Genomic DNA, 53,210 nt, shown 5'->3' on the forward strand with positions numbered 1-53,210 from the left:
GCCTTTCCGACCATGTCCTTGAAGTCGAGCGGCGAGGTAGGAGATGTCAGGGGCGCCTGATGGTGATCCTGAAGTGCCGGCTGGGCTGCCAGGGGGATCCGCAGGTCCGCTTCCACAGCGTCGAGGCGCGCCAGTGCGGCGCTGTAGGCATCCTGCGCCGATCGTGTGTCCGGCCACACCGGCGACGCCAGAAGGATTTCGTGGGCGACATTGTCGAACACGCAAACCACAGACGGCCGTACCAGGCAGGCGTCGGGCAGGGCGAGCGGGTCCGGATTGGCTTCGCCAAGCGGCTCCATAAGCCGGATCATGTCATAGCCAAACACACCGAACAGGCCTGATACCATGGGAGGCAGGCCTTCGGGAATGTCCATGCGGTTCGCCGCGACAAGTGCGCGCAGGCTATCCAGCGTGGAAAGGCTTTCCGGCGTATAGACACCGGCAGGTATATCTGAGCCTTTTGATATCTCGGCGGCATTGCCGAAACAGCGCCAGACCAGATCGGGCGACAGGGTCAGAATCGAGTAACGGCCAGACAAGGCACCGCCTTCGACCGATTCAAAAAGAAACGAGTAGGGGCGGTTACGTGACAGCTTCAGATAGGCAGAAACCGGCGTTTCCAGATCATCGATCAGCTTGCGGCAGACGATGTAGGGCTTGCCGGCGTCATAGGCCTTGGTAAATGCGCCTTCGTTGGCGGCAAGCGTAACGGGTTCGGCGATCACGGCGTCTTCTTTCCGTCGGTCTTGTCAGCCTTGCCGGCCTTGTCGTCGGTAGGGGTTACGCCCAGAGCGATCTCGGCCGTGCGCGGATAGACCTTGGCCTTGACGAGGGCGCGGGCGCCGGTCTGGGCCGTTGTCGCCAAATCACGGGCCAACATTTGCGACATCTGGGTGCGGGCGACCGTGGTCATCGTGTTGGCGGATGCGGTGTCCGCCTGATGGACGGCGTCGACGCGACCAATGGCGAAGGCGACCGGGCTAATCTGGGCGTTGAAGCTTTCACCCGGTTGCGACAGGAAGATGCGACCGGCCAGGGCTTGCGGCAGGTTGGCACGCTGTATCGTGGCGCGGTTCAGGCCGTTCAGATGTTCAACGGGGGTGTTGAAGCTGGCGGCGACAGCGGCGAAGCTTTCGCCCTTCTTGATCCGCGCCATGGCTTTGTCGGCCGCGTCCTGTACCGCCGATGTCACCTTGTCGGTCATCCAGTACTGGGTGAGCTCATTTTTGATTTCGGCAAAGGGTGGCGCGCCAGCCGGCTTGATGGTGTCGAGACGCACGGCGAAATACTGGCCTTCGCCGAGTTGATCGACATCGGAAGTGGCGCCGACTTGGGGCAGGTCGTAGATGTCCTTCACCAGCACGGTATATTGAGAATAATCGGCTTGCGGGTTGCCCGTCTTGCCTTCCGATGTCATCGGCGGCAATTGGGTCACCTTGAGGCCCAGTTTCGCGGCCGTAGCGTGGAAGTCGTTGCCGGCGCGCATGGCGTCCGAGAAGGCATTGCTGTCCTTGTTGACGCGGTCGGCGGCCTGATCCTTTATGTAGTCCGCGGCCAGTTTTTCGCGAACGCTTTCATAGGACGGCGTCGAGCCGATCTTGACTTCGCCCATCTTGATAACGGCGTAGCCGAGTTCGCCCTGAACAGCGCCGGACACATCGCCCGTCTTCATGCCGAAGGCGGCAGCGGCAATCTTGGGATCGGGGACCGCGCTCTTGGGCTTCAAGGTGTAATTGATGACCTGACCCTTGTGCGCCTTGGCGGCCTCTTCCGGCGTCTGACCGGACTTGAGGGCAGAGGAAATGGCATTGGCGTCGCCCGCCGACTGGGCCGTCACGGTAACGAAACTACGAGTTTCCGGCGAGACGAGGGTAGCCAAGCTGTCCTTGTACTTTTTCTGCAAGGCGGCTTCGTCGACCTTGATGTCCTTGGCGTAATTGGCGGGCACAAATTGCACGATCGAAGCCGTCCGCGTTTCCGGCAGTTGCAACTGAGACAGGCGCGAACTGTAGAAGGCCTGCAATTCAGCGTCGGTCGGGGCGGCCGGTGTCGGAACATTCTTGCTAGAAATGACGAACAGGCTGGTGTCGCGGTTTTGCAGCGTCGTGGCGGCTTCGGTAGCGGCATAGATGCGTGGCGCGCGGACCCCCGCGACGGCCGCCGTCAGGTACTGCTGGCTGGCCAGTTCGTCCGAAACGCTGGACTCGAACATCTTTTCGTTCATCTGGTTCTGCGCCAGCAACTGACGATAGGTATCCTTGTCGAAACGGCCTGTGACGCTGTTGAAGAAGGCCGGGATCTTGGCAATTTCAGCAACGATCATCTTGGCGGATGGCTTTACGCCTAGCGAATCGAGCCAGGCAGCGAAAGACAGTTGATCCGCCAGTTCGTTCAGCATGCGCACATGCTGGCCGGCTTCGACGAATTCCTCATTCGTAAAGGTACGTCCCTGATTTTCCTTGGGATAGTTGGCCTTGTAGCTTTCGAAGCGGCTCTTGAATTCCTGAGCGCTAAGCTGACGCTTGCCGGCGGTGATGACATTGTCGCCGCCCGTCTTGCTGAAGACGTCGCGAAGGCCGAAAATGGCGAAAGAGGCGACGAGCAGCACCATCAAGCCTTTGAATATCCATGACTTGGTGAATTCCCGGAAGAGGCTGATCATCGCAATATAACCCTGTAGACGCGCGCAGGCACGCAGATATGGCCGTGTCTTACGGCACGAATAAGGCTGTTACAAAGGGATTTTATCAGTTTCAAGATTTTTCTTGGTTGAAAAGTCTTGGCTTGTCCGCTGCCATCGGTCTATGGTTTGCATACCGCGACAGGACCTTACCCGCACAGGGCCTCATTAGAAGGCTTGCAAGGTTTTCGGCGGTTTTATGCCACAACAAACAAGACAAATAATGCCACACCGACATCTTATCGCCGGCAACTGGAAAATGAACGGGCTGAAAAGCGCGCTTCCGGTTGCTCAGGCCATTGCCGCGCAAAGCGCCGCACACAAGGCGCGCGTCGCCTTATTCCCCCCCGCGACCCTCCTGCCACTTATGGCCGAAGCCCTGCAGGGCACAAAGCTGTTGCTGGGCGGCCAGGATTGCAGCCATGCTGATGGAGGCGCCTATACCGGCGATGTGTCCGCAGCTATGCTGAAAGACGCCGGCGCCACCATGGTTATTCTGGGTCATTCGGAACGTCGCCACGGCCACCTAGAGCCCTGCTCGCTTGTTGCCCGCAAGGTGCAGGCGGCGTTGCGCGCCGGATTGGAGCCCATTATCTGTATCGGAGAAACCCTTGACCAGCGTCAGGGAGGGCTCACCGTGCCCGTTCTGTCGCGGCAATTGACCGACAGCCTGCCGAGGGCGTTGGAAGGCCATAAGTTCCATGTGTCTTATGAGCCTGTCTGGGCCATCGGCACAGGCCTTACGGCATCCGACGCACAGATACTCGAAGCGTTCGCGCTGATCCGCAAACATATCGATACCTATTTTGGCGATGCCGATCCGTGCCTGCTGTACGGGGGATCGGTCAAGCCGTCCAATGCCGCCCAATTACTTGCCTTGAAAGGGGTTGGCGGGGCGCTGGTTGGTGGGGCGTCACTGACTGTGGAGGAATTCCTGCCCATCGTTGCGGCAGCGGATTATGCCCCGGTTTGATCCGGGGCTTGTAATCCTCCGCCAGCGTCATATTTCTGTATGGCAAACCGTGCGTCCCCTCTGGCCATTCGTGGCGGAGGATGCTAAGGGCGTGCGACTTTCATCCATTCCGGCGCCGGTGTTCGGCGCCTTTCCGCGTTAGAAGAATAAAGACCTGACCTGATGAACACCTTATTCGGTATCCTCCTGACCGTGCAGATCCTCGTTTCGGTCACCATGGCCGGCCTGATTCTCATCCAGCGTTCCGAAGGCGGCGCGCTCGGCATGGGCGGTGGTCCGTCGGGCTTCATGTCGGCGCGCGGCGCGGGCAATCTGCTGACCAAGCTGACGGCGATTTTCGCTTTTATTTTCTTCGTTAACTCGATCGGCCTGACCATTGCGGGCAATTATTCGCAACGCACGACCTCGGCCGTCGATCAGGTTGATACGTCCGGCCTGACGATCGACAAGTCCAAGCTGCCGGCAGCCCCGGCCGCCAGCCAGACCGCCAGTTCGGCCGGTCCGTCGCTGAGCGACCTGCCGTTGGCCAATTCCCAGCCCGCCGCGCCTCAAGCTCAGGTTCCGGCTCAGGCCCCGGCCACCAAGCCGGCCACGTCTTCTGCGCCGGTGCGCCTGCCTGCCAATTCCGCGGCATCGTCATCGGTGTCGCAAAAGCAGGTGGAAGCCGCAAAGGCAGGTATCTGGCAAGGCGGTTCTTCGGCCGCGCCGGCCTCTTCGGCGACGACATCTTCCGCTTCGCGTTAAGCGAAGCTCGATTTCAAACTGATTTTTTGGCCCGCGGAGGGTAACTTCCGCGGGCTCTCTCTGATTATGGTACTGATCTGATATGGCCCGTTTCGTTTTCATCACTGGCGGGGTTGTCTCCTCGCTTGGCAAGGGGTTGGCATCCGCGGCACTTGGGGCCCTGCTTCAGGCGCGCGGCTTCAAGGTCCGTCTGCGCAAGCTGGACCCCTACCTGAATGTCGATCCGGGAACGATGAGCCCGTATCAGCACGGCGAAGTCTTCGTTACCGACGACGGCGCTGAAACCGACCTTGACCTTGGCCACTATGAGCGTTTTACCGGCGTCAATGCCCGTAAGACGGACAATATCACCACCGGCCGCATCTATTCCAACATCATCGAAAAGGAACGCCGCGGCGATTATCTCGGCGCAACCGTCCAGGTCGTCCCGCACGTTACCGACCAGATCAAGCAGTTCGTCGTGTCCGATCAGGGAGATGCCGATTTTATCCTCGTGGAAATCGGCGGAACGGTCGGCGATATCGAAGGCCTGCCGTTTTTTGAAGCCATTCGCCAGCTTGGCCAGGAATTGCCGCGCCGCCAGTGCTGCTTCATCCACCTGACGCTGCTCCCCTTCGTCAAGACGGCAGGGGAAATGAAAACCAAGCCGACCCAGCATTCGGTGAAGGAATTGCGCTCCATCGGCATCCAGCCCGATATTCTGCTGTGCCGCTGCGAGCAGGAAATTCCGACGGAAGAACGCCGCAAGATCGGCTTGTTCTGTAATGTCCGCGAAAGCGCCGTCATCCAAGCGATGGATTCCGAAAACATCTATGCCGTGCCAATCGATTACCACCGCCAGGGGCTGGATGTCGAAGTGCTGAACGTCTTCGGCATCGAAGATGCCGCCGCGCCGGACCTCTCGCTTTGGAAAGATATCACCCAGCGCTACCAGTATCCTGACGGCGAAGTGTCCATCGCTGTTGTCGGCAAGTACACGGTGCTGAAAGACGCCTATAAATCGCTGATCGAGGCGCTGTATCACGGCGGCATGGCCAATAATGTCCGCGTCCGCATCGACTGGGTGGAATCGGAAACCTTTGAAGGTGCGCCCGACGCCGTGATTGAGCGGCTGGAGAATGTTCACGCCATTCTGGTTCCCGGCGGCTTCGGAGAGCGCGGTGCGCTGGGCAAGATCGAAGCGGCCCGTTTTGCGCGCGAAAACAGCGTCCCTTATTTCGGTATCTGCTTCGGTATGCAGATGGCTGTGCTGGAAACGGCCCGCAATCTGGCCGGCGTCAAGACGGCGTCCTCAACCGAGTTCGGGCATACCGACGAGCCGGTTGTTGGCCTTATGACCGAATGGCTGAACGGCAACGAGCTGACGCAACGGGCGGCGGGCGGCAATCTGGGTGGGACCATGCGCCTGGGGGCCTACGACGCGGCACTGAAGCCGGGTTCTCTGGTTTCCGATATCTACGGCGATACGGCGATTTCCGAGCGTCACCGCCATCGCTACGAAGTCAACCGCGACTATATTCCGCGTCTGGAAGCGTGTGGCCTGCATTTTTCGGGTATGTCGCCCGACGGCCTGCTGCCGGAAATCGTCGAACGTACGGATCACCCGTGGTTCATTGGCGTGCAATACCATCCGGAACTCAAGTCGCGTCCGTTCGCGCCGCATCCGCTGTTCTCGAGCTTCATCGCCGCTGCCAAGGTGCGCAGCCGTCTCGTCTAAACCGTTCTGCCTGACGCGCGTCGGGCAGGGCGCCGCCAAAGGAATATTCCATGACACGCCAACTGATTTCCTCCGGTTCGCCTTTTGAAGGCGAAATCGGTTTTTCCCGCGCCGTTCGTTCGGGCAATCGCATCGAAGTATCGGGTACGGCCCCGATCCGTGACGGCAAGGTCGCCGGAACCGATGCCTACGAGCAGACCAAGGCCGCCCTGGAAATCATCGTGAAGGCGGTTCAAGACGCCGGTGGCCAGGCATCGGACATTATCCGTACCCGCATCTTCCTGACCGACATGTCGTTGTGGAAGGACGCCGCGCGCGCCCATGGTGAAATCTTCGGCGACATTCGCCCTGCATCGAGCTTTATCGGCACCAGCGCCCTGATTAATCCCGAATGGCTGGTTGAGATCGAGGCTTCGGCCCAGATCGAGGCCTGAGCAGTATCGAAGCCTGACAATCCATCCATTTGACGCTATAGTGGCGCAAAACGGGTGGGTGTCATGAGGTTGAAAGACGAATTGGGGATGCTGCCGCGCGGACTATATGTCGTGGTGGGGCTGACCCTGGCTGCGGCGGCGATTGCCAGTGACTACGGCAATTGGACGCTGATACAATCGGGCAAGGTGCCGGCGGCCGGTATCATCCTGATGAATCTGATTGCCCTGCCTTTGGCCCTGGCCATTATCGTGTGGGCCTGCATTGGCCGTCATCGCGAGTGGCATATTGCCGATGGTCAGATTCGCGTGCGCCTCTTAAGTCTGACCTCATGGCAGAAAACGCATCATATCCTGGCAGAGGATATCAGTGTCGTGACGCAGGAAAGTTATGATTACGAACGCAAAGGCAGCCGCGTCGCACATGGCTGGATCGTGACCTTGAAGGACGGCCGACGTCTGGTGTCGCCTAAATCCTTTGATGCAGAGGCCTTGAATGAGGCTAGGTTGCATATGGAAAGTTATATGCGCAAGCCCTTGCCGCAGACCGACCCGCTGGCGGAATCCAGCCGCGCCAACGGACTTTCATAGCTAAAATCGCTGGTTCGCCGCCGATTGCCCCTTGATAGTCAGCCAGACTTGATGCATAAGGCCCGCCTTCTGAGTCACCAACAGGGACTCATCATTTAATTTATGTGCCTGAATACCTCGTGTGTTCGGCCTTTGACCAGGAAAAGAGACGGACATGGCCGTACCCAAGCGGAAAACCTCGCCCTCGCGTCGCAACATGCGTCGTTCGCACGACGCGCTGGGCGCTAACCCTTACACCGAAGACAAGGACACCGGCGAGCTTCGCCGTCCTCACCATGTCGATCTGAAGACCGGCATGTACAAGGGCCGTCAGGTCATCACACCGAAGAAAGACTAATCAGTCTTCGCCAGTGAAGTTCGCCTGCGAATTTGAAACGTGGACCGGTGACGGTCCACGTTTTTTTATGTCCGGATGATCGGACCGTAACGACGGTTTTACACCGTTACGTCCACCTACAAGGCTTTCGAAGCCTGATTTATAAGCCCGTTGAAATGGCTGCCGCAGCGTCTGGCACCTTCTCCAGTTCGGCGCGCGGCACATTGCCGACGGGAAACCGGGCATCGTCCCACACGATGTAAACGGTGTCTGGTGTCTTGGCAGGTGCGTTCTCGGACACCACAACGTCGCTGGCTGCCGGACTGGCGTGAACCGTGCCCAGGCCTTTCTTTTCGTGGCTTATGCGGTCGCCGTCTTTAAGTACGTCGCTCATCTGCAAATCTCCTCTATTTCAGTGTGGATTTTGCAAAAAAGGAAATAAGCACTCAATACGGAGACGGGTTGACGCCTTGTCGTGTTCATGCGACATTTGTCGCACGAAGGCGACGGAGTTTTTCATGCATAAGCCGAGCGATTACGAACTCAAACTCCTGCGCTACCTGTGGCGCCATTGTCGCCTGAGCGCGCGTGAAATTCATGATGCCAGCCAGACCGAAACGCTGTGGTCGTATTCAGCGACACGCAAGACCTTAGATCGCATGGTCGAAAAGGACTTGATCCGCGTCGAAATGGTTCACGGCATGAAGACCTATGTGGCCACGCACTCAAAGCTGGAAACCCTGGCTGGGCTGGTGACGGCATTCGCCCGCGACGTTCTTGAAAGCGATGCGCCCATGCCAGCGGCCACCTTCGCCAACAGCCGGCTTATCTCCGCTGATGAAATTGGCGAATTGGAAGCCCTGCTCGAAAAATTGGCCACTGAGGAGGCATCCAAGTGATCGGGAGCGTGTTGATGGTATTGGGGCTTATGCCTCTATTGGCCAGCGCTCTGATTCTGGCCATTCATCGCCTATTCCGCGAACGCGACGATGCGCCAGTCGATGGCGTGGAAAAACGGATGCTGGCGGTCATGATAGTGCCGGTCGCGATGGGAGCCGTTCTGCTTCTGCTGGCGCGGCTGGCACCGGCCCTGATGACCGCGCCCATACCAGAATATTCGGCCGGCAACGACGCGGTGGCCATGACGGGCGAGGCAGTAACTAGCGTTTCGCAAGCGAGGTTCAGTTGGGTGACGTGGGCGCTTGCCGGAATACCTTTGCTGCCTGTCGTCTATGCAGTTGTTGCCGCGGTGGCCGCGATCCGTCTGTTGAGGGCGCAATCGGTCCTGCGAACCATCGCCCGAATGGCGCTACCTCTGCCTGCCGACACCGGCATTCGTATCGCCTCAGGCGCGGTCCCGGCCTTCGCCTGGGGGCGCCATATTATCGTGCCTCAACGCTTGTTGACCGGCTTGGGCGCCGATCAGCTTGAATTGGTTATTGCCCACGAGCGCGCGCACCTGAGACGAGGCGATACCGGCTTTTACACACTGCTCAGTTGGATCGAGGTTATCTTCTGGTTCAATCCGTTCATTCGCCATCAAACGGCGCGTTGCCGGCTGGCGGCCGAACTGGCTTGCGACGCCCTGGTTACGCGGGCGAATCCCGAAATGCGCCAGGCATACGCAGCATCGCTGCTGACGGCCCTGAAGCATACCGCCGGAGCCACATTGCCCATTTCCACACAGACATGCGCTCCGACGGTCTTCTCACCCTCAAACTCTGGAGAATTTAGAATGAGAATTACCGAAATTATGCGCGCTTCGTCGATGGGACGCAAGCGGCCGCGATGGATTGCTCAGGCCATGGCTGTTGCCCTGATCCTGCCTTTGGCTGGCGCGCAATTCGTCTTGTCGCAAAATCCCGCCCGCGCGGCGTCGGACGCCGCTTTCTTTTCGGTGCTGCCGGTAACCGGAACCATCAGCAGTCCATTCGGTAAAAGGACCGATCCGTTGACCGGCGCGCCCGCCTTCCATGAAGGCATTGATGTCCGCGGGAAGATCGGGACGCCAATCTATGCGCCGGCGGCCGGTCGTGTCGTTACCGTGAAGACCGACAGTCGGAACGGCCTGATGCTGGAAATCAATCACGGCGACGGATATGTCACCCGGTATACGCATCTTAATAAAATTACGGTCGATGATACGGCTAGTGTCACCGCGGGCCAGCAGATCGCAGAACTTGGCAATTCCGGCCAGAACACGGGGCCACACCTGCATTTCATGGTTTTCAAAAATGGCGCACCGATCGATCCGGCGACAGTCTTGCCGCAAATGCAAGCAACGCCATCGTCAAAGGCTATGTAGCTGGGGAATGAGCGCGGGCCGGTGACGGTTCGCGCTCAATTCGGCGGATTATATTGTGTCAGGAAATCGACCAGTCCTTGTGCCGTTGCCAGGCGGCAGCTTTCTTTCGTCAGGTCATGATCGCAATCCGGCAGGTCAATAGCTGTAACCGCCTTGCCAGCGGCCCGCAGGGCATCGCGCAACGCGTGACTCTGGCTTGGCGAGACATCGGCGTCACGCCCCCCATGAATAAGAAGCACCGGTATGTGCGCTTGCTTCACCTGTTGCAGCGGCGATATGGCGGCCAGGTCGGCAGCGCCGAGATAGGTGCGCAGTCGGGAAGGGGAGGCCGGATCGGCGCGAAATGACCGCGACTGCTTTGGATCGGCCTTCAGCGGCGCGATTTCGTCAGCCAATGCCCGGCTTTTGATGGCGCTGCTATAGGCTGACAGGTCGGATATCCCTCCGATCGAGGCCGCGCACCGGTAGGGACCATCATGGCTTTCGGCACCCATTAGCGCCGCATAGCCGCCATAGCCGCGGCCGGCAATGCAGACGCGGCCAGGATCGATCAGGCCCTGCGCACTGAGAGCGCGCACGCCGTCGGCCAGATCGCCGAGCATCCGGCCAGCCCATTCCCCCGTACCGGCATCTGTATAGGCGGTGCCGTAGCCATCCGAGCCGCGATAATTGGGTTGAAGCACGACGTAGCCCCGCGATGCCAGAAGTTGCGCCAGCCAGTCGAACCCGCGCGCGTCATGAGCCAGCGGTCCGTCGTGAGGCAGGACCACCAGTGCGCGGTTTTTTGCGTCGCCCTTGGGCGGCAGGGTCAGCAGCGCATGGATATCCATCCCGTCCCTGGCCTTGTACTGAATGGACCGCTGAGAAGCCACCCATTCCATAGGTACGGCGGGGTAATGGCTGCCTATATCGACACGCTTGCCGGCCGCAAAGTCGTAATAGTGCCAGGAGCCAGGATCATCGCCGCCCTGATCGAACAGGATCATCTGGCGCGGATCGCGGGCCATGGCGGCGACGCGCACCGCCTGGCCTGGAGCCGTATCGACGGCCAGTTTGTAATATTCGGCCAAGTCGGGATCGAAGAAGATGTAGGTGGGTGTTTCACCATCGCGTTCAAAACCGGCAAGCGCACCGGTTTCGGGGTGAAAAATCGGTCGGTCGCGCGTGGCGTCGTCAGGATCGAGGGCCTCGGACCTTTTGCCATCGGCGGACAGTTCGTAATAGTGAAAGCGGCGCGCGCTGCCTTCGGTTCCAGGCTCAATATCGAGCAGCAGCAGCGACGCGCCGTCACGCCCCAGGCCGGCGAGAAACGGTGCAAATGTGCGGTCCTTACCGACGATCTTGCGGGTCAGGACCGGCGTCCAGCCTTTGTCCTTGCGTATCTCAATGCTGAACGTTTCGTTGCGGAAGCTGTAGAGGGACCGCGCCAGGATCTGGCCCGAGGCGTCGAACAGCCAATCATCAACATAGCGGTTTTCGCGATCCAGGTCACCGCCGCCATCGTTGACGAGCCGCCCTATGCCGGTATCCGGATCGGTGCGCCAGAGGTAGACGCGTCGCGTTGGCTGCCCGGCAATGGATTTGGCGCGCATCTCAAGGAATGCGCCCATGACTTGCATCTTGCCATCAACAATAATCGGGCGCGGCAGGCCCAAGGCCAGGTTGTCGAACTCGCTCAACTTGTTGCCGAGCGTGGTGCCTTTGGCGGTGCGCAAGTCAACGACCGTTACGGCATCTTGCGCCCGGACGCCGAACTGGACGCACCCCGGCGTCCGCAAAGCGCTCAGTGCGCGAGCCTGAGCATCGGCATTGGCAACGGAATCGGCCTTGGCGGGGTCTATTACGGCGCGCAGGTTCATCTGCGCGGCCCCATCAGCCAGACGCTGATCCGTTCCAGACGGGCAGGTGCCGCGCAGACCGGTAAGCGTACTGGACAGCAGGATGTGATCCTTGTCGAGCCATGAAATGGCGGACAGAGGCGCATCGGCCAGCCGCACAACCGTCCGGCTGTTGTCGGCGACATTATAGATGGCCAGTATGTGCAGGCCGTCGGTCCAGGTAACGAAGGCGATCCGCCCACCATCAGCCGACAGGGCGATCTGTTCTATGCGGGGCGGCTTTACGAACACGTCCAGCGGTGGCGGGGTTGCTGTGTCTGCCAGTTTAGGCCGGGCGGCGCCCTTGACGATAACCTCGGTGGAATCGGCAGGGATGGACTGGGCGGCCACGGGTGGCGCGACGAGCGACAGAACAAACGCCAATGCTGTCAGACCTCTGGTCATCCGTCCCTCCGCTTTTGTAATTATATCGTGAGTATCATCATAGTTGCGCGTTCGTGACAACCGCGAACCGGTATGCACCTTGCCACCCCTCCCGGTCCTTGCTAATGCAGCGCAGTCTTTTCGAACGTCTCACATAGCAGGACTCCTCATGCCCGAAATTATCGACATCGTCGCCCGCGAAATCCTCGACTCCCGTGGCAATCCCACGGTCGAAGTCGACGTCACCCTTGATGACGGTGCCTTCGGCCGTGCGGCCGTGCCGTCGGGCGCGTCTACCGGTGCTCACGAAGCGGTTGAAATGCGTGACGGCGATCCCAAGCGTTACGGCGGTAAGGGCGTTCGCAAGGCCGTCGATGCGGTGAACGGCGAAATCTTCGAAGCCATCGCCGGCTTCGAAGCCCTGGATCAGCGCCGCCTCGATCAGACCCTGATCAATCTGGACGGCACGCCGAACAAGTCGCGTCTCGGCGCCAATGCCATCCTCGGTGTTTCGCTGGCCACGGCACGCGCCGCCGCCCAGGCATCGAATCTGTCGCTGTACAAGTATGTCGGCGGCCTCGGCGCGCGCGTTCTGCCTGTGCCGCTGATGAATATCATCAATGGCGGCGCCCACGCCGACAACCCCATCGATATTCAGGAATTCATGATCGTTCCGGCCGGCGCCGAGAACTTCTCCGAAGCCCTGCGCATGGGCGCCGAAATCTTCCACTCGTTGAAGAAGGGCCTGAAGGCCGCCGGTCATAACACCAATGTTGGTGATGAAGGCGGCTTCGCGCCGAACCTGGCGTCTGCCGAAGAAGCCTTGGCCTTCATCATGAAGGCCGGCGAAAGCGCGGGCTACAAGGCCGGTTCGGACTTCTGGCTGGCCATGGACGTCGCCTCGACCGAGTTCTTCAAGGACGGCAAGTATAACATGACCGGCGAGAAGAAGATTCTCGATGGCGGTCAGATGGTCGACTATCTCGAAAACCTGGCCAACAAGTTCCCGATCTGCTCGATCGAAGACGGCATGGCCGAGGACGACTACGAAGGTTGGAAGGAACTGACCGAGCGCCTCGGCGATCGCATTCAGTTGGTCGGCGATGATCTCTTCGTAACCAATCCGGATCGTTTGGAAACGGGTATTGTCGAAGGCATGGCCAACTCCATCCTGGTCAAGGTCAACCAGATCGGCACCCTGTCCGAAACCATGGATGCCGTCGATATGGCGCACCGTGCCGGCTATACCTCGGTCATGTCGCACCGTTCGGGCGAAACCGAAGACTCGACCATCGCCGACTTGGCCGTCGCGATGAACTGCGGTCAGATCAAGACGGGGTCGCTGGCCCGTTCGGACCGGACCGCAAAGTACAACCAACTTCTGCGCATTGAATCGCAGCTCGATGACGAAGCTGTCTATGCCGGCGTCTCGGTCATCCGCTGCTAAGAGCAATCTGCGAAAGGCGCCTTGGCACATCGTGCCTGTTGAAATCCCCCTCCTTCGGGAGGGGGATTTTTTGTTGTCGTAATTGAATGTAAATCGCCGACGATAAGCTTCCGCTAACCATTAAATCTTACAGTTGGTTAGCCATGCGGTTTCCGGCGGAACCGGCATAGGCGACTCGCCGCAGCGCATGGCGCTGCTCACATTTTGACAACAATGATAAAAACGCCGTGATGCCCAAACCTTTGCAGCCGCCTGTGGCGATAAATTCTTCTGTGCGCTCAGACATGTTTAGTAACACTATGTTAACCGCGCCGGCTCAAAAATGGTCTCCAAGTGTTACCGCAGTCCAGAAGGGGCTCAAATAGTGTTCTTCAGATTGAGGCCGTATTTGCCGACCGCTATTATCACGCTTGTTCTGACCTATGTATGCGTTCAGTATCTGACTGGCGATAAGGGATTCTTTTCTCAAGAATCGCGTAATCGGGAACTGGTTGTAAAGGAACGTCAGCTCGTACAACTCAAAACGGAGCGTGCGGATTTGGAAGCGCGCGCCAAATACTTGCGTACGGACAATTTGTCGAAAGATTTGCTTGAAGAGCGTGCCCGCGTCCTGCTTGGCTTGTCCGAGCCCAAGGCGTACGTTATTCGCGGACCAATCGTCCAGAACGCTAACTCCTGACTATTCTTTAGCTCTTTACGCGAAGGCAGGCTTCTCATAAAGGAAGTGTGCCTTTGATTTGGCCTGTGCGTTGGTTCGCATACCGTCCGGCCTTCAGAGCGCCACCATTTTTTAAAAGGCCGCGCGTAACAGCGGCCGTCGTTTTGTAATGGGAGATGTCCATGGCGCGTGCCGCCCAGAAAGACACCAAGACCGACAGTGGCAACAAGCTGAGCAATGTCTCCAAGGCAGATTTGCTTAAATATTATCGTGAGATGGTACTGATCCGCCGCTTCGAGGAGCGCGCCGGGCAACTGTACGGCATGGGCCTGATCGGCGGCTTCTGCCACCTCTATATCGGGCAGGAAGCTGTTGCCGTCGGCATGGAAGCCGCCAGCAAGGAAGGCGATCAGGTCATTACCGGATATCGCGACCACGGCCACATGCTGGCTGCCGGCATGGACCCGAAGGCGGTCATGGCGGAACTGACCGGTCGTTCCGGTGGTTCGTCCAAGGGCAAGGGCGGGTCGATGCACATGTTCGACATCGCCACCGGCTTCTTCGGCGGTCACGGTATCGTCGGTGCGCAAGTATCGCTGGGTACGGGACTGGCCTTTGCCGACTTCTATAAGAAGAACGGCAATGTCTCCTTCACCTATTTCGGCGACGGCGCGGCCAACCAGGGCCAGGTCTACGAAAGCTTCAACATGGCGCAGCTGTGGAAGCTGCCGGTCGTGTACGTGATCGAAAACAACGAATACGCCATGGGCACGTCGCTCGCGCGCGCTTCGGCAACGGTAAACCTGTCGCAGCGCGGCGCCTCGTTCGGCATTCCGGGCGAAACCGTTGACGGCATGGATGTCTTCGCCGTGAAGGAAGCCGCCGAACGCGCGGCCGAACATGCACGGTCCGGCAAGGGGCCCTATATCCTGGAAATGAAGACCTACCGCTATCGCGGTCACTCCATGTCCGATCCGGCCAAGTACCGCAGCAAGGAAGAGGTTGACGAGGTCAAGACGACCCGTGACCCGATCGACCACATCAAGACGATGCTGCAACAGGCCGGCGTCGCCGAGGACGAGATCAAGACGATCGACAATGAGGTGAAGGCCATTGTTCTGGAAGCGGTTGACTTCGCCCAGACCTCGCCCGAGCCGGATCCGTCCGAACTGTACACCGACGTTTATACCGAGGCTTAAATCAAAATGACTGATATCCTCATGCCCGCGCTTTCTCCGACCATGGAGGAAGGCACCCTTTCCAAATGGCTGATCAAGGTCGGCGACGAAGTTTCCGCCGGCCAGGTGATCGCCGAAATTGAAACCGACAAGGCGACGATGGAAGTCGAAGCCGTCGACGAAGGCAAGGTCGAAGCCATCCTGATCGATGCCGGCACCGAAGGCGTCAAGGTCAATACGCCGATCGCTCGCCTCGAAGGCGGTGTGTCGTCGCCAGCACCTGCACCGGCGCAAGCGGCGGATGCGCCTGCGACCCAGGAAGGCGGCGAAAAGAAAGCTGCCGATGCTACCCCAGCCGCTGCACCGGTATCCAAGCCGCAGAACGATCCGGAATTCCCGGAAGGCACGCCGATGGTGAAGATCACTGTCCGTGACGCGCTGCGTGACGCCATCGCCGAAGAAATGCGTCGCGATGACGCGGTCTTCCTGATGGGGGAAGAAGTCGCGCAATATCAGGGCGCCTACAAGGTGTCGCGCAACCTGCTCGAAGAGTTTGGCGATCGCCGCGTTATCGATACGCCGATTACCGAAATGGGCTTTGCCGGTATCGGTTCGGGGGCGGCCATGGCCGGCCTGAAGCCGATCATCGAGTTCATGACGTTCAATTTCGCCATGCAGGCCATCGACCACATCATCAACTCGTCGGCCAAGACCCTGTACATGTCCGGCGGCCAGATCAAATCGTCGATCGTGTTTCGCGGCCCGAACGGTGCCGCCGCCCGCGTCGCCGCCCAGCACAGCCAGGACTATTCGTCCTGGTACGCCAACGTTCCGGGGCTAAAGGTGCTTGCGCCGTATGACGCAGCCGACGCCAAGGGGTTGCTCAAGGCCGCCATCCGCGATCCGAACCCGGTCGTGTTCCTTGAACACGAAATGATGTACGGCAATGAATTCGAAATCCCCGATGTGGAAGATTTCGTGTTGCCGATTGGCAAGGCCAAGATTCAGCGTGAAGGCAAGGACGTCACCATCGTCGCGCACTCGCGCATGGTCGGCTTCGCCTTGAAGGCGGCCGAACAACTGGCTGCCGAAGGCATCGATGCCGAAGTCGTCAATTTGCGCACCCTGCGTCCGCTCGATACGGACACAGTGGTCGCTTCGGTAAAGAAGACGAACCGTCTGGTTACGGTCGAAGAGGGCTGGGGCCCGTGCGGCATCGGCGCCGAAGTCGCCGCCCGCGTTACGGCCGAAGCGTTCGACGACCTCGATGCGCCGCCCGCTCGTGTTCACCAGGAAGACGTGCCCATGCCGTACGCCGCCAACCTGGAAGCCCTGACTGTGCCCAGCGTTGAGAAGATCATCGCCGCCGTCAAGCAAGTCTCGTACAAGTAAGGGAAGCGCACATGACCGATATCCTGATGCCCGCCCTGTCCCCGACGATGGAAGAGGGCATTCTCGCCAAGTGGCACGTCAAGGTCGGGGACACCGTCTCCGCTGGCGACGTGATTGCCGAAATCGAAACCGACAAGGCAACGATGGAAGTCGAAGCCGTCGATGAAGGCACGGTGGAAGCCATCCTGATCGAAGCCGGCACCGAAGGCGTGAAGGTAAACACGCCAATCGCCCGCCTGTCCGGCGGCGATGCGGCGCCTGCACCAAAAGCGTCGCCCGCCGCGGCGGAAGCGCCCAAAACCACAGAAGCCGCCAAGGCTGAACCCAGGCAAGCAGAGCAAGCCAAGGCCGCTCCGGTTGCGGCGTCTGCGCCCGCCGCTGCATCTGCTGGTACGTCTTCTGGGGCACGCGTCGCCGCGTCGCCGCTGGCGCGCCGTCTGGCCGAAATCAACAAGCTCGATCTCAAGGCTATTCCGGGTTCCGGCCCGCATGGCCGCGTGATCAAGCGCGATATCGAGGCCGCTCTGGCTGGCGGTACGGGCAAGGCCGCGCCTTCCGCAGGCAGCTCCGCCCCGGCCGCCGAGCCGCGCAAGGTGCAATCGCTGGAACAACTGGGCATCCCGGCCGGTTCTTACGACCTGGTGCCGCTCGATGGCATGCGTAAGGTCATTGCCCGTCGCCTGACCGACAGCTTCCGCGATATCCCGCACTTCCCGCTGACCGTCGATATCGAACTCGACAACCTTCTGGCGGCCCGCACCAAGATCAACACCGCACTGGAATCCCAGGGCGTCAAGGTCTCCGTCAACGACATCGTTATCAAGGCGGTGGCGCTGGCGCTCAAGCAGGTGCCGGAAGCCAATGCGTCGTTTACGCCTGACGGCATTGCCATGCATCACAATGCCGACGTCGCCATGGCCGTGGCCATCGACGGCGGTTTGATCACACCGATCATCCGCAAGGCCGAAACCAAGTCGCTGGCGCAGATCGCCAAGGAAACGAAGGATCTGGCCACCCGGGCGCGCGAGCGCAAGCTGAAGCCCGAAGAATTCCAGGGCGGCACCTTCTCGGTGTCCAATCTGGGCATGTTCGGCATCAAGCAGTTCGCCTCCATCATTAATGAGCCGCAAGGCTGCATTCTGTCGGTTGGCGCCGGTGAACAGCGTCCGATCGTCAAGAATGGCCAACTCGCCGTTGCCACGGTGATGACGGTCACCCTGACCTGCGATCACCGCGTGGTCGACGGTTCCATCGGTGCGAAATATATTACCGTACTGAAGGGATTGCTCGAAGATCCTATCAAGATGTTGGCGTAAGGAGCTGAAAACAATGGCTTATGATCTCGTTGTTATCGGCTCTGGCCCTGGCGGTTATGAAGGGGCTATCCGCGCTGCGCAAAACGGCCTCAAGGTGGCCATCGTTGAGCGTGAACTGCTCGGCGGCATCTGCCTGAACTGGGGCTGTATCCCGACCAAGGCCCTGCTCAAGTCGGCCGAAGTGTTTGATAAGATCAATCATCTCGGCGACTACGGCCTGACCGGGGAAAAGCCCGGTTTCGACTTCGAAAAGGTCGTCGCCCGGTCGCGCGCCGTCGCTAAGCAATTGAATGGCGGCGTCGGTTACCTGATGAAGAAGAACAAGATCGACGTGATCGAAGGCTTCGCCACACTGGAACCCGGCAAGGATGCGCCCAAGGTCATCGTCAAGCTCAATAAGGGTGGCGAACAGATCGTCGAAGCCAAGAACGTCATGCTGGCGGTTGGGGCGCGCGCCCGTGAGATCCCGGCCATCGGCGCGGTATCGGACGGCGATCGCATCTGGACCTATCGCAACGCCTTGTCGCCCAACCGCATGCCGAAGTCCCTGGTCGTTATCGGCTCGGGCGCCATCGGCATCGAGTTTGCGTCCTTCTATCGCTCGCTCGGCGCCGACGTCACGGTCGTCGAAGCGCTCGACCGCATCTTGCCGGTCGAAGACAAGGAAGTTTCCGCCGAAGCCCAGAAGGCTTTTGAAAAGCGTGGCTTCAAGTTCCGCATCGGCGCCAAAGTGACCAAGGTCGAAAAGAAGGGCGACGCTGTCAACGTCTCCGTTGAAGTCGGCGGCAAGTCGGAAGTTCTGACCGCCGAAGGCTGCATCGTTGCCGTCGGCATCGTGGCCAATACGGAAAACCTCGGCCTGGAAAAGCTGGGCGTCGAGATGGATCGCGGTCACATCAAGAACGACAGCCACGGCAAGACCAACGTCAAGGGCCTGTTTGCCATCGGCGACTGCGCCGGACCGCCCTGGTTGGCGCACAAGGCGTCGCATGAAGCGGTGCACGCCGCCGACTATATGGCCGGCCGCAAGCTGTCCAACCTCAATCCGCCGATCCCCGGCTGTACCTACGCCACGCCTGAAGTCGCCTCTGTCGGTATCACCGAGCAGGGCGCCAAGGAAAAGGGCCTGGACGTCAAGATCGGCCGCTTCCCGTTCAAGGCCAACGGCAAGGCTATCGCTGCGGGCGAACCGGGCGGCTTCGTCAAGGTAATCTTCGACAAGAAGACCGGCGCGCTTCTGGGCGCGCACCTGATCGGCGCGAACGTCACGGAAATGGTGCAGGGCTTCTGCCTGGCCATTACCATGGAAGCGACCGAAGAGGACCTGCAAGGCACCGTGTTCCCGCACCCGACCATGTCGGAGGCGATCCTGGAAGCCTCGCTGGACGCCGATGGACGCATGATCAATCTGTAAAAGATCAGGCACATATACCATTGAAAAAGCCGTTCCTTTCGGGGCGGCTTTTTTGTTGCTAGACGACCTTGAGGCCCAACCACCGGCGCGTGGCGGGAATACGCCTCAGAACCAGTCCTTCGAAGAGGGCGACAACGATCAGGCTGATCCCCAGCACGGGCAGGAAAATACCCAGGGTGATAATGATCACCGCCAATCCGGGCGCAAGGCGTTCATCCGGCAATATCTGCGGCGCCCCCAACTCACCCGAAGGTCGGCGTTGCCACCACATGACGATGGCGCTGACGCACAGGGTCATCAGCCCTAGGGCCGTGAGCACGCCCAGCGCTTGGTTGAACGGACCGAACAACTGACCTTCGTGCGCGGCAACGCCGTAGCCGACCGCCTGATCTAGCGCTGTCTTGTCACCGAAATCTTCGCGGCTGATTACTTCCTGCATCATCGGATCGATCATCAGGGTGACACGCTTTGGTCGGTTGCCCGTATCGGACTGTAATTTCCACAGCGTGTCTGATTTGGCCGGAGCGGATAACAGAACCGGAGGAGGCAGGTTCAGGGCGCGCGATGTGTCGATCAGCGCGTCCAGGCGGCTAAGGTCGGTATGGCCGCCGCCTTCGGCGCGTGTCGCCTTATGCTCGTCGGCACGTCCTTGGCTCCATGCCTGGCTGACCGGGGCATGGCTGCCCATTGCCCGGACGCTTTTGAAGGCGTTGCCCCAGACATAGGTCCAGGGCAGGCCGGTAACAAGAAGAAAAAGCGCAAATGCCGAGACGTAGACGCCAACGACCGCATGAATGTCGCGCCAGAAGATACGCGTACCGAGGCCGAGGCGTGGGTAGAGCAGTCCTCCAATGCCCTTGATGCCGCGTGGCCACCACAGATAAAGACCGGTCAGGACCATGACGATAGCCCAGCATGCCGCCAGTTCCACGATGACCTGGCCGAAGCGTCCGGCGAACAATTCGCCGTGGATGTCTTTGACGACAGCCATAAAGCGCGCGTCTTCGGGCACCTGTTTCAGGACCTGCAGGGTGAGGGGGTGGATGTAGACGCGGGTCTTTTCGCTCCCTTTTACCACGATAATGCGCGCCGCGTCGTGCGGGTCGGGCCGGACTTCTATGGTTTTGAAGTGCGCCCCGGGCACGGCAGCGACTGCCGCCGCGACCATGGCCTGGGCCGACTGCGGTGTCCCGTCAAACGGCAGGTGGTCGTAGCGGGCATCGATTGCGGCCTCGATCTGCGGTTTGAACAGATAGATCGGGCCGGTGATCGACAGAATGATGATAAAGGGAATGCAGACCAGGCCGGCATAGAAGTGCCAACGCCAGAACATGCGATAGTCGATGATCTTTTGTCTCGCTTTTTCCATGATCTAGTTCCGATATTTCAGTTCAAGCATGAAGGTGCGTTGTGGCATGGGATGCGAGACATAGGCCTGATCATTGTTGGCGTTATCGACACCGAAACTGATTTGGGTGGTTTTTGTCAGGTCGTAGCTGACGCGGGCATCGACAAAGGCGTATTCGGTCTGGAACCCATAGGCATCCCCCCGCACCAGCCCGAACAGGTCTGAATTTGGTCGGGACGCGACGCGCCAGCCGACCGATCCTTTCAGCTTCGGCGTGAAGGCGTAACGCAGGTTGCCGTTGCTGCGCCATTTGGGGATGCGCGGGAATTGCTTTCCTTCCGATGCCGGTGCGGACCGGTTGCGCGTGGTGTGGGCATCCATCCATGACGCACTGGCTTCGACCGTCAGTCCGGGAATAATCAGGTCGCGGCCCTCGAAAATGAACTCCAGGCCATATTGCTCCATGTGATCGATATTCTGATATCGCGACACGACGGTGCCATCATCCAGGACGCCTTGATAGCTGAACACCGCATCATCGATCGACTGTCCGAACAGGCTGCCGGTCAGGACAATCCGGTCGAACCGGCGGCGGGCGATCAGGCTGAGATCATGCGAGACTTCGGGTTTGAGGTTGGGATCGAAGCTGGTCGGATCGATTTCGGTCTGTCCGGCATTGATACGCCCCTGGAACAACTCACCGACCGTGGGGAAGCGTGTGGCGGTTCCGGCGCTCAGTTGAAGGTTATAGGCGCCGACATCGCCTTGCAGGCTGATCTTAGGCGACCAGGCGCTGTCGCGACGATTGGGATAGGCCTTGGTCACGCTACTGGTGGCGATGCCGCCATCGAAGGCGCGCCAGTCGTCATAGCGCAGCCCGAGGGTCAGGACGGCCTTTTCCAGATCAATCTGGTCTTCGGCGAACAGGCCCGAAATGGCCGTCTTGCCGAATGTGCGCGAATTGAAGACCGCGCCGGAGGCTGTCCGCCAGTTGGTGGTGTTGTACGTCGTGGCATCCGTTGCATACTGGTTCGACGTCACGCCAAACGCCAGATCGTGGCGCCCGAAGGCCTGTTCGATGGTGCCATCGAACGTCCACCACCCGGGGTGATCATAGACCGTTTGTTGCCCATTGGCGCCGACCATGTCCAGAGAGGTGCGGGTGTCCCATTTGCCGATATCGTAATGCGACAGGTTGGTGGTCACGTCCCATCCGCTCAGATTGCCTGACAGTTTTACGCCCGTCAGGCTTTCGTTGCGGTCCATCGTGGAATAGGTGACGCCTTTTGCGATATAGTTGATGCCATCAAAACGCACCTTTGTGCCGGCTGCGGTCGCCAGTACGGTGTTGCCGGCGCTGTCGGTCAGCCAGGAGCGCGCATCATTGAGGTCCTGGGCCGTGCGCCATAACATCACAAGGGCGTCGGCCTTCCAGCCATTGTCCCAGGCATAGCCGACACGCAGGCGCGCCTGGTCCTGAACGACATCGACCGGCGAGGCCGCGCCGAAAACCGGTGTAGCCAGGCGAGGATCGGCATAGGCGCCGGTGACCGGCGTGTAGGTTCCCGCCGCTGTCGATTTGGTCAGCAGATTGTAGGTCATCGACTGGCCGGCATTTTCGAAATGACGGAAGGAGGCGCGTGCCGATAAGCCGTTGGTTTTCGATTTGTAGTCTGCGCCGCCTTCGAAACTATAGCCGCTGAACGTCTGGTCGAAACCATATTCCTTGAACGGCATGACGAAGGTCTGGGCGGTAGCGTAGATGTCGTTTCGTTTCGGCGTTTCTGTTGTTATGGATACGACGCCGCCCATGGAGTTGCCGCCGTATCGGGCGGAGTATGGGCCATAGACGATATCGAACTGGCGAACTTCGGCCGGGCCTACCACATTCCATTTGGGTGGATAGTCCCAGCGGTTGCCCAGGAAGTTGGAAACGACGTAGCCGTCTACTAGCACCAGGGTGCGGGCGCTTTGAATGGTGTTGGTGCCACGCAAGGCGACCACGGCATTGTCGTCGCCGATAAAGCGTTTGCGCACGAAAAAGTTCGGCGCGTATTTCATTAGGTCCTCGACATTGACCGCATTGATGGCTTCGAACTGATCATGGCCCAGCGAGACCGAGAGGCCGCGCGGCGCGACCGTGATAGGCGTGTTTTTCTGACCGACGACGATCACCTCTTTCGGCGTATCACTGTCGTCGGCGGTGGTATCCGCACGGGCGGCAAAGGGGAGGAAGGGCAGGAGAGAGGCAGAGCTGACAAGCGCGATGATGAGCGCGCGGCTATAGGTAATTTTCATTTTGGGTGTCCGTTCCAGACAAGGCATGAGGAAACGCAAAGGTCAGAACACGTCCCGACACAGTGGAGGCCACTTTTCGGATAAGACGTGCGACAACCTTTGCGTGGTTATCAGGCGTTAGACTGGGATGGGGGGCCACAAGAATGCGGGCGAGGCGGCGCGCGGGCCTTTACCGGGGACGCGCCGACGGCTGGTGTAAATTCGGCGTGTGTGACGCTATAAACGGCCGGCTCGAATACCGGCATTGGCGTGGTGACGGCGATGATCGAAGCCAGGACGCATTGAGCGCACTTCAGCCCGGCCAGGCCAGGTTTGGGTGCCGATTTGATTATCTGAGTTGAAGCCTGATCGACGATGGGCTGAGCATCCATCCCCGCTGTACACAAAACCATCTGCACGCCTTGGCGCGATGGCATGGCCATAACCTGCGGTGGGAACAGGATTTGGGTAAATAGCGCCATAACCACAGCAACGCACGCCCAGAAGCGAACTTCTGAATCGCGTGATGCCCGGGTGATGACAGTCGCCTTGGCCATGATTGCCGCATATCGCGGACAGGCGATGCTGTCAATGCGACGTCATCAAACCGACTGGGCGCTTCGTGACAGGGCGTCCATCTGCTGCATCCACCGGGCTTCGTTTTGCAGCAGCCAGGTTTTCAGGGTCGCCATGGGTTGCGGCCGCAGTGCGTAGGCACGCAGACGGGCATCACTGTAAAGAGGGACTTCTGCGATCATGCCGACGCCCTTGAGGACGCGCAAATGCCGGCTGAGCGCCGCCGGAGTCAGGCCGATTTCGCGCGCCAGTTCGCCGGCGGTCAAAGGGCCTTCGCACAACAGGTCTATGGCGCGCCGTCGGCTGGGATCAGCCAGTGCGGCCAGGGTTTGTTCGAGGGTTGCTGTCACGATTTTATTCGCATTCTTTTATTCCCGCTTTTCAGAACTGAAATAGGTATTTGATTTTAAATCAGAGATTTAAACCCCGAAACCGGAGCTGGGAACTGTCTTTCAACGAAAGTGTAGATATTCAACGCTATGGTTAATTAAATTGTCTGCGTCAAATATTTCTGAATTTGCTGAAATAAAGACGTCAGGCAGCTTTGGAATCGACCTCAGCCAGCTTTTGTAAGGTCACGTAGTCCGTCTTGCCGGAGCCCAGAACGGGCACGGCCTCGACCTTCAGAATTTTCTTCGGTATCGCCAATACCGGGGCACCATTTTCCTTGGCCCAATGGGTGAGGCGCGACACATCGGCGTCATCCTTATCGGTGATGAGGATCAGGCGTTCGCCCTTCTTGTCATCCGAAATAGCCACAACGGCATGACGATTATCGGGCCAGACTTCTTCGGCGATACGCTCGACTGCGGTCAGCGACACCATCTCACCGGCAATCTTGGCAAAGCGCTTGGCGCGGCCCATGATGCGAACGAAGCCTTCGTCGTCGATATTGACGATATCGCCGGTGTCGTGCCAGCCGTCCTTTGGCGCCTCGATGACATCAGGCCGATCGATATTGATATAGCCGCCCATGATGTTTGGTCCCTTGACCCACAGACGTCCGCCGCCCGTAATACCGTCGACCGGTTCCAGGCGGGCTTCCATCTCGGGCAACATCTTGCCGACGGTGCCATAGTGATTGTTGTCGGGGAAGTTGACCGCCACCACCGGCGAGCATTCGGTGACGCCATAGCCTTCGAGAATCGGTACTCCGCCGAACTGAGTCTGGAAGAGATTATGCGTTTCGTCGCGCACCTTCTCGGCCCCGCATACGACGAACGCCAGCGTCTTGAAATCCTCGGGCTCACCCGACCGTGCATACTGATTGACGAAGGTGTCGGTTGAAAACAGCAACGAGGCTTTCGATTCTTTCAGGAGCCCGGGAATGACCTTGACGTGCAGGGGAGAGGGATACTGGAAGCTGCGCAGGCCCGCCAGCAAGGGCAGTATAACGCCGCCCGTCAGACCGAGCGAGTGAAAGATGGGCATCGGATTGAACGCCACCCATTCCGGCTTCAGCTCTATATGGGCTTCGATCTGGCGGGTATTGGATACCAGGTTGGATTGCGTCAGGACCACGCCACGTGGGCTGCCGAAGCTGCCGGAGGTGAACAGGATGACGCCGATGTCGGAGGCCTTTGTCTTCTTCACGAACAGGTTAGGGACCTTGGAGGCGGCCAGCGCGAACAGCTTGTCCGTCGTCGTGATTTCCTTACGGATATCGTCGAGATAGATGATGCGAACATAGCTCTTCATCGAATCGACGAGGTCTTCGAGCTTGGCGTTTTCGATAAACCGGCGGGAACTCAGGACAGTCTTGATCTGCGCTGTCTGCACGGCGGCCTTTACATTGGCCTGGCCGGACGTGAAGTTGATCATGACCGGCACCTTGGCCAGTGCATGCAGGGCGAAGAAGGATACCGCGCCACCGGACGAGGTCGGCAGCATCATGCCAACGCGGCCTTCGTCGCCTAAATGACGTTTCAGGAGGCGGGACAAACCAAAAATACCCGCCAGGAACATACCGTAGGACAGAGGCTTGCGATCTTGATCTTCAATGATGATCTTGTCGGATCCGAACCGCTTCTGGGCCTGAATCAAAGCGTCAAATAGCGAGGTCTGGGTATCGCTGGCCTTAAACGCGCGCTTCATGCACGACTACTCCCCTCGATGCAGTCGGCCTGCCCGCCAACACGGGAGATCCGGATCTGTCATCATCCATTACGCCGAAAATCCTCGGATCGTCCGGCAACAATCCGGCATAATAGCTTATACGTCAGAGAGGTCAAACGGGGAATTTGGACAGTGTTCAAAAAACAATGAACTGGAAATGAGGTTTACTTCGCTGCGACCGTCACTGTCACGTCGGAGCTGGCATCGACGCGAACCTGTACGTCCGTTTTGGGGTTGGGTGACGGGATGGGTCTGGGTTGCGCGTTCGGCAGGTGGCCCAATTTTATGAGTGTCAGGCTTTTGGGTTGTGGGGCGCCCTGTGGCACCACCAAACTCACCTCGGCGGGATATACCGTCATCATGTGTGATCGGGCCATCGGTGCAGGCGGTGCGACAGGCGCCACCATTGCCATTGGCGCTGACGGAGCGTCTGGCTCCGCCAACGGAGCGGGGTGTTCATCGCTGTATATCTCAGGGGGCGCTGGCGCTTTCGGGGGCTTCGGGGGTTTGGGCGCTTTAGGTGCCTTGGGTGCCTTCGGCGCTTTTATCGCATAGCCGGTATAATACATCTTGGCGGCCTGCGCCTTGGCCTGAAGCGCGCCTTGACGCGCTTGCTCAGCGATAGCCTCAACATCGATATTCATCGCGGCCGTGCGGGCGATGTCGGCTTGGGCACGTTTGGCGTCGGCGCGGGCCCGGGCTGCGACGGCGTCTGGATCGATAGCCTGCCCATTCAGGCCGGCGCGTTCCAGTTCTGCCTTTTGATCCAACGCAGCACGGCGCGCATCTTCCGCAATCTTTTCCGCGTCGATATCGATCGTCTTAGCACGGGCGACCTCTTCTCGGGCGCGTATGGCTTCGGCGCGCGCCTCTTCGGCAATGGCGTCTGGGTCGATATCGTCCGGCGCCATGCTGAAATCAATTTTGTCGGCTGTTGCGCCTACACCCTTCGCCACAGGGGTTTGGGCGGCAAAGTGAGACTGGGGCGTCAGCCGCCGGTCGTTACCATTGATCATGTCTGTCAGATGTGTAACGGCGGCGTCAGCCTGCGCGGCGGCTTGGGGGCAAATCTTGGCGGCAACATCCTTAACCGGCGCGGCGAAAGCGGTAAGGGTAAGCAGAAGAACGGGCAGCAGGACAAAGGCGACCGGCCGGGCTTTCAGGCGTGACTCGGGCTGTTCCCCCAGCACCCGCGAAATGCGGGCCAGCAGGTTCTTGCCTTGACCGTTCAGCGCCATCGACAATTTGGGCGCCCGCGCAGGCAAGCGGCGTTGTTCTTCCAGGCTGAGCAGGGCCGTCGCGTAAGTGATGGGATCGTCGCATGACCGGATGGCCGCATCGTCGCAGCACAGCTCGCGTTGTTCACGCAGCTTGCCACCGATCCACCAGACGGCGGGATGGTAGAAGAACAGCGTCTCGACCAGACTTTGAACCAGATTCCAGACATAGTCGGCGCGGCGGATATGTTCGAGTTCATGCGACAGCACGGCGTCCAATTGCTCAGGTGTCAGCGATGTCACGGCCGACAGCGGCAGGTATACGACTGAGCGGAAAACGCCGACAACGAATGGGCCGGAAATGGCGGGATGCAGCCGCACAGTCACCGTCTTGCTGAGGCCAAAGCGGCGCAGGGCAGCGGAAAAGCGAAAAGCGATTGCAGCGGGAACCGCTTGTGCCTGTTTTTTCAGACCGTGAATAAACCATAGGCCGGCGAACATGCGTAGGGAGAGCACGATAACACCCGTAAGCCAGATGGCATCCAGCCAAGGCAGCCAGGCGGACAGATTTAGGTTATGTGTAATTTCAGGCAGCACCGCCGGAACTAGGTTTCCGCCAACTGTGGAGGCGCTAACCATCAGACCTGCAATGCGAAGGTCTTCATAGATGAAGGTTATGACCGCGACCGCCAGCATGGCCAGCATGGCCGATAAGCTCAGGACGTAGCGCCCCTGGGCCCGTAATTTCGGCATACACATATCGATCAGCTTGTAGACGGCGGCGATGGCTGCGGCCTGCCAGCAGAAATGAACGAGCGTGAAACCCAATGCTTCCATGTGCGGCGACATCATGCACCTCTTTTGCGCTCGATAAGCGCCCTGATCTGTTGAAGTTCCTCGTCACTGGCCGGTTGCAAGGACAACGCATGCATGGCCAGCAGGGCCGGAGAGCCCGAAAACAGTTTGTCACTCAGGTCTTTCAAAAGCTGGCCCTGCATATCCCCTTCACGCATGGCAGCTTCGTATATGTGCGCCTTGCCTTCTTCGGTGCGGGTGACCAAGCCTTTTTCATGCATAATCTGCATGGTCTTCAGTACAGTCGTGTACCCCATGGCGCGCTCCTGGGAGAGCACGTCGAAAATTTCGCGAACCGTAGCCGATCCTTTGGCCCAAAGAACGCGCAGGATTTCAAGTTCGGCTTCGGTAGGCTTGCGGGCAGGCGGAGTCGCAGAGGGGGAAGGCTGTGTCATACCCAAAATATACGAAGGGCTTCGTAAGGTGTCAACGAAAATCTTCGTAGATAATGAACAGCCGGCCTAGTCTGTAATGGGGGCTCTAACCTTTTCGATCATGACCTCAGTGAGCGGGTGTCTGGGCGTCAACAAAGGCAATAATGTCGGTCCCCAAGGCTTGTGGGCCGTCATTGGGCGCCACTTGGCAGCGCGGCAGGCGGGCACATAGGGCGCTGGCGGCGTTTCCATCCGCCGTCGAGGTCGATTTGGGTTGCAAAACAAGGATTTGCGCACCGGTCTTTAATGACAGTACAGGCAAATGCAGACCGCTCAGGTCTGTATAGGCCTTCTGCATCTGCTTTTGCCAGCCCTCGCTTTTCTTGCGTAGACGCAGGTCGGGGTTGGAGATTTGCCAGGTCTGGGCGATGCCGCCGAAGTAGCCCTGTTGCGGAGCGTCGCGGTGCCAGTCCGCACCCTTCGCGATAGGACCGCCAAGATAGGGCGCGTAAGCGACAAAGCCGCGCAGATTATCGTCCTTAAGTATGGTCGAAAGGGAAAGGGCGGCGATGGCACTATAGCCCGTGCCGACGATAAACAACGGCTTCTCGCCAGACGGCTTTACGATATCGTTGATAAAGTCACGCGCCGTGATTTGGGCATCGTGATAGCTGGCGGTGTATATGCTGTCGTTTTGCAGCAGGTAATGTCCTGCGCCGCCCTGGCCGGGCGCTTCGAGAAGCCAGACCCCGTAGCCTTCCGCCAATAGCTGGCGCATGGTTTCGAAATAGACCTCCGCAGGATAATCCGCGTCGGCCAGTATCAGTATCTGCGCTTTCGGATTGATCGGTGGTGAGGCTACGCCATATCGCGCCTGAGGTAATTTTTCGGCACGGTATGCCCCCCAGACGAAGCCGTCGGGCGGAAAATACTGCGGCGACAGGCCAGCCGGGATACGGCTGTCGAGAAAGGCCTGACCGGGTTGCATCTCCCGGGCCGCGTCCTTCAACTTGGAACAGCCGGTTGTCACCAGCGTAGCCGCCAGCGCCAGCCAGATCACCGATTTCGGACAATGGAAGGACATTTGGTCAGCTATAATCGAGATTCCGTGAAGCGGCTATGACATTTGCAACGGATGGATAACACTATGTGACTTGATATTATGTCGCAAAAAGACCAATTAGGGCGAAGGCGGACGGTCGCCCGGCAAGTATTCGAGACCATGGTCACTCTAATAAACCGCGTAGATGGAACGGCGCGTGAGTTGCGTCACCCCGAAAAGCAAAATCGCCCGGATTCTCCAATTCTGAAGAAGCCCGACTGGCTGCGCGTGAAGGCGCCGGGATCGAGCGGGTATAACGAAACGCGCGGCATTGTGCGCGACGCCAAGCTGGTGACCGTGTGCGAAGAGGCGGCCTGCCCCAATATAGGGGAATGCTGGTCGAAGAACCACGCCACCATCATGATCATGGGCGATACCTGCACGCGGGCCTGCGCCTTTTGTAACGTAAAGACCGGCCTGCCGCAGCCGCTGGACACCGATGAGCCGCGCCGGGTCGGTGAGACCGTCGCCTTGATGAAGTTGTCCCACGTCGTCATCACCTCGGTGGACCGCGACGACCTGAAGGACGGCGGCGCAGAGCATTTCGCCGAAGTGATCCGTCAAATCCGGGCCCAGTCACCCAAGACCACCATTGAAATCCTGACGCCGGACTTCCTGCGCAAGGATGGCGCGGCTGAAATCGTCATCGACGCAAAGCCGGATGTCTTCAACCATAATCTGGAAACGGTGCCGCGTAACTATCTCAAGATTCGCCCCGGTGCCCGCTACTACCACAGCCTGCGGCTGCTTGAGCGCGTGAAGGAACGCGACCCGCAGCAGTTCACCAAGTCCGGTATCATGGTCGGCTTGGGGGAAACCCGCGAGGAAGTGATGCAGGTCATGGACGATATGCGCTCCGCCGGTATCGATTTCATCACCATCGGCCAATACCTCCAGCCGACGCGCAAACATGCGGCCATCGATCGCTTCGTCACGCCGGATGAGTTCAAGGCTTATGAGGCCATTGCGCGCGCCAAGGGGTTCCTCATGGTGTCGTCATCGCCCCTGACCCGCTCCTCGCACCATGCGGGAGAGGACTTCGAAAAGCTGCGTGCCGCCAGAGCTTCGAAAAAATAAAGGCCGGCGACATATAATGACCAAGCTGCGTCTCGAACGCGACCTGCCTTACCAACCGGTACAACTCTGGGAAATGGTAGGCGATGTCGAGCGGTACCCGGAATTCATCCCCTGGATAAAATCCTTGCGCGCCTATAACCGGGGGCAGTTGGAGGACGATATCGTGCGCTTCGACGCCGATGTCGCCGTGGGCTTCAAACTATTGAGCGAACGGTTTTCGACCCGTGTGACGCGCGCCGCAGCTGCCCTTCTGGTCGATTTCGATCTGATCCGGGGGCCGTTTCGCCAGTTGAAGGGGCGCTGGACATTCACCCCCAGCCCGACCGGCACAACGGTGGCATTCGATTTGGATATCGATATCAATAATCCGCTGCTCGATGCCGTTTTCAAGGCCAATTTCAATCTGGCTGTGTCGAAGTTGCTGGCCATTTTCGAGTCTCGTGCCCGCCAGCTTTATGGCGCTAGGCGCTGAGCGTATCGATGCCCCATTGCAGGGCGTTTTCGACGCTCGCCTGCCGCACAGCCTCACGACCGATGTCGCCGAACTGACGGACCTGGGCAAGGGTGAGGCGCTGCTTTTCGACATTTATGTAGCTTAGCCCGAAGCAGACCATACCAACGGGTTTTTCCGGTGATCCGCCCGTTGGCCCGGCAATACCTGTGACGCTCAGGGCGATGTCTGCACCCGCCGCCGTCAGGGCGCCTTCGGCCATGCTGGCCGCCACCTCGATGCTGACGGCGCCATAGGCTTTCAACAAGGCTTCGGGAACGTTGACCAGCGCCGTCTTGGCGGCATTGGAATAGGTGATGAAGCCTTGCTCGAAGACGTCCGATGATCCCGATATACCTGTTATGGCGCCCGCGATCAGGCCGCCGGTGCAGCTTTCGACCGTGGTGATGATTTTTTTCTGTTGTTTTAGCAGGTCAATCAGTTGGGGGGCGAGTTTAGCGGATTTCATGCGGAGCTCACAGAAAAGGCGACCCGTAAGGATCGCCCTTTCGCTATCAATTGCAAGGCGGCATTAGTCGCGCACCCTGTTTTTTCGCCGGTGCGTCGCAACCGGCCGGAGGGGGTTAGACGCCCGAATGAAGCGGACCTTCCAGGTTCGCATTGGCGAAATCCCAGTTGACGAGATTGTTGAGGAAGACTTCGATGAACTTCGGACGGAGGTTTTGGTAATCAAGATAGTAGGCGTGTTCCCACACGTCGAGCGTCAGGAGCGGCTTGTCGCCCTTGGTAAACGGCGTTTCGGCATTGCCAGTCTTGACGACCTTTAGCTTGCCGTCTTCGCCCAGGACCAGCCAGGCCCAGCCGGAACCGAATTGCGTCGCGCCGGCCGTCTTGAATTGTTCCACGAAGGCGTCGAACGAGCCGAAGTCTTCGGTGATCTTGTCCGCGATCTTGCCGGTGGCGGCGCCACCACCGTTCGGCTTCATCGACGACCAAAAGAAGGTGTGGTTCCACACCTGGGCCGAGTTGTTGAACACGCCTGGATTTTTGCCTTCAGACGCCTTGACGATTTCGACCAGCGATAGGCCTTCGAATTCGGTGCCCGCAATCAGTTTGTTGAGGTTGTCAACATAGGCCTTATGGTGCTTTGCATGGTGAAAGCTGAAGGTATTAGCCGACATGTGCGGTTCAAGCGCATCGGCGGGGTAGGGCAAGGGGGGCAGTTCGAAGGCCATGGGATACCTCATGAGGTTGGGAGGAGAGAAAGGTCTTACCCGTTGCCATATATTCGGAGGAAAATAGGTTTTCAATAGGCGAGGCGTGTGAGAATGCTTCGCAATAAATACCGCAGAAATTCAACGGGTTTGGCTCGTTTTTTAATAGTCGGCGCATGCGCCGGGAAAGCGTTGCAAAGTCAGGCTATTGACCCGCGATCACAATGCTCGGATAGTGATGTTATCTCATTTGAAATGGAGTCGGCGATGAAACGGTCTGGATTGGGCGTGAGTTTTTTTGCATTGGCTTTAGCCGTGTCGCCGCTTTTAGCCGCGGCGGAGACGACAGCCCCCGTCGCACCACGCGGTAATGTGGTCGACCACCTGTACGGCAAGGATATTCCCGATCCCTACCGCTGGATGGAAGGGCAGGACAACAAGGCCTTCCAGGACTGGTTGAAAGCACAAGGCGTAGTTGGGCGCGCCTGGCTGGATTCCGCGCCGACGCTGGCGGGGTGGCGTACGCGTCTCACTGCGGCCAGTGCCGGCAGTACGACCAACCGTATGCAGCATCGTGTCGCCGGTCGCCTCTTCTTCCTCCGTCTTGAACAAGGCAAGCAGGGTGTCCTGATGCAAAGGAAGCCCGACGGCAGCGAAATGGTCCTTCTCGATCCGAACGCGGTCGCGGCCACCGGCGGGCACGCATCCGTGACAAACTACTCGGTTTCAGCCGACGGCCTGACGATTGCCGTCAATGTCGATCATGGCGGCAATGAAATTACCACCATAGAATTCTACAACACCGATACAGGGGCGCGGCTGCCTGACCAACTAGATAATATATGGGGAGAGTTCTCCGTAGACTGGACGCCGGACGGCAAGGCGGTCACCTACACCCAAATGGCGCCGGCGGGAGATCAGGTCGATCAGATGCTGAACATGCGGGCGCGTTACCACGTCATGGGCACTCCGGTCACGCAGGACAAGACGCTGCTGGTCAGTGGCGGTAATCCCACCATCGCGATTGCGCCGCAGGAATTTCCAGGCGTCGGTGTTAGCGCCGATTCAGATTGGGTCACAGCCATCATTGGCGGGGCCCGTGCGCAGATCCGTACCTGTATTCTGCCGCGCGCCAAACTGCTCGCGGCGAACCCAACGTGGAACTGCCTGATAAACTATGACGATGAGGTTCAGGGCGTGAACCTGAAAGGCCACACTTTTTACGCCATCAGTAAAAAGGGCGCGCCAAACGGCAAGTTGTTGACGATAGATCTGGCTGTCTCGCCGACCCTTGATAAGGCCCGGGTTTTGCTGCCGCAAAGCGATGCGGACGTCCTGACCGGAACAAATGTCGCCCGCGATGCGCTTTACGTCCGTTATATGCACAATGGCGAAGATGTATTCGTACGCGCCCCTTACGACGGTGGGGCTATGAAGGCTGTGCCCTTGCCCTACCACGGCGCGGCCTACCTGACGGACAGCGATCCCATGGTCGATGGCCTTGTCTTCACCCTGCAAAGCTGGACCCAGCCGCGTAAACTGTTTGCCTATGACCCGGCCAGAGGCTTGAGCGATCTCAATCTCGGTGCCAATTCACCGAAAGACTATGCGGCCGCGATCGATATCCTCAACGTCGAGGCCAAAAGCGCCGACGGAACGCTCGTGCCCGTAACCATTCTCCAGCCAAAGGGGTACAAACCGGACGGTAAGGTCCTAAGCCTTCTGGATGCCTATGGCGGTTACGGGCAAGCCACGCAGCCCTTCTTTGATCCCATGACCCTGGAATGGGTGATGGCAGGCCACGTCTATGCCTTCGTCAGTGTTCGCGGCGGTGGTGAGAAAGGCGATGCCTGGCGGTTGGCCGGCAAAAGCGCCCTGAAATACAAAGGCGTGGAAGACCTTATCGGTGCGGCGGACTACATGGTCTCGCACGGCTACAGCCGTAAGGATCATGTTGCTATTTACGGCGCGAGCATGGGTGGTTTGATCATGGGCGGTGCGGTGGCTCACTATCCCGATCGTTTTGGCGCGGCCATTATTCATGCGGGCATCCTTAACCCGACACGTCTGGCGGTTATGCCCAATGGGCCGAACCAATTTGCCGAAACCGCCGATCCGGGCACGGCGGACGGATTCACCATTCTTACAAATATGGACCCATATCTGGCGATAAAGCCCGGAAAGACATGGCCCGCGGTCATGCTCGATGTCGGGCTTAACGACAATCGGGTCACGCCGTGGAATAGCGGTAAGTTCGGTGCGGCGCTGATGGCGGCCGGCGATACGAAGGTTGTCTATCGTACCGACGCCGATTCTGGCCATTTCGGCACCTCGCTCAGTCAGGCGGCAGCCGAAAAGGCAGACCATTACACCTTCCTCGAAAAGGCGATGGGGAACTAAACGCTTAAAGCAAAATCGCGCAGACGGCCTGGGCAGCCAGGCCTTCTTCGCGGCCGGTAAAGCCCATCTTTTCGGTAGTGGTGGCCTTGACGCTTACGCGGTCCAGGTCAATCGTCAAGATGTCGGCGATGCGTTGGCGCATCGCTTCGCGATGAGGCTTGATTTTGGGGGTTTCGCAAATCAGTGTGAGATCTACATTGACGATTTCGCCGCCTTGTTGACGCACCAAGGTAGCGGCATGTTGCAGGAACAGGTCGGACGAGGCGCCCTTCCATTGTGGATCGGTCGGCGGAAAATGATCGCCGATGTCGCCTAAGCCTGCCGCGCCGAGAAGCGCATCGGTGAGGGCATGTAATCCCGCGTCGGCGTCGCTATGGCCTATCAAGGTCCGGTCATGGGGAATTTCCACGCCGCATAGCCACACGCTTTGTCCGTCGCCCCAGCGATGCGCGTCAAATCCCTGGCCAATTCTTATTTGTTTCATTGGTTTATCTGAATTGATTAAAGCTTCTAGAAAGGCGAAATCGCTAAGATAGGTCAGCTTATGCAGGCGAATGTCCCCTTCAACCAAGGTGACGTTGATGCCGGAATGGGCCGCGACCATGGCTTCATCGGTGGGGGGATCACCGGCCGGCCAACGATCATAGGCGCGCCGGATGTCATGCAACCGAAATGCCTGGGGGGTCTGTGCGCGCCATAGATTGTCGCGCGGTGGCGATTCCACGATGCGATTCTGGTCGCCGCGCTTGAGGGAATCTGTTACCGGCAAGGCCAGTATCGCTGCAGGCTTGGTCTCAAGTTCGGCAAGCAAGCTATTGATATAATGTGACTTCAATAGCGGGCGCGCGGCATCGTGGATCAGAACCGCATCATTGGGTTCGGCCCTGAGGGCGGCAAGGCCATTACGGACGGATTGAGCGCGGTCCGTCCCACCGGCCACGACGGTGGCGCGGTCACCATAGGCGCTCTCGGCCTGGGATATGTCTTCGTCGGGCACTACGACAATAATCTGCGCCGCACCGGCCTCTTCAAAAGCGGCAATTGACCAGTCGAGTACGGGGCGCCCGCCCAGCAACATCCATTGTTTCTTGCCGCCCGAGCGGCTGCCGGATCCGCCGGCGACGATGATGGCGTGAAATGTCATGCAGCGTGTTTAGCGCGAAACGCGGATGGTGCAAGAGGCGCAAACCGTGTATGTGCGCGCGATGACTGCTTCCGTGCGCGAAATTGGGCTTCAAATAGGCGATGTGACCGTTCCAGGCCGTGTCCTGATCGCACCCATGACGGGTGTGTCCGATTTGCCGTTTCGCCATATGGCGCATAAATTGGGCGCTGCCTATGCCGCGACTGAAATGGTTGCCTGCGCGGAAATGCAGACCGGGCGTCCGGATGTGGTGCGCAAGGCGCAACTTGGCGAGCACGACGGGTTGAAGATCCTTCAATTGATTGGCCGGGACCCGGCGCACATCGCTCATGGCGCCAGGCTTGCCGAAGAGGCCGGTGCGCACATTGTCGATCTCAATTTCGGGTGTCCCGCAAAAGAGGTTACGGGTGTGCTGTGCGGGTCTGCTCTCATGCGCGACCTGGATCAGGCGGAACGTATCATGACGGCTGCCTTGCAGGCGACGTCGCGGCCGGTGACTGTGAAGATGCGCCTGGGCTGGGATGACAATCACAATGCTGCCGAACTGGCTGTGCGCGCTGAAAGGCTTGGCATTGCCGCCGTGACCGTACATGGCCGGACGCGTCAGCAGTTTTACAAAGGGCAGGCCGATTGGCGCGCCATATCATGCGTCAAACAGGCCGTGCGGATACCGGTCATCGCAAACGGCGATATTGTCGGTCTAGATTCTGCTCAGGACGCGCTGATGCAATCCGGAGCAGACGCGGTAATGATCGGGCGGGGCATATATGGGCGTCCCTGGCTGGCGCGTGATCTGAATATGGCATTGAACGATAATAGTCCCATGTCTATCATGGGGTTATCTAATCATGCCGATATACTACTTGAGCATATGTATGCGTCGTTGCGTTTTTATGGTGACGTTTTAGGCCTGCGCATGTTCAAGAAACACCTGGGCGCCTATGTTGAGAATTCGACACACCATGACGACCCTCTGGTTCGCCGCCAGGATAAGGCGCGCCTGTGCCGCATGGATAGTCCGGCGGAGATAGAGGGGGCCGTTCGCACTCTTATGTCGGCCTAAAAATCCGCTCAAATATGCAACATTCCTGTTGATATTTGGACACAGTAGTGCGCAAATGTCACTCTCTGAGTAACGGATATTGCGTTGAAAGACTCATCGGCCATATCGCGCCGGCTGCATCTGATGATGCGCAGCCTCAAGACGCTTCGTACGGCGGGCTTCAAGAAGCTGGCGCTTGCGGTTGGCTACGGCGCGTCCTTGCTGACAACCGCCTTCATTGTCTGGCTGATCATCGGTACGTCCGGTACGGGTATCACGGCCAAGGGGCCGACGGGCAATACGGCTGATTACCTGCTTATACTGGTGTCGCTGAATCTCATCCTGTTGTTGGGGCTCGTGTTTTCAGTCGTCATGCGCGTTGTGACGATTGCCCGCAGCAGAGGTGCAGATGCCGGGGCGCGCCTCCACTTGCGCTTCGTCTTCCTTTTTTCCCTGGCGGCGGTAACGCCCGCCATTATTGTCGCCCTGTCGTTCACGTTCCTGAACGACGGCATTACCACTTGGTTTTCCGACCGCGTCAAGGCGACGGTCGAGAACGGTTATGACGTTGCGGGAAGCTATCTGACCGAGGCCATTCGAACCTCAACCCAAGCCATGAATGACATGCGCGACAAGGTCGAAAGTCCCAATGGACGCAACTTCTATCCCGATCGGCTGGCTTTTGCGCTGGCGCTTAAAGCCGGGCTGGAGGAGCGCGGGGAATTGTCGGCCATTTATGTCATAGATCGGACCGGGCAGGTCTTGGCGCGCGCGGAGTTGCCTGGCGCCCCGGTGTACATGGCGCCGTCGCCCGAAGTTATCCAGGACGTCGCTGCCACGGGGGCCAAAGCCTACCCTTATGGTGACCCCGATGCCATTCGCTTGATCTACCCCCTTCAAGATTATAACGGCGCGATGCTGTACGGCATCAAACTTCTCCCGAAAGGCATCTATTTCAAGGTCCAGGCGGCGAAGCAGGCGATTAGCGACTATAAGGAAACAACCGATAAGAAATTACGCGCCCAGGCCATATTCTTCATGGCCTATCTTGAGGCGGTCCTGCTTGTCTTGATCGGCGCGATATGGGGCGGTACGTCTGCTGCGGAAAGCATCGCTGTGCCGGTGGCCCGTCTGGTCCAGGCCGCGGACAAGGTGGCCGGAGGGGACCTGAATGCCCGCGTCGGGACGATAAAGCAGTCCGAAGACATCGCGGTGCTGTCGCGCGCCTTCAATCGCATGACCTCCGATTTGCAAAATCAACAGGCGGAACTGAAGGCGGCGGGCGAAGAGGCTGAAAGCCGCCGGCGTTTCATTGAAACCGTGTTGGCGGAAATCAGTGCCGGGATCGTCGGTCTGGATGAAAATGAGCAGATATCAGCCATAAATCGTCACGCGTCGAACTTTCTCGGCGTCGCTTCCGACGACGCCATTGGTCTGAGGATTCGCGAATTAGCCCCTGAGATTGCTGAGCTTTTAGACAAGGTGTCCGGCCATAGAGTTGAGGAGACGGAAGTCGATCTGGTGCGCAAGGGCGAAACACGGCGGGTTCGCGTGCGTGTCTCAGGACTGGATACCGGCGGTGCGGTTCTAACCTTCGATGACATAACCCGTCTGATTGCCGCTCAGCGAAACGCAGCGTGGAAAGATGTGGCCCGACGCATCGCGCATGAGATCAAGAATCCGCTGACTCCGATTCAGTTATCCGCCGAACGCCTGCGCAAAAAATATCGCGGTCAAATCCACACAGACGGCGAAACCTTCGATCGCCTGACCGACACCATTGTCCGTCAGGTCGGCGATATAGGCCGTATGGTCGACGAATTTTCCTCGTTCGCCCGTATGCCCGCGCCGAACTTCTCCGAAGAGGACGCTGCCGAAATGGTGCGTGCCGCTGTCTTCGCTCAACGTGTGGCCCGCCCGGACATCGCCATCGAAATCATCGAGCCCTTGCCGGATATTACAGTCATCTGTGATGGTCGTATGCTGAGCCAGGCATTGGGCAATGTTCTGAAAAATGGCGGCGAAGCTATCTCGTCACGGCTTATGCGGGACGGTAAGGGCGAGCAGGGCGAGCCCACTGACGGCGTCGTTGGACATCTGCGCGTGGAGATGAAACAGGTCGACGACGAACTGGTTATCGAGGTCGAAGACGACGGCATAGGTTTGCCGGAAAAGGATCGCGATCGTTTGACCGAGCCCTACGTGACGACACGCGAGAAAGGGACGGGCCTCGGCCTGGCCATTGTAAAACGAATTTTGGAAGACCACGCCGGTGAGTTCTATCTCAACGACGCGGTCAACCTCAGCGGTGCGCGGGCTGTTCTGCGTTTGCCGCGTATACAGGCGGGCCGTAATGCCGCCGGGACGAATGCGGCGACGAAAGTCGTCAAATTGGTAAGCCATTAAGTGAGGGTATGATGAAAGTCTCTTCTGGCGTTGACATTCTGGTTGTTGATGACGAGGCGGATATCCGTGAACTGATCGCGGGCATCCTCGAAGACGAAGGCTATTCGGTGCGCACCGCTGCCGATTCCAATGCCGCCTTACGCGCCATCAAGGCACGCAAGCCGTCCTTGTGCGTGCTTGACATCTGGATGCAGGGCGGCGGGCTGGACGGCATCGAGCTTCTGAGTGTCATTCATGAACTCGATCCCGATATTCCCGCCATCATGATTTCGGGACACGGCACGATCGAAACTGCGGTCACCGCCATCAAGAAAGGCGCCTTCGATTTCATCGAAAAGCCCTTTAAAACCGAGCGTCTGATCATGGTTGTTCAAAGAGCGCTCGAACTGACCAGTCTGCGCCGAGAAAACAAGCGCCTGCGCAGCCAAGCCGTCGTGCCGGACGGACTGATCGGTAACTCAGCGGCGGCGCAATTGCTGCGGTCGACCATTGCCAAGGTAGCGCCGGCCAATTCCCGGATCATGATTTCGGGGCCGGCGGGCTCAGGCAAAGAACTGGTCGCGCGCATGATCCATGAGGTCAGCCCGCGCGCCAAATGCGAATTTGTGCCGATTTCGGCGGCCGGCATGACGCCCGAACGGCTTGATGTCGAATTGTTTGGAGAGGAAGGCGAGGGCGGCCGCCCGCGCAAGATCGGCGTGTTCGAGCGGGCGCATGGCGGGACCTTGTTCCTCGATGAAGTGGCCGACATGCCGCCGGAAAGCCAGAGCCGTATATTGCGGGTTCTGGTCGAGCAGCGCTTTACCCGCGTTGGCGGCGCCCAAGATGTTCAGGTCGACGTGCGTGTTATCTCTTCGACATCTAAGGACTTGTCTGCCGAAATTGCGGCCAGCCGCTTCCGTGAGGATCTGTTCCATCGCCTCAATGTCGTGCCGGTGCGTGTGCCCGGTCTCAGCGAGCGCCGGGGCGATATTGCTGAACTGGTCAACTATTTCATAGACCGTATTGCGGCGGCGCAAGGGTTGCCCAAGCGTATCCTGTCGGAAGATGCTATGGCGACGCTTCAGGTGCACGAATGGCCCGGCAATGTCCGTCAGTTGCGCAACAATATCGAACGTCTGCTTATTCTAGCGTCGGGTAATCCGAGCGAGCCGATCACGGCCCAGATGCTGCCGTCAGAAGTGGTGGAATCGGCCGTGGCGGGGGCCATCCGTCCAGAACGTATTATCGCCTTGCCGTTGCGCGATGCCCGGGAAGTGTTTGAACGTGAATACCTGTCGTCCCAGATTGTCCGGTTCGGCGGTAATATTTCGCGTACAGCCAACTTCATTGGCATGGAACGTTCGGCCCTGCACCGCAAACTGAAATCGCTCGGTCTGGCACACATCCGTTCAGACGAAGACGACATCTAGAGCATTCGTCGGCGCAGTTGAGCCGCCTCATGGCTCTCATTTTTTGTAGCGCCTCATGTTTTTCCGAAAAGTGGGGTCCACTTTTCGGCATGAGGCTCTAGAGACCAGAAAAGATATTCGAAGCCAATGCCCAGAATTGCCTATGTTAACGGCGTCTATGAACGCACCTCAGAAGCCGCCGTCTCCATAGAGGATCGCGGCTATCAGTTCGCCGATGCAATCTACGAGGTCTGGTCGGTGTTCGACGGGCGCCTGGCCGATATGGATGGGCACCTGAACCGCATGGAACGCTCCCTTCGGGAACTGGCCATCGAAATGCCAATGCCGCGAAGCTCGCTTCTGGTCGTACTCAATGAAGTCGTGCGCCGAAACCGTATTCGTGAAGGCATGGTCTATCTTCAGATTAGTCGGGGTGTCGCGCCGCGCGATCATCTGTTCCCTGTCGAGACGCGCGCCAGCGTGGTCATTACCGCGCGTCCGGTCGATCGCGACGCCGCCGCCAGGAAAGCCGCGCAAGGCATCAAGGCTATGTCGGCGCCGGACATCCGTTGGGGCCGCTGCGATATCAAGACTGTGGGGCTGCTGCCTAATGTTCTGGCCAAGCAGGCGGCCAAGGCGCGCGGCGCGGGCGAGGTCATCTTTGTCGATAAGGAAGGTCTTGTGACGGAAGGTGGGTCTACCAATGTCTATATCGTCAAGGAAGGCGTCATCCGCACGCGCAGCCTTACAGCAAATATCCTGGCCGGCGTAACGCGGCTCAACCTTTTGCCTCTAATCGCTGAAAATGGGATTGAGATACGGGAAGAAAGTTTTACGCTTGATGATGCCAAGGCGGCGTCTGAGGTGTTTGTTACCGCCGCAACCAGTTTGGTCATGCCCGTTACCGCCATTGATGATCACGAAATCGGTGATGGAAAGCCAGGACCAATCGCTTGCGCACTAAGGGAAATCTATATAGACCGTGCCCGTGCCTCAGCGGGTGTGTAAGCGATTGCGCATAAAAATTTTACTGCGGTGTGGTTGATAAGTCGCGGAATCTTTGCCAAATATGAGGCTTATTGTCTGTGTGAGGGGTATTGTGCCCCTCAAATTTTAAACAAGAAGGGCCGGCAATGTCCCACGATAAGAAACAAAACCTGCAAGACACGTTTCTCAATAGTGTCCGCAAAACCAAAACACCTCTGACCATTTTTCTGATCAACGGCGTCAAGCTTCAGGGCATCGTTAGCTGGTTCGACAATTTCTGTGTCCTTCTGCGCCGTGACGGCCAATCGCAACTGGTTTACAAGCATGCGATTTCCACCATCATGCCGGCGGCACCTGTCCAGCTTTACGAACAAGAAGAAGACATTGACGACTAAGGTCCTGCATATCGGACAAAGTCTTTGAGTGACAAATACATAGATCACGCGCCCGATATCGTGCGCGCGATCGTCGTTGACCCCGACATAGACACGCATGCGCGCAGCGAAGCGTCGCCTGCACGTAAATATGACTACTCGCGGCTTGAGGAAGCCGTGGGTCTGGCTCTTGCGCTGGACCTGGAAATCGTGGGCGAGATGAGCGTGCGCGTGCGCAAGATCAACCCGGCGACCCTGTTCGGCCAGGGTAAGGTCGCGGATATAAAGACGGCCTGTGAAGACAATGACGCATCGCTGTGCGTGGTCAACGGCGCGCTGACGCCCATTCAGCAGCGGAACCTGGAAAAGGATCTCGGCGTCAAGGTGGTGGACCGCACGGGTTTGATTCTGGAAATATTCGGACGACGGGCCCGCACCAACGAAGGCAAACTTCAGGTCGAACTGGCGCGACTGGAATATGAGCGGTCGCGTCTGGTACGCACCTGGACCCACCTGGAACGCCAGCGGGCGACGGGCACCACTGGCGGGCCGGGCGAAACCCAGATCGAGCTTGACCGACGCATGATCGCGGACAAGATCAAACAGCTTAAGACAGAGTTGGAAGACGTGCGCCGGACCCGGGCGCTGCATCGTAATCAGCGCAAGAAGGTGCCCTATCCGATTGTTGCCCTGGTCGGATATACCAATGCCGGCAAATCAACGCTGTTCAATAATCTGACCAAGTCTGAAGTCTTCGCCAAGGATTTGCTATTCGCAACCCTGGACACGACCCTGCGGTCGTTGAAATTGCCCAATGGACGTTCAGCCATCCTATCCGACACGGTGGGTTTCATTTCCGACCTCCCGCATGAACTGGTAGCGGCATTTCGTGCAACGCTCGAGGAAGTCGAGCAGGCCGACCTGATCCTGCACGTCCGCGATGTATCCAACCCGGAAACGGAAGCGCAAAAAGCCGATGTCGAGCAGGTCATGGCGCACATTCTGCCGGACCTCGACCGGTCGCGCATGATAGAAGTCTGGAATAAGATCGACCTACTGGATGCTGAATCAAAAGACATTTTGTATTCGCGCGCCATCACCGACCGATCAAAAAACAAGCCGCTTCTGGTATCTGCCATCACTGGCGAAGGCGTGCCCCATCTTCTGCGTGAGGTGGCGCTTCTGGTTGATGCGGACGGTGAGGAAATCGATATCGTCATCGAGCCGCATCAAGGGGAGCTCCTGGCCTTCCTGTATGCACATGGTCGGGTGCTCGGACGTCACGAAGATGATGACGGCCGTGTCCACCTGTGCGTTAAACTCAGTGACCAGGCCTATGGCCGCTACGAGAAGATGGTCGAGGGGCGGTAGTCTTTGGCAGTTCGCCCGCGCCGGCGATCGTAAATTTCTAAAGCCCCAAATATTGCGGGATTTTATCCGCGACCGCTTGCCAAACGCTTCAGGCAGGCATAGATGGTTAGATATCTAATTATTAGGTATCTACGATGTCAACAGAAGAGCGCTTTTCGAACGCCTTGCACAATACCGCCCGAATGTGGCGCCTGGCGCTTGATCGCCGCCTGAGAGACCTGGGCATTTCCCAGGCGGGCTGGCTGAGCATCGCCTATATAGCCAAGGCTAAAACGCCTTTATCGCAAGGCGAGTTGGCCGGATTGGTGCAGGTCGAGGCCGCGACCATGGTGTCGACGATCGATCGTCTCGAAAAGGCAGGCCTGGTCCAGCGGGTTGTTTCTGAATCCGACCGACGCGTTAAGAACCTGGTCGTAACCGCGCAAGGGCAGGCAATTTACAACAAGGTCCGCGCCAAGGCTGAGGATATGCGGCATGAGCTACTGGGCAGGTTGGATGCTGAAAAGTTGAAAGTGGCAACTGACATTTTGGAAGAGTTGCAAGCTCTTATAGAGACCGCCTAATGAGTACCTCCGATAATTCGCCCGCCGCGGGTGAGCCCATAAACCGTGGCATGGTCACAGTGTCTATTATGCTGGCCACCGTCATTCAGGCAATTGACGGGACTATTGCCAACGTGGCCTTGCCGCATATGCAAGGTGCGCTGAACGCGTCATCCGATCAGATTACTTGGGTTCTGACGTCTTTTATCGTCGCCACGGCCATCGCCACCCCTTTGACCGGTTGGTTGTCGGATCGGTTCGGCTCCAAACAAGTGTTCTTGGTTTCCATAGCCGGTTTTACCCTCGCATCTGTTTTGTGTGGCATTGCGGGCAATCTCAGTGAGATCGTCGCAGCGCGTTTGCTTCAAGGCGTGTTTGGCGCGGCCTTGGTTCCTTTGTCTCAATCCACACTTCTCGATATCAATCCCCGTGAAAAGCACGGTTCGGCCATGGCCGTGTGGGGAATGGGCGTGATGGTGGGGCCTATCCTGGGGCCAACACTCGGGGGCTGGCTGACTGATGCTTATGATTGGCGCTGGTGTTTCTTTATCAACGTGCCGATCGGCGCAGCGGCCTTTTTTGGTATTCTGAAATATATCCCGCGCACCCATGCGCGCCGCAGCATCCGTTTCGACGTGTTCGGCTTTACGGCGCTCAGCCTGGCTATCGGCGCTTTGCAAATGCTGCTGGACCGCGGGCAACAGAATGACTGGTTCTCCTCGGTGGAAACCTGGATTGAAGCGACCATTGCGTTCGTCAGTTTTGGCTTCTTTTTGATCCATACCTTCACGCGTCCGGCCGGCGCAACCTTCTTCAATTATCGTCTGCTCCTCAACCGAAATTTCACCACCGGCCTGATTTTCATATTTGTGGTTGGCATGGTCCTGTTCGCCACACGGGCCCTTATGCCGTCAATGCTGCAAGGGTTGATGGGGTATTCGCCAACCGATGCCGGGCTGGTGACGGCACCCAGCGGGCTGGGCACCATGCTGGCCATGATGATCGTGGGCCGTATGGTGGGAAAGGTCGACCTTCGCCTTATTCTAGGTGTCGGGTTTGGTTTGACGGCTGCCACCTTGGCTATGATGTGCGGCTATACGGTCGACACATCGAAAAGCGCCATCATCATTCCCGGTATAATTCAGGGGTTCGGGCTTGGGCTGGTCTTCGTGCCACTGAGTGCAGCGACGTTCGCGACATTGGCTGGCGATTTGCGCCCGGACGGCACGTCTATCTATAGCCTGATCCGCAACATCGGCTCATCGATTGGCATTGCCATGGTTCAAGCACTTCAGGTTGCCAACACCCAGACGGCGCATGAATCGCTGGCGGGGCAGATAAACGTTCACAACAGCGCCTTCATGAACAGCATGTACGCGCAGAGCCCGGCGGGACTGGCCGCTTTAAACGGCGAGGTTACGCGTCAGGCCAGCATGATTGCCTATATCGACAATTTCTGGCTGATGATGATTTTGACTCTTCTGGCCATGCCGCTGCTCTTCATAATTCAGGCGCCTAAAAAGAAAGCTAGCCAAAGCGAAGAAGAGCAGGTTGAACTGGCCGCGCTCGAATAGGGATAGCGATCAGAACAGGCTCAGGGTTTCTTCGACCGGATCTAAGTCTGCCTTTTTGGGCGCGGGTTTGATCTTGGTCTTTGGCGTAAAATTTCGGGTCAGGCGCTGGGCAAAGGTTTGCTTGTTCTTCTGCATATCGAGAACCACCTCCTTGGCCATGTTAGCGAGCGGTTCGTATTTCAAGCCGTATAAAGCCATTTCAACAAGCAGTGGCGCCAGGTCGGCGCCGCGTTCCGTCAGGGCGTAGATGAATTTTCGCTTGTCAGATGGATCGGCTGATTTTGTGATCAGTCCATTTTGCTCCAGCTTGACCAGACGATCGGCCAGAATGTTGGTCGCAATCTTCTCTTCCGACCTCAGGAAACCTTGGTAGCTGTTATGGCCGCGCAACATCAAGTCCCGCACGATGAGCATCGACCAATTATCGCCGATGGCTTCCAGTGCGAGGTTGATGGGGCATAGCGACCGATGCGTTTTCGTTGCTGCCGGCTTCGTCTTCGCAGGCGTTGCCTTGACGGGTTTCGAGCGGGAGTTCGGAGATTTGACAGGCTTCTTCATACGCGACACCGAAAAGCTTCATGGCAGTTCGCAAGTGATGCGCGTTAATCTTTTGATTCGCAAGGGTTGGTCGTATCGATTGCCTATTGAAAGTGATATGTTATTTGCATTTCAAATTGCAATTATTCATCGATTTGGTTTCATTTAAAAAGTTAAAATGAAAAACACTTTCCTATTGAAAGTAATGTGTTGTGTTGCCATCTTACGGTGATGGTTCAGGAATTGTCGCTTGTGATGGCGTAATCGCGCAGGACGGATTTGTCGCCCTTAAGAACGCGCCGGAACCGGGTCATTTGGTCGAGCGCTTCTATCGGCTTGGTCAGTTCAGGAGACTGCGTGTCGCACGCGTGGCGGATCGAACTCTTCTGATGGTTCTCGACAAGGGTGAGGGTGCAATCGGCACTGACCGCGCCATAGGCGGTGACGTTACGTTCAAAAAAGCGGGCGCGATGAAAGACGCGTAATATGCGTCGAACGGCAAACGTGGATATTTTATAGCTGTAGACCTTGTCCGCCAGTAACCGTACATGCCCGCTGCTATCGACATCCAGTCGAAAACGGCCGCGCATCTCATAGGTTATGTGCGTGTCATCGGGCAGCCCCTGGCTCTGCGCCGTGTAATAGTGATAGGCGATCATCAGGCCCGCGCAGACCATGATGCTCATAAGGCTGTTGCGCAACCGCTTGCTCATCGGCGGCATGAGGCGAAATTCAGCCATCCTGGCGTTCGGCAACTTTCGCGGCATTCCACAAGGCGTCCATCTCCGCCAGATCCGATTGATCGGGTGTGCGGCCTTCGGCGCGGAGCGCCGCCTCTATGGTTTCAAAACGGCGGACGAATTTCGCGTTCGTCAGGCGTAGCGCGTCTTCAGGCTCGACATCGAGTTTGCGTGCCAAGTTTGCCATGACGAAAAGCAGATCGCCGAGTTCCTCGCGCGCCTTTTCATCATCGCCACGCGCCACTTCGACCTTCAACTCTGCGGTTTCTTCGTCAAGCTTGTCGAGCACTTCGTTCACCGACGGCCAGTCGAAACCGACACGCGCCGCGCGTTTGGTCAGCTTGGCGGCGCGGGTCAGGGCAGGGAGCCCAACGGGCACATCGTCCAATATGCCGTGCTTGTCCTTGGCTTTCCGCTCGGCCGCCTTTGTGACTTCCCAGGCCGCGTTTTGCTCCTCCGCGGTGCGGTCACCGACATCTCCAAAGACGTGCGGGTGGCGGCGGATCAGCTTTTCGCTCATGCCGGCGGCGATATCATTGAAATCGAACAGGCCCTGTTCTTCGGCAATGCGGGCATGAAAGACGACCTGAAACAGGAGGTCGCCCAATTCCTCCTTAAGGTCGCGCATATCCTTGCGTTGGATAGCGTCGGCGACTTCGTAGGATTCTTCCACCGTATAGGGGGCGATGGTGTCGAATGTCTGTTCCTTGTCCCACGGGCACCCGGTCTGCGGATCACGCAGGCGGCGCATGACATTGAGCAGGCTGTCGATACCGTCGAACTGGCTCACAGGATTTCCTTTGCTTTTAGCCCGGCCATGATTTCGGCGTGGCGGGCCGGTGTCAGATTGTAGCGCAACATCGCGACCGCGCCCAGGACAAGGAACACGACGGGCAACCCGATAAAGAAGATTTCAACCCACATCAAGGCTTCCGGTGGACTGGCGGACGGTTCCTTCACGTTGAAATGCAACCAGCCGAGAAGGGTGATGGTCAAGGCGGAAATGGCGTATCCCACCTTGGTTGTCGCCGACAAAATGGCCATCAATGTGCCCTTGTGGTCATGGCCGGTTTCAAGCATCACTTCGTCGCCGATGTCAGCCATCAGGGCGCGCGTCAGAAGCAGAGATGCCGCATAAGGAATACCGTTGGCGAACGTCATGGCGGCGCAGACGATGAAATTGCCTTTGGGGGCGAAATACATGGCGGCGTAAAGGGCGGCAAATATAAGAGACGAAATGATCAGCGCCTTGTGCTTGCTCATCCGTTTGGCGGCTATGGTCCAGATCGGCGCGCCGACGATACCGGCCACGAAATAGAGGAGCATGGCGATGTTGCATTCCATGCGGGTCAGCCCCTTGGTCTGCTCGAAGAAGTAGAAGAAGAGCGCGGCCATCACGCCCGGTGCCAATCCCATGAACAGGTCCGCCCACAGAATGCTGCGGACATTCGGTCGCTTCCACATGTCGAAATAGTGGCTGAGTTTAAGGTCGTGCGTACTGGTTTCGGATATCTTCTCCGGCACGACCCATAAGGCGATGCCGATAGTGATGGGGAGGGTCAGCATGATGAAGCCGCCCATAATCTGCACACCCAGCGCATAGGAGTGCCCCAGCGATTGAACGATGACGGGAATAAGCGCCGCCGCCAGAATGCCCACAATATTGCCGATCTGCCACCACGCGAAGATGCGCGATCGTTCGTTGTAGTCGGTGGACAGGACCGTGCCCCAACTGGCCTGAGCGAGGGCGGCGATCGAAAAGCCGACGTAGAGCACGAATAGCCATAGTCCGAGGTAGATTTCGGTCACGCCCTTGTGCGCCATGAAGATGAAGCCAGTGCTGACGAACAGAATAGGCAGGCAGATCAGCATCCAGAGCTTGAAACGGCCGATCCGGGTACGCGTTCGATCCATCCAGTGCCCGAGGAACGGGTCAACCAGGATATCAAAGGCGCGCACGACGGCAAAGACGATGCCGACGACCAGTCCGAGCTGTAACTGCGTACCATAATATTCCGGTAGCGTGGCAACCAACGGCAACCCCAGGGCGGCGAAGGGAACGCACGGTCCAATAAAGGCCAGAAGCCTTCCGAATGGCACAGCGTCTACCGGCGTATTCGTGTTCATGTGTGATGCCACGCCCATTTCCCCCGTTTCGTGCGACTCTTTATCCAACGATAAGGCAGGCTAACCGGTTTGCCAACCGACGGCAAAGGATATGCCGTGCGTATTTTGTCCGTACAGCCCTGACTTCAAGATTGACCAGTTAGTCGACGATCTTCATTTTAACTTGGCTTCCATCGGGCACGTCGCAAACTTGTTCATGAATAGAGCCTGCTAAAGTGAACCATTCTCGCGCCGAAACGACAAAGCAGTTCTCGACGTTATATGTACCGCCCTTGAAGATTGGCAGGATAGTGAAGCCGTAGCATTGATCAGGACCGGCTATTTTGCCTGCCTTATGTAGCTGCTGGACGAGGGGCGGGAGAAACCAATCATCGACTCGACTGGCCCAGGCATCGTCGCGAGGGCCACTGAGGAATGCGTGAAACTCAGCAGCGCTGTTCGCGACCTTTTCAATGACCCCTGTACCGCATTCTAGCCAATGCACGTCGCCGGCTTCCTTCTCTAGGAAGACGCCACCAAACATCGATGAGAAAATTATCTTCCACGGCTCTGGAACCAACCACTTCCAGGCTAAAGCGGTTTCTTCGACGATCTTCTGGTCCGGCACAAACATAATTTCAGACCAAATCAGACTCATTGGTGCCCCCCTATCGAACAGACCCCTCGCCTTGGCTGGCCGAGGCTGAACATATTGCAGGCAGGCAAGGTTGCAAACTCTAAATCTTAGTCAGAGGTATGGCTTCCTCGACGACTATTTTAGGCCAGGTAGCCGGATTTCACGATGTAATCGTGCACCGCCGTATCATCGCCATAGGGCAGTTGGATCAATGTTCGTATGGCTTCGCGCTTATCGCGGGCACGATCATAGAATCCCTTGGCGATCTCGTAGCCGGCAAAGTAACCCATGTCGGGCACACCGAAAACGTTATGATCGCTGTTGTAAAGCCAATCGGTCCAGTCGGTCTTCGCCATGTCGGCCTTGAACTGCTCACGGACCGTGTCGCTGTGAGCGGGACCGTAGGTATATAGTTGCAACGGCGGACGGTGCCCCGTCACTCGTTCGGCGACAAATTCCGCGACGCCCTCGTAGGCGACGCGTGCGGCAAGGCGGTCGCTTGAATCTTGCTGCTGGGTGTGGACGTATTCGTGAATGTTGTTCTGACGGTTATTCACAAAGGGGCGCGTCGCAAAGAAGGTGCGCAGGCGGCTGCGCATCGGTTCGGTAACTCGGACACGTCGACGGTCTCATCGGCAAGCGCGACCTCGGCGCCGATCAGCACCATGTTTCCCGTTGTGGTTCCACCGGTGCGCAAGACGCCGATAGCATAGGTGATACTGGCAGGCCTCAGCTCGGGATAGAGGCGCCGGAAGATGGCAAGGTCCTTCGCTAGCGGCGCTGCGGCTTCGGTTGCGCGGCGCGTCAAGGGGCGGATTGAGGTCCAGAAGAGAGGGTAGTCTTCGATTGCATCGACATATTGGTCGAGTGTGTAGCGCCGTGCCGCTATCAGCGCACGTAAGCCTGGGGTGGCGCGATCAAGGTACAGGCTCTGGAACAGGGCTAGCCTTGCCGACCGGTTAGCAGCGGAACGCACGTCATCATAGGCGGACCAGAACCGTTCGATATCCCTTGTTTGGATCATTGGATCGTCGAATGGCCGGGTTGGACACGATCCCGGCAAAAAATGTTGCCGCCCCTCCCGTCAGGAGATGCCGGCGCTTTACCATTTGGGCATTTGGCATTCGACCTACTTACATCCGAGTTGCTTGTTTCACTTCATATCCGGCGCTTAGGAGTCAGCAGTCTGTTCTGCTGAATCTGTTGCAACCTAAACATGTTATCCAATTATGGTTTTTTGTAGTTTTTCGAGGTGTCCCGCTTATCCACCGGAGGTCCGGCGTGGGGACTGGCGAAATGCTTCAAATTCAATCGTCTGCGTCAATGCAGGCACCGGACGGTCGCGGTGTCACGGTTAATTTCAACAGCCGTTACACAACTACAAATTCTTTAATACACCGTTATTCCGTAGCATTAGATTGACTGCATTTAATCGTTAAGAGCATAATTTTAAACACATGCGCCGTATAACGCAGTAATATTGAGATATACTGAATGCGTTTTATTAAAAAACCAATAAATATTGACGTCAATACAGAGTTCTTTAGCGAAACTTTGCGGGTAAGGTGGTCGTAAAATGCGCATTTCTTTTCGAGGATGGTTCTGGTTATTTGCCACGCCTGCCTGCTTGGCGATTTGGTGGCTCATCATCAACGGTCTGATTATGGTATGGAACCAAACACTTGGGCGCCCGGGTTGCCCGGCCGCTCATCCCGATGCAGCGGAATCAGTGGCAAGCGCCAGTGCGTGCCGGCATGATGACTGATCTGGACGCCCAAGGAATTCGATCCAGATAAGGATTGATGCGTCGTAGTCCCGTTGGCTCGATGGGCCTCTGTCCGCATAGGGAAGTAGGCGATCAGCTCATAGGTCTCTCATTCGGGTTCCATGTTGAACGGCGAGGGCCTGATTGGGCGGGTTTTGGCAGTCAGCGCCAGCACCCGCCTGGGCGAACAACGCCAGTTAGATCACTTGGCCACCAGAGACTTCGATTCTCTGTCCGGTGACCCAACGGTTGTCTTCTCGAAGCAGGTTCGCCACCATCGGACCGATGTCATCAGGTACGCCCACGCGGCCAAGGGCGGTCATATCGGCGAACTGCTTGTTTAGTTCCGGTATGTCGCGGACCGCGCCTCCAAGAAAATCGGTCTCAATGGCGCCAGGCGCAACGGTGTTAGCTGTAATCCCCCGGCGTCCAAACTCTTTCGCCATATACACCGTTAGGGTCTCCACGGCGCCCTTCGCGGTGGAGTAGGCCGAAAAACCTTCCATCGAGACGCGCGTGAGACCAGAAGAGAAATTGATAATTCGCCCTCCATCGCTCAGCAGATTTAAAAGCGCTTGGGTGAGAAAGAAAACGCCCTTGACGTGAGTATTGAATAGGGTGTCGAATTGCGCCTCCGTAGTATCGGCAATTGTGGCCATTTCGCCTTGGCCGGCATTATTGATCAGATGGTCGAACGATTGACGATTCCATTGTGTAGTGAGGACTTCGCCGACTTTGTCGGCAAACGCAGAGAAGGTTCTAATGTCGGTGACGTCGAGTTGGAGCGCAACGGCGCTTCGCCCCATGGCCTGGATTTCCGCGACGACGGCTTTGGCTTCGTCGGCACCATGGCGGTAGGTAAGGATGACGTCACCGCCCTGACGGGCGATGCTGACGGCAGTGTTACGACCCAGGCCGCGATTGGCACCCGTGATCAAAGACAAAGTGGACATGTATTATTTCCTTGGTTTGGCGATCTTCGCTTCCAAATCATCGCGCATCTGTCTCATCCATAATTGCTCAATCACACATGTGTTTTGCCTATTTCTCCAGCTTTCGAATCGGTTGTTTTGGGAGCATCCAGAAACGGCTTGATTCCAAGGATATTTTGCGAGTCGCCTTGCCTGATTGTGGATGGTCATGTCCTGCGCTAGAATGTCCTAATGCCCCAGACACTCTATGATGCAGCGAAACGTTTCGCCGACATGCACGCGGATGCAAATGGCGTAGCGGCAACGCCGTTTCCCGGCCTGGTCGTGCTGCGTGAAACCCTTCCGTCGGCCCTGCAGTATGCAATTTCAAGGCCTCTCGTTGCGTTGGTCCTTCAGGGATGTAAGCGCGTAACCTTGGGCCGGGACACATTTGAGTTCGGGGCAGGGGAGTCATTGCTGATCACGACCGATGTGCCCACCGTCAGCCAGATTACCGTCGCGTCGGCAGCAAAACCTTATTATTCGCTGGTTTTGGAGTTAGACCGCGTACTCATCGAAGCACTCGTGTCAGAAATGGGGAATGTGCCGTTCCCAACTGGTGGTCCGGTTCGAATTGACTCGACCGAAGTGGAGGTTGCGGATGCTGCACTGAGGTTGCTACGTCTACTGGAGCGTCCAGCGTCTATACCGGTGCTCAAGGACCAATATCTGCGTGAACTACATTTTTGGCTTTTATCCGGCCGCCATGGCGGTGCGATCCGCGCCTTAGGTATAATGGACAGTCACGCCCAGCGCATTGGTCGGGCGGTATCTGTTATCCGATCAAACTTCTCTAAACCACTGCGCGTCGAACAACTGGCTGAAGTAGCGGGAATGAGTATCTCATCGTTTCACGCCCATTTCCGTAATATCACTTCGCTGACGCCCATTCAGTTTCAAAAGCAGTTGCGCCTTATTGAGGCTCGCCGGGCGATGCTCTCTGGTGGCGGCAGCATAAACACGGCAGCGTTCGATGTCGGCTATGAAAGCGTCCAGCAGTTTACGCGCGAGTACAGTCGGATGTTTGGCCGACCTCCGGCAAGGGATATTAACGCAGCGAAGCACGGGCAATTCGCCGCAGCTTAATCCGCAGGCGCGTAAGGAAGCAGCCAAGCTGCCTGCGAAAATTCCAGAAGCTTGGCGGCCGTCGAAACCGTCAGAGGGCCTTCACAGATATGTGGACGCATTGGCATG

At 58.0% G+C, this 53,210-nt stretch carries 50 protein-coding genes (1 of these 50 running past the window's edge); 26 read left to right on the forward strand and 24 right to left on the reverse strand.

The genetic code is table 11. From position 1 onward, the window contains the following. Together trpE and AEAC466_RS37820 are read right to left on the reverse strand one after the other, a co-directional pair. Positions 1-725 carry the 5' portion of an anthranilate synthase component I gene (gene trpE, locus AEAC466_RS37815; RefSeq protein WP_023459118.1) on the reverse strand. Its footprint begins 793 nt before the window's first position, so only the first 725 of its 1,518 coding nucleotides appear in the window; its start codon is at positions 723-725; its stop codon lies beyond the left edge, outside the window. Beyond that, entirely contained in the window at positions 722-2,662 is a 1,941-nt protein-coding gene (locus AEAC466_RS37820) for a peptidylprolyl isomerase (protein ID WP_023459119.1), read from the reverse strand. Before AEAC466_RS37820 ends, trpE begins: the two co-directional genes overlap by 4 nt. A 241-nt stretch (positions 2,663-2,903) precedes the next feature. Here AEAC466_RS37820 and tpiA point away from each other — a divergent pair, with 241 nt between their 5' ends. The 6 genes from tpiA (at position 2,904) to rpmF (ending at position 7,473) form a co-directional block, all read left to right on the forward strand. After that, the gene (gene tpiA, locus AEAC466_RS37830; RefSeq protein ID WP_023459121.1) at positions 2,904-3,653 is read left to right on the forward strand and encodes a triose-phosphate isomerase; all 750 of its coding nucleotides are present in this window, start codon (positions 2,904-2,906) and stop codon (positions 3,651-3,653) included. 162 nt (positions 3,654-3,815) lie between these two features. Then, positions 3,816-4,397, forward strand: coding sequence for a preprotein translocase subunit SecG (gene secG, locus AEAC466_RS0122640; protein WP_023459122.1), 582 nt, complete (start codon positions 3,816-3,818; stop codon positions 4,395-4,397). Positions 4,398-4,479: 82 nt separating this feature from the next. Further along, positions 4,480-6,114, forward strand: coding sequence for a CTP synthase (locus AEAC466_RS37835; RefSeq protein WP_023459123.1), 1,635 nt, complete (start codon positions 4,480-4,482; stop codon positions 6,112-6,114). Between the two features lie 50 nt (positions 6,115-6,164). Further along, the gene (locus tag AEAC466_RS37840) at positions 6,165-6,548 is read left to right on the forward strand and encodes a RidA family protein (protein ID WP_023459124.1); all 384 of its coding nucleotides are present in this window, start codon (positions 6,165-6,167) and stop codon (positions 6,546-6,548) included. A 63-nt stretch (positions 6,549-6,611) separates the two neighbouring features. Beyond that, positions 6,612-7,136 carry a hypothetical protein gene (locus AEAC466_RS37845; RefSeq protein ID WP_155913738.1) on the forward strand — a complete coding sequence of 175 codons (525 nt, stop codon included), beginning with the start codon at positions 6,612-6,614 and terminating at the stop codon, positions 7,134-7,136. A gap of 154 nt (positions 7,137-7,290) precedes the next feature. Further along, entirely contained in the window at positions 7,291-7,473 is a 183-nt protein-coding gene (gene rpmF, locus AEAC466_RS37850) for a 50S ribosomal protein L32 (protein WP_023459126.1), read from the forward strand. A gap of 139 nt (positions 7,474-7,612) precedes the next feature. On the opposite strand, the gene AEAC466_RS37855 is transcribed toward rpmF, so the two are convergent. Next, positions 7,613-7,846 (reverse strand): hypothetical protein, encoded by a 234-nt coding sequence (locus AEAC466_RS37855; RefSeq protein WP_023459127.1) that lies wholly within the window; start codon positions 7,844-7,846, stop codon positions 7,613-7,615. A gap of 124 nt (positions 7,847-7,970) precedes the next feature. Between AEAC466_RS37855 and AEAC466_RS37860 the strand changes: the two genes are divergently transcribed. Continuing rightward, positions 7,971-8,351 (forward strand): BlaI/MecI/CopY family transcriptional regulator, encoded by a 381-nt coding sequence (locus tag AEAC466_RS37860; RefSeq protein WP_023459128.1) that lies wholly within the window; start codon positions 7,971-7,973, stop codon positions 8,349-8,351. A gap of 14 nt (positions 8,352-8,365) precedes the next feature. Next, a complete protein-coding gene (locus AEAC466_RS43860) occupies positions 8,366-9,757 on the forward strand; it encodes a M23/M56 family metallopeptidase (protein ID WP_155913740.1) in 1,392 nt (463 codons plus the stop codon). Positions 9,758-9,792: 35 nt separating this feature from the next. Here the strand turns inward: AEAC466_RS43860 and AEAC466_RS37865 are convergent, their stop codons facing one another. After that, complete coding sequence (locus tag AEAC466_RS37865) at positions 9,793-12,039, reverse strand: alpha/beta hydrolase family protein (protein ID WP_023459130.1); 2,247 nt, start codon at positions 12,037-12,039, stop codon at positions 9,793-9,795. Positions 12,040-12,187: 148 nt separating this feature from the next. Here AEAC466_RS37865 and eno point away from each other — a divergent pair, with 148 nt between their 5' ends. Further along, positions 12,188-13,465: a phosphopyruvate hydratase gene (eno, locus tag AEAC466_RS37870; RefSeq protein ID WP_023459131.1), complete on the forward strand. Its 1,278-nt coding sequence runs from the start codon at positions 12,188-12,190 to the stop codon at positions 13,463-13,465. Between the two features lie 127 nt (positions 13,466-13,592). Here the strand turns inward: eno and AEAC466_RS44570 are convergent, their stop codons facing one another. Beyond that, positions 13,593-13,751: a hypothetical protein gene (locus AEAC466_RS44570; RefSeq protein ID WP_155913742.1), complete on the reverse strand. Its 159-nt coding sequence runs from the start codon at positions 13,749-13,751 to the stop codon at positions 13,593-13,595. 78 nt (positions 13,752-13,829) lie between these two features. Here AEAC466_RS44570 and AEAC466_RS37875 point away from each other — a divergent pair, with 78 nt between their 5' ends. The 5 genes from AEAC466_RS37875 to lpdA all read left to right on the forward strand — a co-directional run bounded on the left by AEAC466_RS37875 (position 13,830) and on the right by lpdA (position 19,423). Next, on the forward strand, positions 13,830-14,144 hold the full coding sequence (locus AEAC466_RS37875) for an FtsB family cell division protein (RefSeq protein WP_031239126.1): 315 nt from the start codon (positions 13,830-13,832) through the stop codon (positions 14,142-14,144). A gap of 161 nt (positions 14,145-14,305) precedes the next feature. Beyond that, positions 14,306-15,322, forward strand: a complete 1,017-nt coding sequence (pdhA, locus tag AEAC466_RS37880) for a pyruvate dehydrogenase (acetyl-transferring) E1 component subunit alpha (protein WP_031239127.1) — start codon at positions 14,306-14,308, stop codon at positions 15,320-15,322. A gap of 6 nt (positions 15,323-15,328) precedes the next feature. After that, a complete protein-coding gene (locus tag AEAC466_RS37885; protein ID WP_031239128.1) occupies positions 15,329-16,693 on the forward strand; it encodes a pyruvate dehydrogenase complex E1 component subunit beta in 1,365 nt (454 codons plus the stop codon). Between the two features lie 11 nt (positions 16,694-16,704). Then, positions 16,705-18,009, forward strand: a complete 1,305-nt coding sequence (locus tag AEAC466_RS37890; RefSeq protein ID WP_023459135.1) for a pyruvate dehydrogenase complex dihydrolipoamide acetyltransferase — start codon at positions 16,705-16,707, stop codon at positions 18,007-18,009. Positions 18,010-18,022: 13 nt separating this feature from the next. After that, on the forward strand, positions 18,023-19,423 hold the full coding sequence (gene lpdA / locus AEAC466_RS37895) for a dihydrolipoyl dehydrogenase (RefSeq protein ID WP_023459136.1): 1,401 nt from the start codon (positions 18,023-18,025) through the stop codon (positions 19,421-19,423). A gap of 58 nt (positions 19,424-19,481) precedes the next feature. Here the strand turns inward: lpdA and AEAC466_RS37900 are convergent, their stop codons facing one another. The 8 genes from AEAC466_RS37900 to AEAC466_RS37930 form a co-directional block, all read right to left on the reverse strand. After that, positions 19,482-20,792: a PepSY-associated TM helix domain-containing protein gene (locus AEAC466_RS37900; RefSeq protein WP_023459137.1), complete on the reverse strand. Its 1,311-nt coding sequence runs from the start codon at positions 20,790-20,792 to the stop codon at positions 19,482-19,484. 3 nt (positions 20,793-20,795) lie between these two features. Then, on the reverse strand, positions 20,796-23,069 hold the full coding sequence (locus AEAC466_RS37905) for a TonB-dependent receptor (RefSeq protein ID WP_023459138.1): 2,274 nt from the start codon (positions 23,067-23,069) through the stop codon (positions 20,796-20,798). A 110-nt stretch (positions 23,070-23,179) separates the two neighbouring features. Next, positions 23,180-23,605, reverse strand: coding sequence for a hypothetical protein (locus AEAC466_RS37910; RefSeq protein ID WP_023459139.1), 426 nt, complete (start codon positions 23,603-23,605; stop codon positions 23,180-23,182). A 45-nt stretch (positions 23,606-23,650) separates the two neighbouring features. Next, the gene (locus AEAC466_RS37915; protein WP_023459140.1) at positions 23,651-23,974 is read right to left on the reverse strand and encodes an ArsR/SmtB family transcription factor; all 324 of its coding nucleotides are present in this window, start codon (positions 23,972-23,974) and stop codon (positions 23,651-23,653) included. Between the two features lie 184 nt (positions 23,975-24,158). Beyond that, the gene (locus AEAC466_RS37920) at positions 24,159-25,718 is read right to left on the reverse strand and encodes an AMP-binding protein (protein ID WP_023459141.1); all 1,560 of its coding nucleotides are present in this window, start codon (positions 25,716-25,718) and stop codon (positions 24,159-24,161) included. Positions 25,719-25,903: 185 nt separating this feature from the next. Next, the gene (locus AEAC466_RS43865; protein WP_081714673.1) at positions 25,904-27,808 is read right to left on the reverse strand and encodes a M56 family metallopeptidase; all 1,905 of its coding nucleotides are present in this window, start codon (positions 27,806-27,808) and stop codon (positions 25,904-25,906) included. Next, a complete protein-coding gene (locus AEAC466_RS37925; protein ID WP_023459143.1) occupies positions 27,805-28,206 on the reverse strand; it encodes a BlaI/MecI/CopY family transcriptional regulator in 402 nt (133 codons plus the stop codon). Before AEAC466_RS37925 ends, AEAC466_RS43865 begins: the two co-directional genes overlap by 4 nt. Before the next feature lie 106 nt (positions 28,207-28,312). Then, positions 28,313-29,269 carry a serine aminopeptidase domain-containing protein gene (locus tag AEAC466_RS37930; protein WP_031239130.1) on the reverse strand — a complete coding sequence of 319 codons (957 nt, stop codon included), beginning with the start codon at positions 29,267-29,269 and terminating at the stop codon, positions 28,313-28,315. A gap of 138 nt (positions 29,270-29,407) precedes the next feature. Between AEAC466_RS37930 and lipA the strand changes: the two genes are divergently transcribed. Beyond that, complete coding sequence (lipA, locus tag AEAC466_RS37935) at positions 29,408-30,364, forward strand: lipoyl synthase (RefSeq protein ID WP_031239131.1); 957 nt, start codon at positions 29,408-29,410, stop codon at positions 30,362-30,364. A 16-nt stretch (positions 30,365-30,380) separates the two neighbouring features. Next, positions 30,381-30,836, forward strand: coding sequence for a type II toxin-antitoxin system RatA family toxin (locus AEAC466_RS37940; RefSeq protein WP_023459146.1), 456 nt, complete (start codon positions 30,381-30,383; stop codon positions 30,834-30,836). Here AEAC466_RS37940 and AEAC466_RS37945 read toward each other — a convergent pair. Both AEAC466_RS37945 and AEAC466_RS37950 read right to left on the reverse strand, forming a co-directional pair. Next, on the reverse strand, positions 30,826-31,323 hold the full coding sequence (locus AEAC466_RS37945) for a CinA family protein (protein WP_023459147.1): 498 nt from the start codon (positions 31,321-31,323) through the stop codon (positions 30,826-30,828). The genes AEAC466_RS37940 and AEAC466_RS37945 overlap by 11 nt on opposite strands. 115 nt (positions 31,324-31,438) lie before the next feature. After that, positions 31,439-32,050, reverse strand: coding sequence for a superoxide dismutase (locus AEAC466_RS37950; protein WP_023459148.1), 612 nt, complete (start codon positions 32,048-32,050; stop codon positions 31,439-31,441). Positions 32,051-32,296: 246 nt separating this feature from the next. Here AEAC466_RS37950 and AEAC466_RS37955 point away from each other — a divergent pair, with 246 nt between their 5' ends. Beyond that, a complete protein-coding gene (locus AEAC466_RS37955) occupies positions 32,297-34,429 on the forward strand; it encodes a prolyl oligopeptidase family serine peptidase (RefSeq protein WP_031239132.1) in 2,133 nt (710 codons plus the stop codon). A gap of 4 nt (positions 34,430-34,433) precedes the next feature. Here the strand turns inward: AEAC466_RS37955 and AEAC466_RS37960 are convergent, their stop codons facing one another. After that, complete coding sequence (locus tag AEAC466_RS37960; RefSeq protein ID WP_023459150.1) at positions 34,434-35,573, reverse strand: bifunctional 2-C-methyl-D-erythritol 4-phosphate cytidylyltransferase/2-C-methyl-D-erythritol 2,4-cyclodiphosphate synthase; 1,140 nt, start codon at positions 35,571-35,573, stop codon at positions 34,434-34,436. A 61-nt stretch (positions 35,574-35,634) separates the two neighbouring features. Here AEAC466_RS37960 and dusB point away from each other — a divergent pair, with 61 nt between their 5' ends. From dusB to AEAC466_RS38000, 8 genes are all read left to right on the forward strand, one after another. Continuing rightward, complete coding sequence (dusB, locus tag AEAC466_RS37965) at positions 35,635-36,636, forward strand: tRNA dihydrouridine synthase DusB (RefSeq protein ID WP_031239133.1); 1,002 nt, start codon at positions 35,635-35,637, stop codon at positions 36,634-36,636. A gap of 84 nt (positions 36,637-36,720) precedes the next feature. Next, positions 36,721-39,021 carry a sensor histidine kinase NtrY-like gene (locus AEAC466_RS37970; RefSeq protein WP_023459152.1) on the forward strand — a complete coding sequence of 767 codons (2,301 nt, stop codon included), beginning with the start codon at positions 36,721-36,723 and terminating at the stop codon, positions 39,019-39,021. An 11-nt stretch (positions 39,022-39,032) separates the two neighbouring features. Next, complete coding sequence (ntrX, locus tag AEAC466_RS37975) at positions 39,033-40,433, forward strand: nitrogen assimilation response regulator NtrX (RefSeq protein WP_031239135.1); 1,401 nt, start codon at positions 39,033-39,035, stop codon at positions 40,431-40,433. A gap of 126 nt (positions 40,434-40,559) precedes the next feature. Next, complete coding sequence (locus AEAC466_RS37980) at positions 40,560-41,420, forward strand: D-amino-acid transaminase (RefSeq protein ID WP_023459154.1); 861 nt, start codon at positions 40,560-40,562, stop codon at positions 41,418-41,420. A gap of 125 nt (positions 41,421-41,545) precedes the next feature. Then, entirely contained in the window at positions 41,546-41,794 is a 249-nt protein-coding gene (hfq, locus tag AEAC466_RS37985) for an RNA chaperone Hfq (RefSeq protein WP_023459155.1), read from the forward strand. Positions 41,795-41,818: 24 nt separating this feature from the next. Then, positions 41,819-43,144: a GTPase HflX gene (gene hflX, locus AEAC466_RS37990; RefSeq protein ID WP_023459156.1), complete on the forward strand. Its 1,326-nt coding sequence runs from the start codon at positions 41,819-41,821 to the stop codon at positions 43,142-43,144. A 134-nt stretch (positions 43,145-43,278) separates the two neighbouring features. Then, entirely contained in the window at positions 43,279-43,707 is a 429-nt protein-coding gene (locus tag AEAC466_RS37995; protein WP_031239136.1) for a MarR family winged helix-turn-helix transcriptional regulator, read from the forward strand. Next, the gene (locus AEAC466_RS38000) at positions 43,707-45,260 is read left to right on the forward strand and encodes a DHA2 family efflux MFS transporter permease subunit (RefSeq protein ID WP_023459158.1); all 1,554 of its coding nucleotides are present in this window, start codon (positions 43,707-43,709) and stop codon (positions 45,258-45,260) included. The genes AEAC466_RS37995 and AEAC466_RS38000 overlap by 1 nt, the downstream gene beginning before the upstream one ends. Before the next feature lie 9 nt (positions 45,261-45,269). On the opposite strand, the gene AEAC466_RS38005 is transcribed toward AEAC466_RS38000, so the two are convergent. From AEAC466_RS38005 to AEAC466_RS38035, 8 genes are all read right to left on the reverse strand, one after another. Then, a complete protein-coding gene (locus tag AEAC466_RS38005) occupies positions 45,270-45,818 on the reverse strand; it encodes a winged helix-turn-helix transcriptional regulator (RefSeq protein WP_023459159.1) in 549 nt (182 codons plus the stop codon). A 215-nt stretch (positions 45,819-46,033) separates the two neighbouring features. Then, positions 46,034-46,537 (reverse strand): hypothetical protein, encoded by a 504-nt coding sequence (locus AEAC466_RS38010; protein WP_023459160.1) that lies wholly within the window; start codon positions 46,535-46,537, stop codon positions 46,034-46,036. Further along, the gene (mazG, locus tag AEAC466_RS38015; protein ID WP_023459161.1) at positions 46,530-47,327 is read right to left on the reverse strand and encodes a nucleoside triphosphate pyrophosphohydrolase; all 798 of its coding nucleotides are present in this window, start codon (positions 47,325-47,327) and stop codon (positions 46,530-46,532) included. The genes AEAC466_RS38010 and mazG overlap by 8 nt, the downstream gene beginning before the upstream one ends. Next, entirely contained in the window at positions 47,324-48,664 is a 1,341-nt protein-coding gene (locus AEAC466_RS38020) for an MFS transporter (protein WP_155913744.1), read from the reverse strand. The genes mazG and AEAC466_RS38020 overlap by 4 nt, the downstream gene beginning before the upstream one ends. A 139-nt stretch (positions 48,665-48,803) precedes the next feature. Next, positions 48,804-49,301, reverse strand: coding sequence for a T6SS immunity protein Tdi1 domain-containing protein (locus AEAC466_RS43870; RefSeq protein ID WP_023459163.1), 498 nt, complete (start codon positions 49,299-49,301; stop codon positions 48,804-48,806). Positions 49,302-49,420: 119 nt separating this feature from the next. Next, entirely contained in the window at positions 49,421-49,837 is a 417-nt protein-coding gene (locus tag AEAC466_RS44900; protein ID WP_200863976.1) for a hypothetical protein, read from the reverse strand. Next, positions 49,834-50,304 (reverse strand): hypothetical protein, encoded by a 471-nt coding sequence (locus tag AEAC466_RS44905; RefSeq protein WP_023459165.1) that lies wholly within the window; start codon positions 50,302-50,304, stop codon positions 49,834-49,836. The genes AEAC466_RS44900 and AEAC466_RS44905 overlap by 4 nt, the downstream gene beginning before the upstream one ends. Before the next feature lie 938 nt (positions 50,305-51,242). Then, the gene (locus AEAC466_RS38035) at positions 51,243-51,998 is read right to left on the reverse strand and encodes an SDR family NAD(P)-dependent oxidoreductase (protein ID WP_023459166.1); all 756 of its coding nucleotides are present in this window, start codon (positions 51,996-51,998) and stop codon (positions 51,243-51,245) included. A gap of 210 nt (positions 51,999-52,208) precedes the next feature. On the opposite strand from AEAC466_RS38035, the gene AEAC466_RS38040 reads away from it, so the two are divergent. Next, positions 52,209-53,102 (forward strand): AraC family transcriptional regulator, encoded by an 894-nt coding sequence (locus tag AEAC466_RS38040; protein ID WP_023459167.1) that lies wholly within the window; start codon positions 52,209-52,211, stop codon positions 53,100-53,102. Positions 53,103-53,210: the final 108 nt, after the last annotated feature.

It is taken from the genome of Asticcacaulis sp. AC466 (assembly GCF_000495815.1).
Classification (GTDB): domain Bacteria; phylum Pseudomonadota; class Alphaproteobacteria; order Caulobacterales; family Caulobacteraceae; genus Asticcacaulis.

Excerpts from the sequence above, each read along its gene's own strand:
- AEAC466_RS37890 (WP_023459135.1), top strand. The coding sequence starts at position 16,705 with ATGACCGATATCCTGATGCCCGCCCTGTCCCCGACGATGGAAGAGGGC.
- AEAC466_RS37995 (WP_031239136.1), top strand. The coding sequence starts at position 43,279 with ATGTCAACAGAAGAGCGCTTTTCGAACGCCTTGCACAATACCGCCCGA.
- AEAC466_RS44570 (WP_155913742.1), bottom strand. The coding sequence starts at position 13,751 with ATGTCTGAGCGCACAGAAGAATTTATCGCCACAGGCGGCTGCAAAGGT.
- tpiA (WP_023459121.1), top strand. The coding sequence starts at position 2,904 with ATGCCACACCGACATCTTATCGCCGGCAACTGGAAAATGAACGGGCTG.
- pdhA (WP_031239127.1), top strand. The coding sequence starts at position 14,306 with ATGGCGCGTGCCGCCCAGAAAGACACCAAGACCGACAGTGGCAACAAG.
- AEAC466_RS37885 (WP_031239128.1), top strand. The coding sequence starts at position 15,329 with ATGACTGATATCCTCATGCCCGCGCTTTCTCCGACCATGGAGGAAGGC.
- AEAC466_RS37900 (WP_023459137.1), bottom strand. The coding sequence starts at position 20,792 with ATGGAAAAAGCGAGACAAAAGATCATCGACTATCGCATGTTCTGGCGT.
- AEAC466_RS37835 (WP_023459123.1), top strand. The coding sequence starts at position 4,480 with ATGGCCCGTTTCGTTTTCATCACTGGCGGGGTTGTCTCCTCGCTTGGC.
- AEAC466_RS37855 (WP_023459127.1), bottom strand. The coding sequence starts at position 7,846 with ATGAGCGACGTACTTAAAGACGGCGACCGCATAAGCCACGAAAAGAAA.
- AEAC466_RS37865 (WP_023459130.1), bottom strand. The coding sequence starts at position 12,039 with ATGACCAGAGGTCTGACAGCATTGGCGTTTGTTCTGTCGCTCGTCGCG.
- AEAC466_RS43860 (WP_155913740.1), top strand. The coding sequence starts at position 8,366 with ATGGTATTGGGGCTTATGCCTCTATTGGCCAGCGCTCTGATTCTGGCC.
- AEAC466_RS37860 (WP_023459128.1), top strand. The coding sequence starts at position 7,971 with ATGCATAAGCCGAGCGATTACGAACTCAAACTCCTGCGCTACCTGTGG.
- AEAC466_RS38035 (WP_023459166.1), bottom strand. The coding sequence starts at position 51,998 with ATGTCCACTTTGTCTTTGATCACGGGTGCCAATCGCGGCCTGGGTCGT.
- AEAC466_RS37905 (WP_023459138.1), bottom strand. The coding sequence starts at position 23,069 with ATGAAAATTACCTATAGCCGCGCGCTCATCATCGCGCTTGTCAGCTCT.
- lipA (WP_031239131.1), top strand. The coding sequence starts at position 29,408 with ATGGTCACTCTAATAAACCGCGTAGATGGAACGGCGCGTGAGTTGCGT.
- AEAC466_RS37980 (WP_023459154.1), top strand. The coding sequence starts at position 40,560 with ATGCCCAGAATTGCCTATGTTAACGGCGTCTATGAACGCACCTCAGAA.
- hfq (WP_023459155.1), top strand. The coding sequence starts at position 41,546 with ATGTCCCACGATAAGAAACAAAACCTGCAAGACACGTTTCTCAATAGT.
- lpdA (WP_023459136.1), top strand. The coding sequence starts at position 18,023 with ATGGCTTATGATCTCGTTGTTATCGGCTCTGGCCCTGGCGGTTATGAA.
- AEAC466_RS37910 (WP_023459139.1), bottom strand. The coding sequence starts at position 23,605 with ATGGCCAAGGCGACTGTCATCACCCGGGCATCACGCGATTCAGAAGTT.
- AEAC466_RS37920 (WP_023459141.1), bottom strand. The coding sequence starts at position 25,718 with ATGAAGCGCGCGTTTAAGGCCAGCGATACCCAGACCTCGCTATTTGAC.
- AEAC466_RS37960 (WP_023459150.1), bottom strand. The coding sequence starts at position 35,573 with ATGACATTTCACGCCATCATCGTCGCCGGCGGATCCGGCAGCCGCTCG.
- AEAC466_RS38000 (WP_023459158.1), top strand. The coding sequence starts at position 43,707 with ATGAGTACCTCCGATAATTCGCCCGCCGCGGGTGAGCCCATAAACCGT.
- AEAC466_RS37950 (WP_023459148.1), bottom strand. The coding sequence starts at position 32,050 with ATGGCCTTCGAACTGCCCCCCTTGCCCTACCCCGCCGATGCGCTTGAA.
- AEAC466_RS37840 (WP_023459124.1), top strand. The coding sequence starts at position 6,165 with ATGACACGCCAACTGATTTCCTCCGGTTCGCCTTTTGAAGGCGAAATC.
- AEAC466_RS38005 (WP_023459159.1), bottom strand. The coding sequence starts at position 45,818 with ATGAAGAAGCCTGTCAAATCTCCGAACTCCCGCTCGAAACCCGTCAAG.
- AEAC466_RS37930 (WP_031239130.1), bottom strand. The coding sequence starts at position 29,269 with ATGTCCTTCCATTGTCCGAAATCGGTGATCTGGCTGGCGCTGGCGGCT.
- AEAC466_RS43870 (WP_023459163.1), bottom strand. The coding sequence starts at position 49,301 with ATGAGTCTGATTTGGTCTGAAATTATGTTTGTGCCGGACCAGAAGATC.
- AEAC466_RS37955 (WP_031239132.1), top strand. The coding sequence starts at position 32,297 with ATGAAACGGTCTGGATTGGGCGTGAGTTTTTTTGCATTGGCTTTAGCC.
- ntrX (WP_031239135.1), top strand. The coding sequence starts at position 39,033 with ATGAAAGTCTCTTCTGGCGTTGACATTCTGGTTGTTGATGACGAGGCG.
- secG (WP_023459122.1), top strand. The coding sequence starts at position 3,816 with ATGAACACCTTATTCGGTATCCTCCTGACCGTGCAGATCCTCGTTTCG.
- AEAC466_RS37945 (WP_023459147.1), bottom strand. The coding sequence starts at position 31,323 with ATGAAATCCGCTAAACTCGCCCCCCAACTGATTGACCTGCTAAAACAA.
- AEAC466_RS37820 (WP_023459119.1), bottom strand. The coding sequence starts at position 2,662 with ATGATCAGCCTCTTCCGGGAATTCACCAAGTCATGGATATTCAAAGGC.
- AEAC466_RS43865 (WP_081714673.1), bottom strand. The coding sequence starts at position 27,808 with ATGATGTCGCCGCACATGGAAGCATTGGGTTTCACGCTCGTTCATTTC.
- dusB (WP_031239133.1), top strand. The coding sequence starts at position 35,635 with ATGACTGCTTCCGTGCGCGAAATTGGGCTTCAAATAGGCGATGTGACC.
- eno (WP_023459131.1), top strand. The coding sequence starts at position 12,188 with ATGCCCGAAATTATCGACATCGTCGCCCGCGAAATCCTCGACTCCCGT.
- AEAC466_RS37845 (WP_155913738.1), top strand. The coding sequence starts at position 6,612 with ATGAGGTTGAAAGACGAATTGGGGATGCTGCCGCGCGGACTATATGTC.
- AEAC466_RS38020 (WP_155913744.1), bottom strand. The coding sequence starts at position 48,664 with ATGAACACGAATACGCCGGTAGACGCTGTGCCATTCGGAAGGCTTCTG.
- AEAC466_RS38040 (WP_023459167.1), top strand. The coding sequence starts at position 52,209 with ATGCCCCAGACACTCTATGATGCAGCGAAACGTTTCGCCGACATGCAC.
- AEAC466_RS37940 (WP_023459146.1), top strand. The coding sequence starts at position 30,381 with ATGACCAAGCTGCGTCTCGAACGCGACCTGCCTTACCAACCGGTACAA.
- rpmF (WP_023459126.1), top strand. The coding sequence starts at position 7,291 with ATGGCCGTACCCAAGCGGAAAACCTCGCCCTCGCGTCGCAACATGCGT.
- AEAC466_RS38010 (WP_023459160.1), bottom strand. The coding sequence starts at position 46,537 with ATGGCTGAATTTCGCCTCATGCCGCCGATGAGCAAGCGGTTGCGCAAC.
- AEAC466_RS44905 (WP_023459165.1), bottom strand. The coding sequence starts at position 50,304 with ATGATCCAAACAAGGGATATCGAACGGTTCTGGTCCGCCTATGATGAC.
- AEAC466_RS37925 (WP_023459143.1), bottom strand. The coding sequence starts at position 28,206 with ATGACACAGCCTTCCCCCTCTGCGACTCCGCCTGCCCGCAAGCCTACC.